At 32.5% G+C, this 57671-nt stretch carries 53 protein-coding genes, 4 tRNA genes, 1 riboswitch and 1 other annotated feature (1 of these 59 running past the window's edge); of the genes, 19 read left to right on the top strand and 38 right to left on the bottom strand.

The features are described 5' to 3' along the window. Positions 1-235: 235 nt before the first annotated feature. Positions 236-1639 carry an MBL fold metallo-hydrolase gene (locus A3M9_RS13425; RefSeq protein WP_084424688.1) on the bottom strand — a complete coding sequence of 468 codons (1404 nt, stop codon included), beginning with the start codon at positions 1637-1639 and terminating at the stop codon, positions 236-238. 113 nt (positions 1640-1752) lie between these two features. On the opposite strand from A3M9_RS13425, the gene A3M9_RS0107350 reads away from it, so the two are divergent. After that, entirely contained in the window at positions 1753-3153 is a 1401-nt protein-coding gene (locus A3M9_RS0107350) for a sodium:alanine symporter family protein (RefSeq protein WP_027308654.1), read from the top strand. A gap of 322 nt (positions 3154-3475) precedes the next feature. On the opposite strand, the gene ptsG is transcribed toward A3M9_RS0107350, so the two are convergent. The 5 genes from ptsG to A3M9_RS0107375 all read right to left on the bottom strand — a co-directional run bounded on the left by ptsG (position 3476) and on the right by A3M9_RS0107375 (position 8275). Continuing rightward, positions 3476-5005 carry a glucose-specific PTS transporter subunit IIBC gene (ptsG, locus tag A3M9_RS13430; RefSeq protein ID WP_084424690.1) on the bottom strand — a complete coding sequence of 510 codons (1530 nt, stop codon included), beginning with the start codon at positions 5003-5005 and terminating at the stop codon, positions 3476-3478. Positions 5006-5244: 239 nt separating this feature from the next. Further along, on the bottom strand, positions 5245-6066 hold the full coding sequence (gene speD / locus A3M9_RS0107360; RefSeq protein WP_027308655.1) for an adenosylmethionine decarboxylase: 822 nt from the start codon (positions 6064-6066) through the stop codon (positions 5245-5247). Between the two features lie 96 nt (positions 6067-6162). Next, positions 6163-6843 carry an amino acid ABC transporter ATP-binding protein gene (locus A3M9_RS0107365; RefSeq protein ID WP_027308656.1) on the bottom strand — a complete coding sequence of 227 codons (681 nt, stop codon included), beginning with the start codon at positions 6841-6843 and terminating at the stop codon, positions 6163-6165. Between the two features lie 8 nt (positions 6844-6851). Beyond that, entirely contained in the window at positions 6852-7493 is a 642-nt protein-coding gene (locus A3M9_RS0107370) for an amino acid ABC transporter permease (protein WP_027308657.1), read from the bottom strand. A gap of 11 nt (positions 7494-7504) precedes the next feature. Then, positions 7505-8275, bottom strand: coding sequence for an amino acid ABC transporter substrate-binding protein (locus A3M9_RS0107375; RefSeq protein ID WP_027308658.1), 771 nt, complete (start codon positions 8273-8275; stop codon positions 7505-7507). Positions 8276-8353: 78 nt separating this feature from the next. Continuing rightward, positions 8354-8593, bottom strand: a binding site (T-box leader). A gap of 194 nt (positions 8594-8787) precedes the next feature. On the opposite strand from A3M9_RS0107375, the gene A3M9_RS0107380 reads away from it, so the two are divergent. The 5 genes from A3M9_RS0107380 (at position 8788) to A3M9_RS0107395 (ending at position 12708) form a co-directional block, all read left to right on the top strand. Then, a complete protein-coding gene (locus tag A3M9_RS0107380) occupies positions 8788-9813 on the top strand; it encodes a branched-chain amino acid aminotransferase (protein WP_027308659.1) in 1026 nt (341 codons plus the stop codon). A 236-nt stretch (positions 9814-10049) separates the two neighbouring features. Next, complete coding sequence (locus A3M9_RS0107385) at positions 10050-10667, top strand: hypothetical protein (protein ID WP_027308660.1); 618 nt, start codon at positions 10050-10052, stop codon at positions 10665-10667. A 56-nt stretch (positions 10668-10723) separates the two neighbouring features. Next, positions 10724-10858, top strand: coding sequence for a hypothetical protein (locus tag A3M9_RS14985; RefSeq protein WP_256379680.1), 135 nt, complete (start codon positions 10724-10726; stop codon positions 10856-10858). Between the two features lie 38 nt (positions 10859-10896). Then, entirely contained in the window at positions 10897-12159 is a 1263-nt protein-coding gene (locus A3M9_RS0107390) for an HD-GYP domain-containing protein (protein ID WP_027308661.1), read from the top strand. Positions 12160-12162: 3 nt separating this feature from the next. Continuing rightward, entirely contained in the window at positions 12163-12708 is a 546-nt protein-coding gene (locus A3M9_RS0107395) for a DUF5317 domain-containing protein (protein WP_027308662.1), read from the top strand. 1 nt (position 12709) lies between these two features. On the opposite strand, the gene A3M9_RS0107400 is transcribed toward A3M9_RS0107395, so the two are convergent. Next, positions 12710-13534, bottom strand: coding sequence for a response regulator (locus A3M9_RS0107400; RefSeq protein WP_027308663.1), 825 nt, complete (start codon positions 13532-13534; stop codon positions 12710-12712). 361 nt (positions 13535-13895) lie between these two features. Beyond that, entirely contained in the window at positions 13896-15218 is a 1323-nt protein-coding gene (locus tag A3M9_RS0107405; RefSeq protein ID WP_035166112.1) for a voltage-gated chloride channel family protein, read from the bottom strand. Positions 15219-15274: 56 nt separating this feature from the next. After that, positions 15275-15334, bottom strand: a riboswitch (Fluoride riboswitch). A gap of 182 nt (positions 15335-15516) precedes the next feature. Here A3M9_RS0107405 and A3M9_RS0107410 point away from each other — a divergent pair. The 5 genes from A3M9_RS0107410 to A3M9_RS13435 all read left to right on the top strand — a co-directional run bounded on the left by A3M9_RS0107410 (position 15517) and on the right by A3M9_RS13435 (position 24876). Beyond that, on the top strand, positions 15517-17436 hold the full coding sequence (locus A3M9_RS0107410; RefSeq protein WP_027308665.1) for a sigma-54-dependent Fis family transcriptional regulator: 1920 nt from the start codon (positions 15517-15519) through the stop codon (positions 17434-17436). Between the two features lie 182 nt (positions 17437-17618). Then, positions 17619-18785: an iron-containing alcohol dehydrogenase gene (locus tag A3M9_RS0107415; protein WP_027308666.1), complete on the top strand. Its 1167-nt coding sequence runs from the start codon at positions 17619-17621 to the stop codon at positions 18783-18785. Positions 18786-18994: 209 nt separating this feature from the next. Beyond that, positions 18995-19531 (top strand): NADH-quinone oxidoreductase subunit NuoE, encoded by a 537-nt coding sequence (gene nuoE, locus A3M9_RS0107420; RefSeq protein WP_341465368.1) that lies wholly within the window; start codon positions 18995-18997, stop codon positions 19529-19531. Further along, positions 19521-21275: an NADH-quinone oxidoreductase subunit NuoF gene (locus A3M9_RS0107425; RefSeq protein WP_027308668.1), complete on the top strand. Its 1755-nt coding sequence runs from the start codon at positions 19521-19523 to the stop codon at positions 21273-21275. The genes nuoE and A3M9_RS0107425 overlap by 11 nt, the downstream gene beginning before the upstream one ends. 16 nt (positions 21276-21291) lie before the next feature. Then, a complete protein-coding gene (locus tag A3M9_RS13435; RefSeq protein WP_035166115.1) occupies positions 21292-24876 on the top strand; it encodes an NAD(P)-binding protein in 3585 nt (1194 codons plus the stop codon). 27 nt (positions 24877-24903) lie between these two features. On the opposite strand, the gene A3M9_RS14205 is transcribed toward A3M9_RS13435, so the two are convergent. After that, positions 24904-25671 (bottom strand): L,D-transpeptidase, encoded by a 768-nt coding sequence (locus tag A3M9_RS14205; protein ID WP_051350652.1) that lies wholly within the window; start codon positions 25669-25671, stop codon positions 24904-24906. A gap of 245 nt (positions 25672-25916) precedes the next feature. Between A3M9_RS14205 and A3M9_RS0107440 the strand changes: the two genes are divergently transcribed. Next, positions 25917-27272, top strand: a complete 1356-nt coding sequence (locus A3M9_RS0107440; protein ID WP_027308669.1) for a Na+/H+ antiporter NhaC family protein — start codon at positions 25917-25919, stop codon at positions 27270-27272. Positions 27273-27542: 270 nt separating this feature from the next. Here A3M9_RS0107440 and rlmH read toward each other — a convergent pair whose 3' ends face one another. Genes rlmH through A3M9_RS0107455 form a run of 3 tightly spaced genes read right to left on the bottom strand, consistent with a single transcriptional unit; the run spans position 27543 to position 29964 of the window. Continuing rightward, positions 27543-28022 (bottom strand): 23S rRNA (pseudouridine(1915)-N(3))-methyltransferase RlmH, encoded by a 480-nt coding sequence (gene rlmH, locus A3M9_RS0107445; RefSeq protein ID WP_027308670.1) that lies wholly within the window; start codon positions 28020-28022, stop codon positions 27543-27545. A 53-nt stretch (positions 28023-28075) separates the two neighbouring features. Continuing rightward, positions 28076-29164 carry a S1C family serine protease gene (locus tag A3M9_RS0107450; RefSeq protein ID WP_084424697.1) on the bottom strand — a complete coding sequence of 363 codons (1089 nt, stop codon included), beginning with the start codon at positions 29162-29164 and terminating at the stop codon, positions 28076-28078. A gap of 11 nt (positions 29165-29175) precedes the next feature. Beyond that, on the bottom strand, positions 29176-29964 hold the full coding sequence (locus A3M9_RS0107455; RefSeq protein WP_027308672.1) for an MBL fold metallo-hydrolase: 789 nt from the start codon (positions 29962-29964) through the stop codon (positions 29176-29178). A gap of 105 nt (positions 29965-30069) precedes the next feature. On the opposite strand from A3M9_RS0107455, the gene A3M9_RS0107460 reads away from it, so the two are divergent. Continuing rightward, positions 30070-31245: an NADP-dependent malic enzyme gene (locus A3M9_RS0107460; RefSeq protein ID WP_027308673.1), complete on the top strand. Its 1176-nt coding sequence runs from the start codon at positions 30070-30072 to the stop codon at positions 31243-31245. Between the two features lie 4 nt (positions 31246-31249). Here the strand turns inward: A3M9_RS0107460 and A3M9_RS0107465 are convergent, their stop codons facing one another. Further along, positions 31250-32524 carry a UDP-N-acetylglucosamine 1-carboxyvinyltransferase gene (locus A3M9_RS0107465; protein ID WP_027308674.1) on the bottom strand — a complete coding sequence of 425 codons (1275 nt, stop codon included), beginning with the start codon at positions 32522-32524 and terminating at the stop codon, positions 31250-31252. Between the two features lie 203 nt (positions 32525-32727). Between A3M9_RS0107465 and A3M9_RS0107470 the strand changes: the two genes are divergently transcribed. After that, complete coding sequence (locus A3M9_RS0107470) at positions 32728-33618, top strand: selenium metabolism-associated LysR family transcriptional regulator (protein ID WP_027308675.1); 891 nt, start codon at positions 32728-32730, stop codon at positions 33616-33618. A gap of 101 nt (positions 33619-33719) precedes the next feature. Beyond that, positions 33720-33884, top strand: a complete 165-nt coding sequence (locus A3M9_RS14625; RefSeq protein WP_156897884.1) for a Spo0E family sporulation regulatory protein-aspartic acid phosphatase — start codon at positions 33720-33722, stop codon at positions 33882-33884. Between the two features lie 75 nt (positions 33885-33959). Here the strand turns inward: A3M9_RS14625 and A3M9_RS0107480 are convergent, their stop codons facing one another. Next, on the bottom strand, positions 33960-34142 hold the full coding sequence (locus A3M9_RS0107480) for an FmdB family zinc ribbon protein (protein WP_027308676.1): 183 nt from the start codon (positions 34140-34142) through the stop codon (positions 33960-33962). 111 nt (positions 34143-34253) lie between these two features. On the opposite strand from A3M9_RS0107480, the gene A3M9_RS13445 reads away from it, so the two are divergent. Beyond that, entirely contained in the window at positions 34254-35447 is a 1194-nt protein-coding gene (locus tag A3M9_RS13445; RefSeq protein ID WP_051350653.1) for a S8 family serine peptidase, read from the top strand. 11 nt (positions 35448-35458) lie between these two features. Here A3M9_RS13445 and A3M9_RS13450 read toward each other — a convergent pair whose 3' ends face one another. Then, on the bottom strand, positions 35459-36805 hold the full coding sequence (locus A3M9_RS13450; RefSeq protein ID WP_051350654.1) for a peptidoglycan DD-metalloendopeptidase family protein: 1347 nt from the start codon (positions 36803-36805) through the stop codon (positions 35459-35461). A gap of 178 nt (positions 36806-36983) precedes the next feature. Here A3M9_RS13450 and A3M9_RS0107495 point away from each other — a divergent pair, with 178 nt between their 5' ends. Further along, the gene (locus tag A3M9_RS0107495) at positions 36984-37922 is read left to right on the top strand and encodes a DnaD domain protein (RefSeq protein ID WP_051350655.1); all 939 of its coding nucleotides are present in this window, start codon (positions 36984-36986) and stop codon (positions 37920-37922) included. Beyond that, complete coding sequence (locus A3M9_RS0107500) at positions 37912-38895, top strand: ATP-binding protein (RefSeq protein ID WP_027308678.1); 984 nt, start codon at positions 37912-37914, stop codon at positions 38893-38895. Before A3M9_RS0107495 ends, A3M9_RS0107500 begins: the two co-directional genes overlap by 11 nt. 91 nt (positions 38896-38986) lie before the next feature. On the opposite strand, the gene A3M9_RS0107505 is transcribed toward A3M9_RS0107500, so the two are convergent. The 7 genes from A3M9_RS0107505 to A3M9_RS0107535 form a co-directional block, all read right to left on the bottom strand. After that, positions 38987-39062 (bottom strand) — tRNA-Thr (locus A3M9_RS0107505). A gap of 5 nt (positions 39063-39067) precedes the next feature. Further along, positions 39068-39144: transfer RNA gene (locus A3M9_RS0107510), tRNA-Asp, on the bottom strand. 5 nt (positions 39145-39149) lie between these two features. Then, positions 39150-39225, bottom strand: a tRNA-Val gene (locus A3M9_RS0107515). A gap of 3 nt (positions 39226-39228) precedes the next feature. Then, a tRNA-Glu gene (locus A3M9_RS0107520) sits at positions 39229-39303 on the bottom strand. Between the two features lie 134 nt (positions 39304-39437). After that, positions 39438-40724, bottom strand: a complete 1287-nt coding sequence (locus tag A3M9_RS0107525) for an adenylosuccinate synthase (protein ID WP_027308679.1) — start codon at positions 40722-40724, stop codon at positions 39438-39440. A 4-nt stretch (positions 40725-40728) separates the two neighbouring features. Beyond that, complete coding sequence (locus A3M9_RS0107530) at positions 40729-42114, bottom strand: NAD(P)/FAD-dependent oxidoreductase (protein WP_256379681.1); 1386 nt, start codon at positions 42112-42114, stop codon at positions 40729-40731. 175 nt (positions 42115-42289) lie between these two features. After that, positions 42290-43108 (bottom strand): hypothetical protein, encoded by an 819-nt coding sequence (locus A3M9_RS0107535; protein WP_027308681.1) that lies wholly within the window; start codon positions 43106-43108, stop codon positions 42290-42292. A gap of 111 nt (positions 43109-43219) precedes the next feature. On the opposite strand from A3M9_RS0107535, the gene A3M9_RS0107540 reads away from it, so the two are divergent. Beyond that, positions 43220-45139, top strand: a complete 1920-nt coding sequence (locus A3M9_RS0107540) for an NAD(+) synthase (protein ID WP_027308682.1) — start codon at positions 43220-43222, stop codon at positions 45137-45139. A gap of 48 nt (positions 45140-45187) precedes the next feature. Here the strand turns inward: A3M9_RS0107540 and A3M9_RS0107545 are convergent, their stop codons facing one another. From A3M9_RS0107545 to glnA, 16 genes are all read right to left on the bottom strand, one after another. Then, positions 45188-46522 carry a replicative DNA helicase gene (locus A3M9_RS0107545; RefSeq protein WP_027308683.1) on the bottom strand — a complete coding sequence of 445 codons (1335 nt, stop codon included), beginning with the start codon at positions 46520-46522 and terminating at the stop codon, positions 45188-45190. 162 nt (positions 46523-46684) lie between these two features. Further along, positions 46685-47869 (bottom strand): RNA-guided endonuclease TnpB family protein, encoded by a 1185-nt coding sequence (locus A3M9_RS0107550; protein ID WP_027308684.1) that lies wholly within the window; start codon positions 47867-47869, stop codon positions 46685-46687. Positions 47870-48033: 164 nt separating this feature from the next. Continuing rightward, entirely contained in the window at positions 48034-49857 is a 1824-nt protein-coding gene (gene lonC / locus A3M9_RS0107555) for a Lon family ATP-dependent protease (protein ID WP_027308685.1), read from the bottom strand. 62 nt (positions 49858-49919) lie between these two features. Next, positions 49920-50366 (bottom strand): 50S ribosomal protein L9, encoded by a 447-nt coding sequence (gene rplI / locus A3M9_RS0107560; RefSeq protein ID WP_027308686.1) that lies wholly within the window; start codon positions 50364-50366, stop codon positions 49920-49922. Then, positions 50363-52345 carry a DHH family phosphoesterase gene (locus A3M9_RS0107565; RefSeq protein ID WP_027308687.1) on the bottom strand — a complete coding sequence of 661 codons (1983 nt, stop codon included), beginning with the start codon at positions 52343-52345 and terminating at the stop codon, positions 50363-50365. The genes rplI and A3M9_RS0107565 overlap by 4 nt, the downstream gene beginning before the upstream one ends. A gap of 24 nt (positions 52346-52369) precedes the next feature. Continuing rightward, positions 52370-53332, bottom strand: a complete 963-nt coding sequence (locus tag A3M9_RS13455; RefSeq protein WP_035166118.1) for a YybS family protein — start codon at positions 53330-53332, stop codon at positions 52370-52372. Between the two features lie 2 nt (positions 53333-53334). Continuing rightward, positions 53335-53658: a MazG-like family protein gene (locus tag A3M9_RS0107575; RefSeq protein WP_027308688.1), complete on the bottom strand. Its 324-nt coding sequence runs from the start codon at positions 53656-53658 to the stop codon at positions 53335-53337. 98 nt (positions 53659-53756) lie between these two features. Further along, entirely contained in the window at positions 53757-53996 is a 240-nt protein-coding gene (gene rpsR, locus A3M9_RS0107580) for a 30S ribosomal protein S18 (protein ID WP_027308689.1), read from the bottom strand. A gap of 30 nt (positions 53997-54026) precedes the next feature. After that, a complete protein-coding gene (locus tag A3M9_RS0107585) occupies positions 54027-54470 on the bottom strand; it encodes a single-stranded DNA-binding protein (protein ID WP_027308690.1) in 444 nt (147 codons plus the stop codon). A 19-nt stretch (positions 54471-54489) separates the two neighbouring features. Further along, on the bottom strand, positions 54490-54777 hold the full coding sequence (gene rpsF, locus A3M9_RS0107590) for a 30S ribosomal protein S6 (protein WP_027308691.1): 288 nt from the start codon (positions 54775-54777) through the stop codon (positions 54490-54492). A gap of 84 nt (positions 54778-54861) precedes the next feature. Continuing rightward, positions 54862-55074, bottom strand: coding sequence for a DUF951 domain-containing protein (locus A3M9_RS0107595; protein WP_027308692.1), 213 nt, complete (start codon positions 55072-55074; stop codon positions 54862-54864). Beyond that, complete coding sequence (locus A3M9_RS0107600; RefSeq protein ID WP_035166120.1) at positions 55075-55923, bottom strand: mechanosensitive ion channel family protein; 849 nt, start codon at positions 55921-55923, stop codon at positions 55075-55077. 32 nt (positions 55924-55955) lie between these two features. Beyond that, entirely contained in the window at positions 55956-56213 is a 258-nt protein-coding gene (locus tag A3M9_RS0107605) for a DUF3343 domain-containing protein (RefSeq protein WP_027308694.1), read from the bottom strand. Between the two features lie 13 nt (positions 56214-56226). Further along, positions 56227-56805 (bottom strand): sulfurtransferase-like selenium metabolism protein YedF, encoded by a 579-nt coding sequence (gene yedF / locus A3M9_RS0107610; protein WP_027308695.1) that lies wholly within the window; start codon positions 56803-56805, stop codon positions 56227-56229. Then, the gene (locus A3M9_RS0107615; protein ID WP_027308696.1) at positions 56792-57382 is read right to left on the bottom strand and encodes an ANTAR domain-containing response regulator; all 591 of its coding nucleotides are present in this window, start codon (positions 57380-57382) and stop codon (positions 56792-56794) included. The genes yedF and A3M9_RS0107615 overlap by 14 nt, the downstream gene beginning before the upstream one ends. A 13-nt stretch (positions 57383-57395) precedes the next feature. Next, a protein-coding gene (glnA, locus tag A3M9_RS0107620; protein WP_035166149.1) for a type I glutamate--ammonia ligase crosses the window boundary here: on the bottom strand, positions 57396-57671 show its final stretch. 1038 nt of this gene lie beyond the right edge of the window; only the last 276 of its 1314 coding nucleotides appear in the window; its start codon lies beyond the right edge, outside the window; it ends in the stop codon at positions 57396-57398.

The following is a 57671-nucleotide window of genomic DNA, read 5'->3' on the forward strand; positions in this document are numbered from 1 at the left end:
TTTTTCTCCAAGATGATATACTTTAGAAAAGTAAGTGAGCATTTGTTTTAAATAACTTTTGTTCATTTCATCAGCATCCTTTTTATGTTTGTTTGTGGCAAAACTATTATAAAAAGGATGCTTTCTTTATGCAAATTTTTTCTCTATATTTTCCAGTAAAAATCGGAAAATACCTAATTTCTACTTACTATTTCTTAACCCTTATAAATCAACGGACTTACCACCCTAAAAATTTTCAAGTGCGAAATCTCTGAAATTCATCATACAGCTTAGGTATTTCAACTTTGCATTGAACAAACCTCTCAAGTTCCTCCTTTAAATTTTTAGATGCCTCCTCTTCACCGTGGGTTACAAATATTTTCTTAAAAACACCATTTTTAATGTTCTTTACCCAATTCAAAAGTCCTCCTAAATCTGCGTGCCCTGATAACGAAGGAATGCTGTATATGTTGGCATTTACAACCATTTCTTCCCCAAATATTTTTACCCTTTTCTCTCCATCTAATATTCTTCTACCTAATGTTCCCTCAGCCTGATAACCAACAAATATTATAGAGGTGTTCTTTTTCCATATATTATGTTTTAAATGGTGCTTTATTCTACCTGCTTCACACATACCACTTGCAGAAATTATAACTACCCCCTGCTTCTCATTTAATGCTTGGGATTCCTCAGCTGTTTGTACAATATAAAGATTATCAAAGTGAAGCACATCTATATCTTTTGACAATAAATTTAATGCCTCTTCATCATAGCATTCCTTATGCTTCTCAAATATCTCAAGTGCCTCCCTTGCAAGAGGACTATCAAGATAAAACTCTATATTTTTTAGTTCTTCCTTTTTTTCGATATCAATGTATTGATTTAAAATGTATAAAACCTCCTGTGTCCTTCCAACTGAAAAGGCAGGTATTATTACATTTCCCCCTGCTTTAACAGTATTTATTATTATATCATATAGGGATTTTGCCTCTTCTGCCCTTGATTCGTGAAATCTGTTTCCATATGTTGATTCAATTACAAGATAATCTGTATAATCTATATACTCATAATTTTTTATTATTGGAATATTAAAGTTACCCAAATCTCCACTGAAGGTTATAATATTCTCCCTTTTATTTTCCTTTATCTTTATAACTACTATTGCAGAGCCTAAAAGATGCCCAGCATCTTTAAACATAAACTCTATGTTTTTATCAATTGTAATCCACTTATCATATGATGCCCTATAAAGATAATCATTAACAACAAGTGCATCTTCAACCGTATATAAAGGTTCAACCGGGTCAAGCCCCTTTCTTAATCTCTTTTTAGTCCTCCATTTTGCTTCAAACTCCTGAATATGACCACTATCCTTAAGCATTATATTTACCAAATCACAGGTTGCAGATGTTGCATACACAGTTCCCCTAAAGCCTTGCTTATAAAGCATAGGAAGTCTTCCTGAATGGTCTATATGGGCGTGAGTTAGAATTACAAAATCAACATCCTTTGGATTAAAGGGAAATGGTTCATAGTTTAAATCAAATACATTTCCCTGAAACATTCCACAATCAACTAAAAATTTTCTTTTGTTTGTTTCAATTAGGTAGCAAGAACCTGTAACTTGTCCTGCTGCACCACAGAATTTAATCTTCATACAAAGCCCCCCTTTCTTTTTATTATACCATATATTTTTGTAATTTTCTTTCAATTGACTAATTAAGTCGAATCTGATACAATTTTGTTAAAATTAAAAATTGGAGGTGTGGTATGGATCAATTGTTATCAAATTTAATCAATAATACAAACAACATTCTTTGGTCTTATATTATAATTGCACTATTAATTGCAGCCGGACTTTATTTTTCCTTCAGAACAAGATTTGTTCAGCTAAGATACTTCAAGGAGATGTTTAAACTTCTAACAGAAGGAACAGGCAGTGCAAAGGGGACAAGCCATATTTCATCCTTTCAAGCCTTCTGTATAAGTACCGCATCCCGTGTTGGAACAGGAAACCTTGCGGGCGTTGCAACAGCAATAACCGTTGGAGGTCCTGGTGCTATATTTTGGATGTGGGTTATAGCTATAATTGGTGGTGCATCAAGCTTTGTTGAAAGCACACTCGCACAAGTTTATAAAGTTAAAGATGGTGAAAACTATCGCGGAGGCCCTGCCTACTATATGGAAAGAGCCTTAGGTCAAAGATGGATGGGAATACTTTTTTCAATCCTTATAACAATATGTTTCGGGCTTGTATTTAATTCTGTTCAAGCAAACACAATTTCTCAAGCCTTCCAAAAAGCATTTGGAATAAAAACTTATATAACAGGTGCTGTAATAGCCTTTATAACAGCAATAATTATATTTGGTGGAGTTAAGAGAATTGCAAAAACAGCAGAAGCAATCGTTCCTGTTATGGCAATAGCCTATGTTACGGTTGCACTATTTATAGTTTTAAAGAATATAACATTAATACCTTCAGTATTTAAGATGATTTTTGAAGGTGCCTTTGGAGTAAAACAAGCAGTTGGTGGTGGTATAGGTGCTGCAATAATGATGGGTATAAAGAGAGGTCTTTTCTCAAACGAAGCTGGTATGGGAAGTGCACCAAATGCAGCAGCAACAGCCCACACATCACACCCTGCAAAACAAGGACTTATTCAAACACTTAGCGTATTTACAGATACACTATTAATTTGTAGTGCAACAGCATTTATAGTATTAACATCTGGTGAATATACAAATCCAGATGTTACAGGTATACAACTTACTCAAAACGCCCTTGTTCATCACGTTGGTTCTTGGGGAAGTATATTTATAGCAATATGCATATTCCTATTTGCCTACAGTTCAGTTATAGGAAACTACTACTATGGTGAGACAAACATTGAATTCATTAAACCAAGCAAGACTTATTTAAATATATATAGATTACTTGTTGTAGCAATGGTTATGTGGGGCTCAATTGCTTCACTTCAAATAGTATGGGATTTAGCAGACCTGTTTATGGGACTTATGGCTATATTAAATATAATTGCAATACTTCTTCTTGGAAATGTTGCATTTAAGGTTTTAAAGGATTATGAAAAGCAAAGGGAAGAAGGATTTGATCCTAAGTTTAAGGCAAGAAATATAGAGGGATTGAAGAACGCAGACTGTTGGGAAGAGTAAAATAAAAGGCTTGGTTTTAACCAAGACTTTTTTATTAGACACATAAAGGATTTCTTTGGATTACGTTCATTTCGCCAAGCAATTCTAAGGCTTTTCTTTGTTTGAAAAGTCCTACCCTCGCGATGCCATCGTCCTGATGGCCGCTCGGCTCGGCACTTCCTGTGCCGAATTACGGACTTTTTCAAAGCCGAAAAGCCAAGAATTGCTAAAGATTATGAAAGAGCCTTTTTGAAATCCTTTTATGTGTCTAAAACAGAGTTTGTAAAAAATAGTAATAAAATATAAAATAGAGGCTTGGTTTAAAAACCAAGCCTCTATTTTATCATATACCTGCTATCTTCTTTATTTCACTCTTAATGTTGTCTGACTTTGGTCCAAATATAGCTTGGATACCATCGCCAACTTCAACTACTCCTGCAGCACCAAGTTGCTTTAATCTATCCTTATTTACCTTCTTAGGATCAACTACATTTACTCTAAGTCTTGTTATACAAGCATCAAGGTACTTAATGTTTTCCTTTCCTCCAAGAGCTTCTAAAACATTTGCTGCAAGTGTTGAATTTGTAGCTGCCGCTTCTGTTGCTCCTTCAACTTCCTCATCTTCTCTACCAGGAGTCTTTAGATTAAATGTTCTTATTGCAAATCTAAATCCAAAGTAGTAGATTACTGAGAATACTAAACCTACTGGTATTACAAGCCACCAAGAAGTTCTATTTGGTATTACACCAAATAGTATAAAGTCAATTATACCACCTGAGAATGTCATACCTATCTTAACATTTAGTATGTGCATTATCATAAATGAAAGTCCTGCAAACACACAGTGTACAGCATATAATGCTGGTGCTACGAATAGGAATGTAAATTCGATTGGTTCTGTTATACCTGTTAAGAATGAAGTAAGTGCTGCTGATGCCATAATACCTGCAACAACCTTCTTCTTTTCTGGTCTTGCTTCGTGATACATAGCAAGAGCTGCTGCTGGAAGACCAAACATCATAAATGGGAACTTACCTGTCATAAATGTACCTGCTGTAAATGGAACTCCATCCTTAAGTTGTTGGAAGAATATTGCTTGGTCACCTCTAACAACTTGACCTGCAAGTTGTCCTGTTTTTGCTGTATATTCACCAAATTGATACCAGAATGGATTATAGAATATATGGTGTAATCCAAATGGAATAAGTGCTCTTTCTATAACTCCAAATATAAATGCTGCTATAGTCTTATTTGCATCAATCATTGAGCTTGAGAATGCGTTAAGTCCATTTTGAATTGGAGGCCATACAACAACCATCACAAGTCCTAATATTATTGATGCTGCTGCTGTTACAATTGGAACGAATCTCTTTCCTGCAAAGAATCCTAAGAATGGTGGTAGTTCTATTGTATAGTACTTTTCATATAGTGCATAAGCAACTAAACCTACTATAATACCACCAAACACACCAGTTTGAAGTGTTGGAACACCAAGAACATTTGCATAAGCTGGGCTCTTTCCTATGTGTGCTGGTGTTACACCTGCTACTATTCCCATAGTAACATTCATTATTAAGAAACCAACTATTGCCGCAAGCCCTGCAACACCTTCTCCTCCTGCAAGACCTACTGCAACACCTACTGCGAAGATAAGTGGTAGATTACCAAAAATAATACCTCCTGATTGTTCCATAACCCTTGCAATAGCTTGTACACTTGCTGATCCAAAGGCAGGTGCCTTTTCTAAGAATGCTTGGTTTTGGAACATATTACCTAATGCAAGTAGTATACCTGCTGCTGGAAGTAGAGCAACTGGTAGCATTAGGGCTTTACCTATTTTTTGTAGGACACCAAATGCTTTTTTTGTTGACATAAACTTTCCCCTCCTAATGAGTTTTTATATATTTTTGTATTTAAAATAAAATATTAAAGGCATGAGTAAAGGTACAATAAATTAGGCACCCAAACGGATGAACCTAATTTTCCATACCTTTTACTCATGCCTGATCGAATCAGTAACACGTAAAAGTATTTTATTCACCTGTAACATTAATTATATCAGCAAGAAATAATTAATGCAATAGCTTTTAAATATTAAATTTTCTAAATATTTTACTTCGTTACATTTGGAAGGTTTATTCCGTAGAAAATTTCAGTCATTTCTCTCTTTAATTTATCTGTTATATCCTTCTTTTCCTGTTCGTTTAATTCACTCTCTGACTTTTCAAACAGATAATTATCAAGCTTTATATCCCTTACCATCATCTTTGTATGGAATATATTTGATTGATAAATATTCATATCAATCAAGTTGTATCTGTCAAGTGTTTCCTGTGCTATATAGTCTTGGATTGATGTTATGTCGTGATCAATATATAGCTTATGGCCATGTATATCTCTTGTAAACCCTCTAACTCTATAATCTATTGTTATTATATCTGAATCAAAGCTATCTATCAGATAATTTAATGCCTTAAGTGGCGATATTTGTCCACAAGTTGACACATCAATATCTACTCTAAATGTACTTATCTCATTTTGGGGGTGAGTTTCTGGGTACGTATGCACAGTAACGTGGCTCTTATCAAGGTGAGCAACAATGTTTTCTCTTGTTGGAGTTAATATACCTCTGTTACAGGATGGATCAAGTATATAAAGAGGTACCTCCTCTTCAGAGATAAGCAGTGTAACACTTGCTCCCTGTGGGTCATAGTCCTGCTTTGCAATGTTTAAAACACAAGCACCTATCATTTCCGTAACATTTGTCAATATCTTTGTTAGTCTCTCTGAATTATACTGCTCGTCAATATATTCGATATACTTTTTTCTGTCCTCTTCCGTCTTTGTGTAGCATACGTCGTAAATGTTGAAACTCAAAGTCTTTGTTAAATTGTTGAATCCGTATAGTTTTAGCTTGTTCTTTCCTTTTTCCAATTCAACTCCCCATTCCTTTCAATTAATATTTTCAGTAAAATTATATAACTTTTACGGGGAATGTCAAGAACTTTAAACTTACATAACAAGCAATTTTTATGATATTATTTTTCCCTCTTCTATTTTAATTATTCTATCCGAAATAGAATAGGAAAATTCCTTATCGTGACTAACAATTAAAACAGCCATATTTTCCTTCTTAAACCCCAATATTATATCAGCTATACTTTTTTTAACCTCATCATCTACTGCAGATGTAGGCTCATCAAAACAGATTATTTTCGGAGACAAAACGCACGCACGAGCAATGGCTACCCTCTGTCTTTGCCCACCAGATAGTTCATAAGGATAACAGTCTTTTTTATCTAAAATGTTTAGCTTTTCAAGAAGCTTAACTGCCCTTTCAACAGCCTTTTCTTTATCTAATTTATAGGCTTTAACAGGTGATAATATTATATTATCCAGCACAGTTAAATTAGGAAATAAATTAAAGCTTTGAAAAACATACCCTATGGATTGTCTTATCTTTTTTAAGGTTTCACCCTTTGCACCTTCAATAAAATTTTCATTTTGCCTATACAGGTATTCTCCGTTTATTTTAATATTACCCTCATCTATAGTTTCAAGTCCATTTATACATCTTAAAAGAGTTGATTTCCCTGCCCCTGATTTACCAAATATAGAAACAACCTCTCCCTCCTTTAATTCAAAGCTTACATTATCTAAAACCCTCTGTCCCCTAAAGGATTTTACAAGGCCTTCTACCTTTAAAAGCATATTACCACCTACCTATAGTATTCAAATTTTTCTTCTATATTTTTAAACAAGTTGCTTAGAACATATATAAACCCAGCATAAAATATTGCTACAACTAAAAATGGAATTAAGGTTGCATCTCTATTTACTGCAATTTTTCCTTCCCTTAATATATCAGAAATCCCTACGACATAAACAAGTGCTGTATCCTTTACCAATGTAATTACTTCATTAGCAAGTGCAGGGAGAATATTTTTTAACATTTGAGGAAATATTACATATCTATAAGTATCAAATCTACTTAACCCAAGTACCTTTGCTGCCTCAAATTGTCCTTTATCTATAGATTGAATGCCCGCCCTAAAAATCTCTGCAAAGTATGCAGCATAATTCAATATAAAGGCTATAAAAACAGCTGTATATCTATCGAAGGTTATACCGACTATAGGCAGACCAAAAAATACAAATATTATCTGAAGAAGTAGAGGCGTCCCCCTCATTATGAATATATAAAGGGAGACTGCCATCTCTATCATCTTTATCTTTGATAGCCTAAGCACTGCAACTAAAATTCCTAAGATAAGCGAAAATATCAATGTTACAATAAATATATAAAAGGTTACAAACATTCCACTTTTCATAGATATAAATAGATTAATAATATACTCCACAAAATCACCTCTTATTTTTTAAACCAGTTACTATATATTCTTTCAAAGGTACCATCCTTTTTCATTTCTTCTAAAGTCTTATCCACTTTATCCTTTAGTTCATCTCCCTTTCTAAAACCTATGCCATACTCTTCCTCACCAAAATTATCTTCAAGTATTTTAAATTTATCCTCTCCTTTAAGTTTTATATAGTATCTTGCCAATATCTCATCCACAACAACTGCATCAATTCTTCCGCTTTCAAGTTCCATAAGAGCATCATTGTTTGTTTCATAAAGATTAAGTTTTCCATCTTTAAATTTAGATAAAATTTCTTTATCCTTTTCTACTGCCTCTTGGGAACTTGAGTTTAATTGTGCCGCAACTCTTTTTCCCTCTAAATCACTCTTCTTATTTATATTTGAGTCCTTCAAAACTACTATAACCTGTCTATTTACAAGATATGGTTTTGTAAAATCAACTTTTTCCTTTCTCTCCTCTGTTATTGTATATCCATTCCATATTGCATCTATTTTTTTAGAATTTAATTCAGATTCCTTCATAGCCCAATCAATAGGCTGAAACTTCACCTCATAACCTAATCTTTTAAAAACCTCCTTTGCTAAATCAACATCAAATCCTACTATTTCCCCTTTTTCATTTTTGAACCCCATAGGTGCAAAGGTATCATCAAGTCCTACTACCACAATTTTACTTGCATTATTTGAAACTTGAGTTTTAGAACAGGATGCAAGAAAAAATGCACTGATTAATAAAGTTAATCCTAAAATGAATTTTTTCATACCATTTTCCTCCCTTTAAATTTTTATATATTTTTAGCAGTACTGCTTTTTTTACAAAACAAAAAGCTCCCATCCTCCTCTGAGGACGAGAGCTTATCTCCCGTGGTCCCACCTCAATTCATTAATGCCTCACGACATTAACCTTATTAGGTACTAACATACCCTATCACTATAACGGGTGAAGGTTCCCGTGGTAGCCTACTAATCTTCGGTACCAAACTCCGAGATGTGTTCAAAATAGCCCTCATACATCCTCACACCACCCGGATGCTCTCTGAAATGGAAGCTATTTTTACTATTTCTCTTCATCGTTTTTGCTTTATTTATTTATCAATTTACCATATTAAAGCTTTAGTGTCAATATATTTTTCGTTAAAAAAATAATTTATTTAAAATTCTAAATAATTTTAACATTATTGCTGCATAAATGTTTTTTTTATGTTATAATTAAGGTGGAATGAGGGAATGTGTTACACAAAATCCTCTCAATCATTTTAAGTGAGGTGAATTATATGAACAAAACTGTAAACTTAGATTGGGGGAAACTTGGATTCAGCTATATCAAAACAGACTTCCGTTATGTATCCTATTGGAAGGACGGAAAATGGGACGATGGTAAACTTGTAGAAGACAATATGGTTACCATCAGCGAAGGCTCAACAGCTCTTCATTATGGACAACAATGCTTTGAGGGACTTAAAGCATACAGAACAAAGGATGGTAAAATACAACTATTTAGACCTGACCAAAACGCAAAAAGAATGAATTCCAGTTGCAGACGTCTTATGATGCCTGAAATTCCTGAAGAAAAATTTATAGACGCTTGTATACAAGTAGTAAAGGCAAACGAACATTTTGTTCCACCTTATGGAACAGGTGCTTCTCTTTATTTAAGACCTTATGTAATAGGAATTGGAGATAACCTTGGTGTAAAACCTGCACCAGAGTATTTATTCTCAGTATTCTGCTGTCCTGTTGGACCATATTTTAAAGGTGGTATGCAACCTGTTAACTTTACAGTATCAGACTATGACAGAGCTGCACCATATGGAACAGGTGGTGTTAAGGTTGGTGGAAACTATGCGGCAAGCCTTCTTCCACACGAACAGGCAGTAAAGAGGGGATTTGCAGATTGTATTTACCTTGACCCTGCTACTCATACAAAGATAGAGGAAGTTGGTGCTGCAAACTTCTTTGGAATAACAAAGGACAACAAATTTGTAACACCAAAATCACCTTCAATACTACCAAGTATAACTAAGTATTCTTTAATGCACATTGCAAAGGAATACCTTGGGATGGAAGTTGAAGAAAGAGACGTATATATAGATAAACTTGATGAATTTGTTGAAGCTGGTGCTTGTGGTACAGCCGCAGTTATAACTCCAATTGGAGGAATTGAATATAAAGGAAAACTTCACGTATTCTACAGCCAAACTGAAGTTGGTCCAATAACTAAAAAGCTCTACAATACGCTTGTTGCAATACAACTTGGAGATGAAAAGGCACCTGAAGGATGGATTGTGGAAGTTAAATAAAACCATTAGGCAGTAGGTTAAACCTACTGCCTAAAATTTTAAAAGACATACTATTTGATATATATTATATAAATTTAATATATTTTTGAAAAATTTTAAGAAGGATTTTTTTATTTTTTGTCTAAATAATAAAATTAGGGTTAAAAATTGATATAAACAAAATTTTATTTCATAAAATTTTGTTGATTTTTAATATATTGTATGTTATGATAATATTTGTAAACGGAGGTAAATATATGGACGTTTTAGCTATACAGGATGTCATTAACAAAATTGAAGGTGTTATTAAATCAAAGGTTGTAAAAGAAAATAATGAAATTAGTGAAATTCATATATTAGCAAATACATTAAAATCACCGAAACAAATTTTAAGAGATATTGAATCAGCACTTTATGCAATGTTTGATATTAAGATAGATAGAAATAAAATAAGTATAGCAGCAATTCAATCAGAGGATGTAATATCTAATAAAAGAGTTAAATTTAACAGTGTTCAACTAAAGAATCAGTTAAACACTTTAGAATGCAGTGTAACGCTTATGTATGATGATAATGAATATACAGTAGAGGATGTAGCAATCAACACATCAATAAATAAAAAGAAATTAGTATCAAAAACTACATTAAAGGCAGTTGAAACAATCTTAGGACAGGAATACATATTTGATGTTCAGGATGTGCTAATTAACACAAGTAATGATATATCTGTTGTTACTGTAATAGTAAATGCCCTGTTATATGGAACAGAAGAAGTTTTAGTAGGTTCCGCACTTGTTAAAAACGATGTAAATGAAACAATCGCAAGAGCAACACTTGATGCTATCAACAGGGTAATTCAAAAAATCACCTCTTAAAAACTTAATAATATGTTAAAAAGGCCGATTTAATTATTTTTATCCTAAGCGGAGTTATGCGACAGGCGTATAGCGGAGACCTGTTAGCCCAAAAACGCGAAGGAGTGATACGTATGAAGAGATTCTTACCTGCAATTCTTGCTCTTTTAACACTTGTTTTAGCAGGTGGTTCACACTTTAACTGGAGATAATTTTAAATCGGCCTTATTTTTATCAGGAGGGATACTAATTGAATAAAAAAGTTAAATTGTATTTAATTTTAATATATAGTGTATCTTTTTTATGTTTTTTAAACGCATATTCTACTAATTATAATAATTCAATACCAGGCTTCATAATATTTACAACATTAGCTACTATAACAGAGTCTTTCCCAGTTTTTTATAGAAATATGTTTATAACATCAAGTTTTGCTGTAACTTTAGCTGCCATATATTCATTGAATACATTTTGGGCTATGGTTGCAATTTCACTAAGTATACTATTAAGAATATATAAAGATAATGATGAATTGTTACATTTTTTTAATACATCTAAGATAAAGCTTTTTTTTAATTTATCTAATTTATCTATATCTATTTTCTTTTCTTCAAAAGTATTTTTTTTATTTTCATATTTTTTTAAAACAGAATATTATATAAATGAATTGATGAAATTCATTTTAACAACAACAACATTTTTAGTCGTAAACGTACTTATATTCTCAATTTTAATTTCATTGCTTGAAAAAGAACCTATACTAAAAACAATATATGAAAACTTTAAATTTGGTCTTTTAAACATATTTTCTATGGCTCCTTTAGGTTATTTCCTTGCTTACCTTTATAAAAATTCAAATATAGTAGGTATCTTAGTAGTAACTATAATCATCCTTTTTGCCCGCTATACATTTATGCTCTATATTGAATCTAAAACAAAATATCAAGAAACTATAAAGGTACTTATGAATGCCCTTGAAATGAGAGATAAATATACAGAAGGACACTCAAGAAACGTTGCAGATATAGTAAAAGCAATCGGAAGGGAGCTTGGATATAGTGAAAGTCATATAGAGGAATTAGAACTTGCTGCATATCTACACGATATTGGTAAAATAGGTATACCTGATTATATTTTAAATAAGCCTGGAAAATTAACTGAAGAGGAATATGCAAAAATAAAGGAACACCCTGCAATTGGATATGACATTGTTAAAGATATTAAAGGTATAGGAAATATTCCTGAACTTGTTAGACACCACCACGAAAGGTACGATGGTGCTGGATATCCAGATGGTAAAAAAGGAGACGAGCTTAGTATAGACGTTTATATACTTCAACTTGCCGATTCAGTTGATGCTATGCAGGCAAAGAGAGTTTACAAAAATTCTTTAAATACACAACAGATTAAAGAAGAAGTTTTAAGATGTAGAGGAACTCAATTTCATCCTAAAGTTGTTGACATATATTTAAAAATATGCGAAAGAGAAAATCTATGTAATATGAGGGGTTAAGATATGTTTTTAGCGGCACTTTTAATTGGTATTTTAGTTGGGTTTCTACTTAAAGGAAATATAAAAAATATTGATGTTGAAAAAATTAAGGCACCCTATCTTGCTGTTGTAGCCTTTTCTATTGAATTTATTCTGTTTACCCTTGTTAGAAAAGGGTTATTATCAAGGGGAAATATAACATATATACTTTATTTGACCCAATATATACTCATTTTATTATTTATATATAAAAACAGAAAAGACTATGCCTTTTTAGTAATAGGTATAGGAATAATATTAAATGCACTTGCCATCTTTTTAAATGGTGGTGCAATGCCAGTAAGTCCTGAAGCTATGGTTAAAGCAGGAATAATATCTTCTATAAATGAAGTAAAAGAAACTATGGCATCATCTGAAGGATTATATATTCTTCAAAACTCAAATACACTTCTACCTTTCTTAGGTGATGTTATACCATTAAAACACTTTAGACACTACGTCATAAGCATAGGTGATATATTTATTTCTATAGGACTTATGTGGTACATAATAAAAGAGATGAAAAAGTAGCTTACTTTTTCATCTCTTCTTTATTTTCATCCTTATTTTTCTCCTTCTCCCTAATTTCCTTATTTATTTCATCATTTATTCTCTGTTTTGCAACCTTATAAAGTTCTTCTACTGTTCGGCATTCATTTGGAAAATTTGTTATACCAAAATACCATTTATCATTTAATATAGTCCTTATTTTATTTACAACAACTTCTGCCCCATTTTTATTGGTAAAAGGGAGCACCAATGCAATAGTTGATTTACCAAGCTCTATTATAGTATCTAATTTACGTAAAGCTTCCTTTATCTCCCTAACAGTCTGCTCTATATTTAATCCATCAGAGTATTCTTTACTTGCAATAACTAAACATACTTCATAATTTCCTCGCTTTGCCCTCTCTATCTCCTCCTGAAGACTCTCTGATAACAAAGCATATAGGCTCTCCTCTGTGTCTAATAAAAGCTTTTTTATTCTGTTTATCAATTCCTTTGATGTAAAGGGTTTATTTAAATATTCCTTGGCACCCTTTTCTATTGCTCTTCTAACTGTTGCTGAAGTTGCATCAGAAGATAATATCATAATTGGAGTTAATTTATGCATAGCATAAATTTCATTGTTTTTTAAAGTTTCTATGATGTATATACCATCCTTTTGTGGAAGATGTATATCGGTAATTATCAAATCATATGGTTTTTCCCTTGACTTTATATGCTGCAGGGCATCCTCGGCAGAAACTGCAACATCAATATTATAACCCTCTGCTTCTAATGTCTTTTTTATTGTAATTTGAATAAGGTTTGAGTCATCTACAAGTAATATATTCTTTCTTCTGATGTTTTGCATTTTAATCCCCCATCTATTCACTTTCATAATTTTAAAATAAAGGACTTAACTATATGATATATCACCCTTTTGTCTTTATCAATCCTTCTTCTGAATTAAATAATTGTAATAAACATCACTAATATTTAAGTTGCTTTAAATAATTCAATTTAAAAAAATTCAAAATAATTAAACCTTCTGCGGGAAGCAGTCTTCCTACAGAAGGTTCATTTTATCATCAATTTATCCATACAGTTGTTTTAGATGGTTAATATATTCCTATTATTGTAGAAGTAACATCTCTTCCTGTTGCAACCACATAATTTTTTCTAACTTGTAATTACTTTATTTATCTTTAATAAACACGTAAATTTTTATATTGCTATTGCTCTCCCTTTGTTAATATCCTTCTAATCTTGTTTTCCCTTATATCCTTTAAAGTCTTCTCATTATAGGTATTTAAGAGTCTACTCTTACTTCTATACACTCTTTGAGACGTATATATTCCGTGATGTCCAGAAAATAAGTAACTTACAATACAAGCAATAAACATAAATACAACACCATTGCTTCCAAACATCTCTATACCTAATACAAAAGATGATATTGGTGTATTAGTTGCCCCACAAAATACTGATATAAGTCCCAAAGCTGCCAAAAAGGATGCCGGCATAAGTAGTACATTGGATAACACATTTCCTAATGTTGAACCTACAAAGAATATTGGTGTTACTTCTCCTCCCTGATAACCTGCTCCTAAAGTAACCGATGTAAAAAGAGTCTTTAATATAAAGCTATATTTAGAAACATTACCTTCAAATGCCTCTTTTATTGTAGGCAATCCTAATCCCAAATATTCTCTTGTATTAAATATATATACTAATGCTATTACTACAAATCCTCCTATAAAGCTTTTTAACATAGGATTATCTGTAATCCTGCTAAACAAAGATTTCGATATATGCACCCCTTCACTAAACACAATACTCATAAGTCCAAACAATGCTGACGCTACAATAACCTTTATTACATTTACTGGTGTTACACTTGGTACAGATAATATATGATAATGGGAATGAGTTGCTCCAACTAATGTTGCAACATAATCACCAACAAACGCTGATATAAAACAGGGAATAAGTGCCTCATAATACATATATCCTATTGCTATAACTTCAATTGCAAAAATAGTTCCTGCAAGTGGTGTTCCAAAAACAGAACCGAAGCCACTGCTTATCCCGCACATCAAAATTATTTTCATATCGTGCTTATCTAATTTAAAGAGTCTACCTATAAATTCTGATATACTTCCTCCCATTTGCACAGCAGTACCTTCTCTTCCTGCTGAACCTCCAAATAAATGGGTTAAAAATGTTCCTACAAATACCAATATAGACATTCTAAGAGGAATTTCTCTATCACCATAGTAGGCCTGTTCTATTATAAGATTATTTCCCTTAGAAGAATTTTTACCATATCTACTATATAAAAAACTAACAAAAACACCTGCTAAAGGGAGTAAAAATAAAAGCCAAGGATTTGCCTCCCTCAAGTCTGTAGCAAGTTTTAAACTTCTTAAAAACAAAGCCGACAAAACACCCATTATAACACCAACTATGCTGCTTAAAAACAACCATTTTACTAATGAAACTGTTAAAATAAAATGATCAAGTTTCTTAACTATGTTTGATAATTTTCTAAACATATTAACCCTCCTTATTTTATTATACCCTAAACAAAAAACTCCTACAGAAAATAAAATTTTCTGTAGGAGTCATTAGCCAAAGGCGGTTAAAGGTGAACTCCATCACCTTTTCATATTTTAGCAAAACAAAATTTAGTTATCAAGTACTGATTTTTTATAAATTTATTTATTATAGGCAATTTATTTATAATATTTACTTAAATCCTCGCCATTCATAAATATTGTTAATTTATAGACAAAGAGTTTGCAAAATAATAGAATAAAAATATAAGATTTATATATTGGGAGGGGGGGCCGTATGAAAAGCAATAATAAAAATCACGAAGAAATAATCAAAAAGTCCCACGAACGTTCAAATAAATATGGAATTGAAACCAGTAGAATCTATCCTAAAAAGATATTGACAAAGGAAGAAATCCCTTTGCTAATGAAAAAGAACAGAGACCTTATAAGAATCGCATCTCCATTTATTAAAATACTATATGACTTTTTAGAGGGTTCAGGCTTTTTTATTGTATTGACAGATAATGAAGGATGTATCTTAAGCACTATAGGGGATAAGGATATCCTTGCTGCTGCTAAGGAATTAAATATGGTGGTTGGTGCCTATATGGATGAAAACAGCATAGGAACAAATGCTATGGGAACAGCAATAAAGGAGGATATGCCTATACAAATTTCTGCAAAGGAACACTTTATAACAGCCTACCATCGCTGGACCTGTTCTGCTGCACCAATACATAACACAAAGGGAGAAATTATAGGAACATTAAACCTAACTGGAAATAGTCATCTTGTACACCCCCATACGCTGGGACTTGTTGTTGCGGCTGTTCGCTCAATAGAAAATCAAATCAAGAGTGAAGAAGCAAACAACAAATTAATGGAAACATATCAATATCTAAACACAATAATTGAATCTATAAACTTTGGTATAATTGCCCTAAGTAAAAATGGTTTGATTAAAAATATAAATGAATCAGCCTGTTCTATGTTTAATTGTATTAAAGAAGATTTAATGGAGAGGCACATTGAAGAAATTTTACCTAAATGGCAGGAAATAAATAAACGCATATTATCAGGGGAAAAGATAATAGATGAAGAAATTTATTTTAGAATAAAAGGAAAGTCACAAAAATATATTATTAGTCTTCATTCAATCCAAGATGAAAAAGGATGTATCATCGGCTCTGTTTTAAGCTTTAAAAACATTCAAAACGTATATAACCTAATAAATAAATATACAGGTATGAAGGCAAGATATACATTTGATGATATTATATATAAAAGTAATAATATGAAAAAGATAATAGAATATTCAAAAAGCATATCCGACAGTCCTTCTACTATACTCATAACAGGAGAGAGCGGAACAGGCAAGGAAATACTTGCACAAGCAATTCACAACAATAGCAGTAGACGTGATTTTGGTTTTGTAGCGATAAATTGCGGTGCAATACCTGAAAATCTGATAGAAAGCGAACTTTTTGGTTACGATGAAGGTGCCTTTACCGGTGCAAAACGTGGAGGCAATCCTGGTAAATTTGAACTTGCAAATGGTGGAACACTTTTCCTTGATGAAATTGGCGAGATGCCCCTTGATATGCAGGTAAAACTATTAAGGGTTCTGCAGGAGGGTTGCATTACAAGAATTGGGGGAAATAAATATATTGACGTTGATGTTAGAATAATCGCTGCTACAAATAAAAATCTACTACAGGAGGTCAAGGAAGGAAGATTTAGGGAAGACTTATACTACAGAATATCAGTAATTCCAATTGTTCTTCCTCCTTTACGTGAACGTAGAGAGGATATACCTCTTTTAATAGAACATTTTCTTAAAACAAAGTCAATAAAGCTTAGAAAACCTATTCCTAAACTTAGTACTATACTTTATGATAAAATGCTCTCCTACAACTGGTTAGGCAACATCAGGGAACTTGAAAATTTTATTGAGAGTGCAGTAAACTTTGATGGAAATATAGAGTTTTTAATGAATAAATTTGAAAACTTAAATACTCAAAATCAAAATACTCAAATAAGTAAGTATAATACAATATCAGATGATTTAATTGGCCCCCTTGATGAAATTGAAAAAAGAGCAATTATAAGTTGCCTAAAAAAATATGACAACAACATTTCAAAATGTGCAAAGATACTTAATATAAGTAGAAATACACTATATTTAAAGATGAAAAGGTACAACATAACAATTTAGATTGTCCTATTTTATTACATTGCTAAAAAATAGGACAATTATGAATTATAAAACTGTCCTATTTTTTAGCAGATTAAATCTGCTATTTTTTTGTCCTTAAAATTAGTTGTGTTTGTTAAATAACTAACTTGGCACGTTATTTGCTTATTAGTCTATAGATAAAATTAAAGGAGGGGGATCCTATGGCAAGATTTACATTACCAAGAGACATCTACTTTGGTAAGAACTCATTAGAAGAATTAAAAAATCTAAAAGGTAAAAAGGCCGTTATAGTTGTTGGTGGAGGTTCAATGAAGAAATTTGGCTTCCTTGATAAAATAGAAGCCTATCTTCACGAAGCTGGCCTTGAAACAAAGCTTATTGAAGGCGTTGAACCAGACCCATCAGTTGAAACAGTTATGAAGGGTGCAGAAATAATGAGAGAATTTGAGCCTGACTGGATAGTTGCAGTTGGTGGTGGTTCTCCAATCGATGCTGCAAAGGCTATGTGGATTTTCTATGAATATCCTGATTTTACATTTGAACAAGCAGTTGTTCCATTTGGACTTCCAGAGTTAAGAAATAAGGCAAGATTCGTTGCTATTCCTTCAACAAGTGGAACTGCAACTGAAGTTACTGCCTTCTCAGTTATAACTGATTACAAAGCAAAGATAAAGTATCCATTGGCTGACTTTAATATAACACCAGATATTGCAATAGTAGACCCAGAACTTGCACAAACAATGCCAAAGTCACTTACAGCTCACACTGGTATGGATGCTCTAACCCACGCAGTAGAAGCTTATGTAGCTTCACAAAAATCACCATTCTCAGATCCACTTGCTATGCACGCAATAGTTATGATTAAGGATAATCTTGTTAAGTCCTTTAATGGTGATAAGGAAGCAAGGGAACAAATGCACTATGCACAATGTCTTGCTGGTATGGCATTCTCCAATGCTCTACTTGGTATAACACACTCTATTGCTCATAAGACTGGTGCTGTTTTCCATATACCCCACGGATGTGCAAATGCAATATATCTACCATACGTAATTCAATTCAACTCAAAGGAATGTAAGGATAGATACGCACAAATAGCAAAAACTCTAAAACTTTCAGGAAATAATGAAGATGAACTTGTCAATGCACTTGTTGAAATGATTAGAGAATTAAATAGAAGTATGGATATACCTCTATCATTAAAGGGATATGGAGTTAGCGAAGAAGACTTTAGAGCAAATGTTAAGTCAATAGCACACAATGCAGTTCTTGATGCTTGTACAGGTTCTAACCCAAGACCAATAGATGATGCTACTATGGAAAAGGTTCTTGAATACATATATGAAGGAAAAGACATTGATTTTTAATATAAGTTGTATTCATTAAGCTCTCTTTTGAGAGCTTAATGAATTTAAAAGGATATTTTATCAACCCATTAAAAAATAAATATTTGAATTAGAACATTTTTTGTGCCAAAATAAAATTGTGGTTATTTTGAATTTTCTGTATTTGCAAATTGTCAGCTTATTAAGTTTCCAACTTAAAATGCTAACTATATAAAGAAGGAGGAATGGATGTGAGTTGTTCCTGTGAAGAAAAACTATCATTAAATTTCGACGATAAGAAGGTTGATTTAAGTTTAATGGAACCAATTTTTAAAAAATACGAAGGACAAAGTGCCAGCCTTATCAGCATACTTCAAGATACACAAGAATTGTACGGCTACCTCCCACTAAGTGCCCTAAACCTTATTGCTGAAAGAACTGGAAGTAAAAGAGCAAAGATATATGGTATTGCAACCTTCTATGCTCAATTTAGATTAAACCCAACTGGAAAATATATAATTCTTCAATGTCAAGGTACTGCCTGTCACGTCAACGGTTCTAAAGAAGTTAGCAGAGCAATATGCGAAGAACTTAATATAAAGCCTGGAGAAACAACAGAGGACGGATTATTTACACTTGAGGATGTTGCCTGTCTTGGTTGCTGTAGCCTTGCACCTGTAATTATGATAAACGGTGAGGCTTATGGAAACCTAACACCAGATAGTGCAAAGAAGATTATAAGGGATATATATGAAAAAGAAAGGAGGAAAAACTCCGATGAAAATTAGAATAGGGCTTGGAAGCTGTGGTATTGCTGCTGGAGGTAGAAAAATTAAAAATGCATTTGAAAAGCTCTTAAGGGAAAATAATAAAAACATTGAAATAATAACAACGGGATGTATAGGTATGTGTTATCTTGAGCCAATTGTTGACATCATAGATGATAATGGAACCTATACATATGCTAATGTAAGTCCATCAATGGCAGAAGAAATATTTAATGAACATATTTTAAAGGGATTACCTATTGAAAAATACATAGTTTCAACCGACAAGAAGCCTCACCCACAACTTGAAAAACAGGTTAGAATTGTTTTAAGAAATTGTGGAATCATAAACCCCGAGAGCATTGAAGACTATATTGAGGCTGGTGGCTACTCTGCCCTAAAAAAGGCACTTAGCCAAATGACTCCAGAGGAGGTAATTGAAGAAGTAAAAATATCTGGTCTTAGAGGACGAGGTGGTGCAGGTTTCCCAACTTGGTTTAAATGGAATGCTGCAAGAGCCTCAAAGGGAAATGAAAAATACATAGTTTGTAATGCAGATGAAGGAGACCCTGGTGCCTTTATGGATAGAAGCGTAATTGAAGGAGACCCCCATTCTCTTATTGAAGGAATGATAATTGCTGCCTATGCAATAGGTGCACATACAGGCTTTGTTTATGTACGTGCTGAGTATCCTCTTGCTATAGAGAGATTAAATATCGCTATAGAACAAGCAAAGGAAAAAAATCTTCTTGGAGAGAACATATTAAATTCAGGATTTGATTTTGAACTTAAAATTAAAATGGGGGCCGGCGCCTTTGTATGTGGCGAAGAAACTGCCCTTATAGCCTCCCTTGAGGGAGAACGCGGTATGCCAAGATTAAAACCACCATTCCCAGCACAATCAGGTTTCTTTGGCAAACCAACCAACATAAATAATGTTGAAACATATGCAAACGTACCTTGGATAATCAAAAATGGAGGACATGAGTTTGCAAAATATGGAACAGAAAAGAGTAAGGGAACAAAGGTTTTTGCACTTGCAGGTAAAATTAAGCGTGGTGGATTAATCGAAGTACCTATGGGTATGACCTTAAGAGAAGTCATATATGAAATAGGTGGAGGAATTAAAGAGGATAAGGAATTTAAAGCTGTTCAGATGGGTGGACCATCTGGAGGATGTATTCCAAAGGAACTCCTCGACACTCCTGTTGACTATGAATCAATAAACAGTACAGGTGCCATTATGGGTTCTGGTGGTATGATAGTTATGGATGAAACAACCTGTATGGTGGATATAGCAAGGTTCTTCCTTGACTTTACTTGTAAAGAATCCTGTGGAAAATGTATCTACTGTAGAATAGGTACAAAAAGAATGCTTGAGATACTAAACAATATATCAGAGGGAAAGGGAACAGCTAAAGACCTTGTAATACTTGAGGAACTCTGCTACAGCGTTAAGGATGGTTCACTGTGCGGACTTGGTCAAACAGCACCAAATCCTGTACTTACAACACTAAAATATTTTAAAGATGAATATCTATCCCATATTAATGATAAAAAATGTCCTGCAAAACAATGTAGAGCACTCTTATCATATAAAATTGATGCTGAAAAGTGTATTGGTTGTACAATGTGTGCAAAGAGTTGTCCAACTTCTGCAATATCAGGAGAAAGAAAAAAAGCACATACAATAGCTCAAGATAAATGTATTAAATGCGGAAACTGTATTAAAACTTGTAAGTTTAATGCTATTTATACTGAATAAAAAGGGAGTGATAGATGTGTCTTTAATAAGGGTTAATATAAATAATAGAGAAATTACCACAACCGATGATAAAACCATTCTTCAAATTGCTCTTGAAAATGGCATCGATATACCAAACCTATGCTACAGCCAAAACACAAAACCCTATGGTTCCTGTGGACTTTGTGTTGTTGAAGTTGAAGGAAGCCCTAAGCTTGTTCGTGCCTGTTCAACCTTCCCATCAGATGGTATGATTATAAGAACAGACACAAAGCGTACAATTGCTGCCCGAAAAACAGCTCTCGAACTTTTATCATCTGACCACAGAGGAGATTGTAGACCTCCTTGTGTAAATGCCTGTCCTGCACATACCGACTGCCAAGGTTATGTTGGGCTCATTGCCAACGGTCAATATGATGAGGCTATAAAACTTGTTAAAAAGGTTATTCCCCTACCAGCAAGTATAGGTAGAGTTTGTCCTCACCCCTGTGAGAGTGAATGTAGACGTGGTAAAGTTGATAAACCTATTGCAATTGCAGATCTGAAAAGATACATAGGAGAAATTGATATAAATAAGGGGCCCTTTGTCCCAGAAGTAAAACCTTCAACTGGGAAAAAAGTTGCAATAATAGGTGGAGGACCTGCTGGTATATCCTGTGCCTATTTCCTATCAATGGAGGGACACAAGGTTGTTATATACGAAGCACAACCGCATCCTGGAGGAATGTTAAGATATGGAATACCTCAATATCGCCTTCCAAAGGAACTTCTTGATGCAGAAATAAATACTCTAACTAAAATGGGTGTTGAAATAATCTGTAATACAAAACTTGGAGAAGATATTACAATTCCATATCTAAAGAAGAACTATGATGCAGTATTTATAGCCATAGGTGCCTGGGCAAGCACTCCTCTTAACTGTCCTGGTGAAGAATTAGATGGGGTTATGGGGGGAATTGAGTTTTTAAGAAGAGCAACCCTTTCAGAACCTATATACCTTGGAGAGAAGGTTGTGGTAATAGGTGGCGGTAATACTGCTATGGACGTAGCAAGAACTGCTGTAAGACTTGGTGCAAAAAGTGTACAAGTACTATACAGAAGAACAAAGGAAGAAATGCCTGCTGAAGAGATTGAAGTTAAAGAGGCTGAAGAAGAAGGAGTTGAGTTTACATTCCTTGTTGCTCCTATAGAAATTATGGGAGATGGAAAAAGAGCTACGGCTATAAGATGTCAAAGGATGATGCTTGGAGAGCCTGATAAATCTGGTAGAAGAAAACCTATTCCAATTGAGGGTGATGAGATTACCTTTGAGGCAGACCTTATTATCTCTGCAATAGGACAGAAGGTTAACCCCGAGTGCGTAAAGGAACTTGAAACTACAAAATGGGGAACTATCTCTGTTAATCCAAATAACTTTAAAACAAGTATGGAAGGTATATTTGCTGGTGGTGAGGCAGTAACAGGTCCTAAAATTGCAATAGAAGCAATTGCACAGGGTAAAAATGCTGCCTATGTTATAGATAATTATTTAAAGGGAGAAGAAGTTTCTGTTCCAAACCCCTGCTACATAGTTCAAGATGATTTAACTGAAGAGGATTTTAAAAAGTATAGTAGGGAAAAAAGACAAGAACAATATGTACTTCCAAGTAGTGAACGAAAAATAAGCTTTAGACCAATTTCAAAGGCCTTAACTGAAGAACAGGCAATCAAAGAAGCCTCAAGATGTCTTGAATGTGGCTGTCACGACTATTTTGAATGTAAATTAGTAAACTATCTTCAAAAATACAACATAAAGGTAGATAGAATAAAGGGCGAAAAGCATAAGAGAGATTTAAATGATACTCATCCTTTCATTTTAAGAAACCCTGACAAATGTATTTTATGTGGTCTCTGCTACAGAACCTGCGAAGAAGTTATGGGTATAACTGCCCTTGGACTTAAGGGAAGAGGATTTAATTCTGAGGTTATACCTGAATTCAACCTACCCCTAAATCAAAGCTCCTGTATCTCCTGCGGTCAATGTGTAGATGTCTGTCCAACTGGAGCACTTATAGATAGAGCCGCTGTAAATAAGCAAGTTCCTGTAGAATTTGATGAGGTTCATTCTGTTTGTAGCTACTGTGGTGCTGGTTGTGAGGTTGTTTATCAATCAAAGGGGGATTTAGTATTTAAAACTCTTCCAAACAAAGAAAAGGCAGGAGTTCTTTGTGCAAGAGGAAGATTTGGTACTGAACATATAAATAGCAATTTAAGACTTAAAACTCCATTTGTCTTTTATGAAAATGCAGAGAGTAAGCTATCCATTGATGAAGCTCTATCCCTTCTTTCTAAGAAATTAAAACTCATAGAGGGACAGTATGGAAAAGACAGCATTGGTATTTTAGTTTCACCTAAATTTACAAATGAAGAGGCCTTTGTTTTAAGAAAAATTGCTGAAAAGTTAAATACAAAATATATCGGTTCTATGGCAATGAAAAATGCCGTACTTGAAAAGATATTTGGTTATGATGCATCAACAAACAGTTATGATGAACTATTTAGTACTGAACTTATTGTATCCTTCGGAGACGTAGCTGAAAACCATCCTGCCTTTGCTACAAGATTAAAAAATGCAGCAAATAAAGTAAAACTTGTTTCAATAAATAGTAACGATTCAAGAATTAAAGAATGGTCAAACAAATTCTATAAAGTTGACAATAATTTAGACTTCCTAAAGGGATTTATAAAATCAATTATCGAAGAACATATAAATGAAAAAGAAGCAAAGAACAGTTGCAATAACTTTGATGCATTAAAGGAATTTATCAAAGATGTCAAAGTAACTACCGAGGCTAAAGAATTTGCCAATATCTACGCACAAGCTAAAAAGACCATAATAGTAGTTGATGAGGACACTACAAGTGAAGCCTCCCTTATGCTTTTAGCAGATGCTCTATCTTTATGCAAAAAGGTTGGTAAACCTCACAGCGGTATAATATTACTTCGTTCAAAGGCAAATACACAGGGCTTTATTGATATGGGAATCAATATGTCAGGAGATGAAATTTTAAAGGAAGTAGAAAATGGACAAATAAAGGGGCTTGTTGTAATTGGTGAAGATATTTATAATGACTATTCTAATGTACTAAAGAATTTAAAGCTTCTTGCTACCTTTGACCTGTTTGCAACAGATACTACTAAAAACTCAAATATAGTGATACCAATTGCAAGCTCTGCTGAAGGATGCGGAACCTATACTAACTCTTGTAGAAAGGTACAAAAATTAAATAAAGCTATCGAACCTTTATTAGAAACAGATAACCTATGTATATTCCTAAAACTTGCATATAATCTTGGAATCCAACTTAAAAATATAGAGGATATAGTAGAAAATATTTCTAAAGAAATACCATATTACAAAGGATTTAATAAGGTGTATGATAAACTTCAAAATGTATTTGTGCCACTAAATGGTTCAAAGGGAGTACAGGTGCTACACACAGATGGATTTAATACAGAGGACAAAAAATCTGTACTTATCTTCAAAGAGGATAATATTATGTTCCACGATAAAAAGGTTTATGATACTGTTGAAAAGGATTTTTATAACTTTGCACATAAAAACAACATAAAAATATGCTAAAACCCTGCAAAGCAGAGCTTTGCAGGGTTATTTTATATACAATCTTGTTCCAAATGGTATACTATTATAGAACCATTTTGCATCTTCAACCTTTAATCTTACACATCCGTGGGATGCCGGTTTTCCTAATGTATAGTCAACTATGTTTTTATTTTCATCCATAGGTAAGCTATGGAATAAATAATCACCTTTAAATCTTACCCAATACATTCCACCCTGTTGATATCTTTTAGAAAAAAACCAAGGTGCTCTATCTTGAATTGTATATATTCCTTTAGGGGTTGGTGTTTCTGGTGCACCTGTTGAACAAATAAGTGATTTATATAATCCCCAAGAACCATTTGATTTTTTCATAATATACGTATATTGTTTTTGAGTATCAACAATTACCATATATGCTGTTTTACTTGTAAGATTCTTTTCTTTTATATCCTTTAACAGTTCCTGTTCTAATGGTGTTAACGCTACTGTTTGCTTTTGAGTACTATTTTTAACTTCACTTATTTTTACACTTTCTTTTGTTGCATTTTTATTTGATTCTTTCGTTGCTAAAGTATTTGGCTTGTTTTTATCCTGATCTTTATTTTCTGCCTTATTATTATCTGAAGGTTGTTGGTTACTTACTGCATCTACTTTTATTTCCTCTTTTTTATTTTCAGCCTTTGCAACCACTATATGCTGCTCATTCTGATTACTTTCATTTGAAACTTCCTTATTACATCCGCTAAAAGATATTAAAGAAACAAAAAATAAAACTAAGACTACTACATTCTTTAATGTTCTTTTCCTTTGCATACCCATCCTCCAAATTTTAAACAAAATAAATTTATTTAATCTTTTAAAACAAGTATTATTGTATCATATACAAAAGCTACAAACAATCTATTTTATTCGACACATTATGATTTTTTATATACTCTCCCATTTTTTTATCGAAAACACTTTGTAAAAGCAAATCATTTGTGTTATTATACAATTGTGAATATTTATTATATTTTTGTAACTTTTTAAGGGGAATAAAATACGAAAGAGGGGTTAATATGGATGTTATTTTAGGTATGGCAGTTACTTTTTTTGTAATAGTCTTGTCTATTTATAAGGGAATATTTATAGGTTATCCTTTAATCTTTGGCTTTTTCGTTTTCTGCTTTATTTCAATTAAAAGAGGTTTTAGCTTAAAAGACATTATTAATATGTCCTTTGATGGTGGTAAGAAATCACTTGTTGTACTTAAGATATTTGTATTAATCGGTGCTATAACAGGTATATGGATGGCATCAGGAACAGTTCCTTCAATCATATACTATGGCATAAAATATATGAATCCTAAGTTTTTTATACTCTATAGCTTTATAATTAGCTGCATTATTTCCCTTCTCTTAGGATCCGCCCTTGCAACAGTAAGTACAGTTGGAGTTGCACTTATTTTAATGGCTAAAAGTACCAATATAAATATAAACATTGTAGCAGGTGCTATTATAGCTGGTGCATACTTTGGAGATAGGTGTTCTCCAATGGCATCAAGTGCAAACCTTATTGCAAATCTTACAAAGACAAATCTATATATAAACATACAGAATATGATTAAAACATCTATTTTCCCACTTATATTAAGTATTGCTATATACTTTATTTTTTCTCTTCAAAAACCTATAAGTTTCACACAAAATAATTTAAGCCAACAAATAGCTGAAACATATAAAATAAATATAATAGTTTTAATGCCAGCAATAATAATACTAATTTTTTCCTTATTTAAAGTTGATGTAAAGCTATCAATGTTTATAAGCATACTAACAGCCTCCTCCATTGCTATAATTTTTCAACAATATAGCATAAAAGAAGTACTAACATTTTTAGTACTGGGATTTAAACTTAACCCTTCTAATCCTCTAAACATTATATTAAAGGGTGGAGGAATAATATCAATGTGGAAGGCCGCCTTAGTTGTATTTATTTCCTGTGCTCTATCTGGAATATTTAGTGGAACTAATATGTTTAAGTCCATAGAAGATATACTACTAAAAGCCAAAAACAGATATACTTTGTTTTTATACACAAGCATAACAAGCATCATAACCGGAGCCTTTGGTTGCAATCAGTCTATTGCAATTATACTAACACAGCATCTTATGAATAAAAGCTATGAAAACAATGAAGTTGATAACTACCAACTTGCATTAGATTTAGAAAACACTGCTGTTGTATTAGCTGCACTAATTCCCTGGAATATTGCCGCCTTTGTACCAACAACTGCTATGAAGGTTAGCTCTACAGGCTTTATACCATATGCAGTATATCTGTATCTACTTCCACTTTTTAACCTAATCAAGATATTTATAAATGATATAAAATGCAATAGATTTTTACAAGATGGATATGAGTTTAGAAATTGATATACGTTTTTGTTTTTATTTGTAATAGGTTTTTTATAATAAAACTCAACTCTATTATAGAATTCACAACCAAAAATAAAGTTAAAAAGAAGGAAGCTTTTTATATTTATCTTCCTTCTTTTTAATTTTAACACACACTATTACCATTTCCATATAAATACAAAGTGCAAAAGTATTATTTTCGTAAATATACAAAAATAAAGGATAGACTATATTTTCTCCTTTATTTTTATTAATAAGTTATACATAATATGTATGCCTAATTGTCAACTACTTATGATACGGTTCACCGTTTATTATCCTAAATCCCCTGTAAATCTGCTCAAGGAGTATAAGCCTCATAAGTTGGTGTGGAAAGGTCATCTTTGAAAAGGATAGTTTGTAATTTGCCCTGTTTAAAACTGTTTGTGAAAGACCAAGGGAACCACCTATTACAAAGGCAATGTTGCTTTCACCTAAAATTGCCCTTTGGCTTAAAAAGTCTGCAAGCTCCTCTGAAGAGAGCTGTTTACCCTTTATGTCAAGCACTATTACATACATATTTTCCTTTATATACTTTAATATACCTTGTCCTTCCTTTTCCTTAACCATCTCCTCTTCCCTCTTTGAGAGATTCTCTGGTGCCTTTTCGTCTGGAACTTCGATTATATCAACCTTTGCATACTTTGATAGCCTCTTTAAATACTCATTTATTCCTTCCTTTAAATACTTTTCCTTCAATTTTCCAACTGATACTATAGTAATATTCATTAGTACTCTCCTTTCTACAAAAAACTTTTATATAAAAATAGGCCTTTTTAGGCCTATAACTTCACTTCTACATTTTTAGTTGTTCCAACAGGTGTTTTAATTGTAATAGTTAAGGTACCTCCAACACCTACTTTAAACATCTCTTCCTTAAGCTCCATCATTGTATTTACTTCCTTACCGTTGATTGATACTATAACATCGCCCTCTTTAATTCCTGCCCTTGCTGCAGGACTTGCCCTTAACACATCATAGACATATATGCCCTTTTCTATCTTAAAATCAAAGTATCCCGCAAGGTTCTTATCAAAACCCTTTATTCCAAGTGAAGGTGTTTCAAATTTTCCTGTGGCCTTTATTGAATTTATTATCGGCTTTATTATATTTATTGGAACTGCAAAACCTATTCCCTCTGCAGTCGTAACCTTTACAGTATTTATACCTATAACTTCTCCTTTGGTACTAACCAAAGGCCCTCCACTGTTTCCAGGATTAATTGATGCATCTGTCTGTATTAAATCCTCCATAAAAACTCCTTCAGAAATCTCAATTGTTCTATTTAATGCACTTATTATTCCTGCTGTAACAGTTCTTTGAAATGTAAGACCAAGTGGATTTCCTATTGCAATAACTGGTTCACCTATTTTTACATTCTTTGAATCTCCAAGCCTCGCAACATTAAGGTTTCCTTCATCTATTTTTACAATAGCAAGATCTAAAACCTCATCAGCCCATACAACTCTGCCATTTACCTCCCTACCATCATAAAGGGATACAACTATATTAGTTGATGAATATCCTGCAACGTGATTGTTTGTTAAAATATACCCTTCATTGTCTATTATAATTCCACTTCCTACTCCCTGTACCCTTTTGTTTTGAAAAAAGCTTCTCTGTATCCTTGTCGTCTTTATCCCAACAACTGATGGAATAACCTCCTCTGCTGCCTTTGTCACATCAGTGCTTACAGTTTCATACACAACTTCCTTCTTAACCTCAACCTTTTCTGGTTCTTTAACCTGAAATCTTTGAAAAAGTGCCTCTGGTGCAAAGGTTAAAAGCAAAAATCCTCCTATTACTGCCCCAAAAAATGCCGACAAAAAATAGCCGAATGCAGAAGGTCTTCTTCTGCCATAATACTCCATAACCTCACCTCTTATACAGAATAATATTTACCTACCCTATCCCTGTGAGCAATGTCTAAATCAATGTCTACCCCGTCCCTAATTCCATTAGATTCTAAAATAGATAAAACTGTTCTATATGCAAGTTCTGGATAGTTATTTGTTTTACTTAAGTGACCTAATATTATCCTTTTTATCCTACTATTTAGTATATCCACAATTGTTCTTCCACAATCCTCATTTGATAAATGTCCTACATCACTTAAAACTCTTCTTTTTAAATAATAAGGATATGGCCCTACCTTTAACATTTCAACATCGTGGTTAGACTCAAGGAGTATTAGATCAGAATCCTTTATGTTATCCTTAACTTCCCTGCTTGCGTGCCCAATGTCTGTTGCAATTGAAATCTTTTTATTCTTCTCAATAAAACTATAACCACAGGGGTTTGAGGCATCGTGAGGTATTTTAAATGGTATAACTGTTATATCTCCTATCTCAAAGGGCTTATAAGTACTAAAAACCTTTATATTTTCCTCCTTCACATCCCCTATCTGAGACTCCATTGCACTCCAAGTATCAGCATTTGCATAAATAGGTATGTTAAACCTTCTTGATAATATTCCCGCTGCTTTAATATGGTCATCGTGCTCGTGGGTTATTAATATTGCATTTATTTCATTTGGATTAACACCTATATCTAAAAGTCCCTCTTGAATTTTTTTACCACTTAAACCAGCATCAACTAATATTTTTGTTCTCTCATTCCCTACATATATTGAGTTTCCACTACTTCCACTGTATAAACTACAAAAATCCATATTCTCTCTCCTTTCATATGTATATTTTACTTTTTTTCATTTATAACTACAATGGAAATTATTTATGTTATAATATTCTTGATATTATAAAAATGGGGTGATAAAATGAGCATTTATGATGAAGCACTGAAGTTTCACGAAGAAAAGAGAGGTAAAATAGAGATTATATCAAGGGTTGAAGTGAATAATTCAAGTGATTTATCCCTTGCATATACACCAGGTGTTGCACAACCTTGTATAGAAATACATAATAACCCTGAGCTTGCATATACATATACAAGAAAATGGAACACAATTGCTGTAGTTTCTGATGGAACTGCAGTTTTAGGACTTGGTGACATAGGGCCTCTTGCCTCACTTCCTGTTATGGAGGGCAAAGCTGTTCTTTTTAAAAAATTTGCAAATGTTGATGCTTTCCCAATAGTACTAAATACAAAGGAAGTTGATGAAATAGTAGATACAATTGTTAAGATATCTCCATCCTTTGGTGGAATAAATCTTGAGGACATCTCTGCTCCAAGGTGCTTTGAAATTGAAGAAAAGTTAAAGGAAAAACTTGATATTCCAGTTTTCCACGATGACCAACACGGTACTGCCATTGTGTGCTTAGCGGCACTTATAAATTCTTTAAAAATAGTAAATAAAAAGCTTGAGGACTTAAAAATAGTTATAAATGGTGCTGGTGCAGCTGGAACTTCAATCTGTAAGCTTCTTTTATCCTACGGTGCAAAAAATATAGTTGTATGCGATAAAATAGGAGCACTTTATAGAGGAATACAAAATGTTGATGAGGCAAAAAAGAAACTTGCGGAGATTACAAATCCAAATAACGAAAAAGGACAACTAAAGGACGTTATAGTAGGTGCAGATGTTTTTATAGGTGTATCAGCTCCAAACGTATTAACTAAAGAGATGGTTAAAGCAATGAATAGGGATGCTATTGTGTTTGCAATGGCAAATCCAACGCCTGAAATATTCCCACAGGATGCAAAGGAAGCTGGTGCAAGAATTGTTGGTACAGGCCGTTCAGACTTTGCAAACCAAATAAATAATGTTCTTGCCTTTCCAGGAATATTTAGAGGTGCACTTGATGCAAGAGCAAAAGTAATAAATGAAGAGATGAAAATAGCGGCAGCCCTTGCAATAGCAGAATCAGTTAAAGATGAGGAATTAAATGAAGAATATATTATACCAAAGCCATTTAACTTAGAGGTACAAAAAAAGGTTGCAAAATCAGTCTATGAAGCAGCAATAAAAAGTGGAGTAGCAAAAAGGAGCTAACGTATTAGTTAGCCCCTTCTTCTTTTACTCTTTTTATTTTTGCTCCTAAAGCCTGAAGCTTATGCTCTATTTTTTCATATCCTCTATCTATGTGACGAATGTTGGTAACTTCTGTTATTCCATCTGCAACAAGTCCAGCAACAACTAAAGCGGCTCCCCCTCTTAGGTCTGTCGCTGCAACCTCTGCACCAGATAGCTTTTCAATCCCTTCAATTACAGCTACTCTTCCTTCTACTTTAATTTTTGCTCCCATCCTCTTTAATTCATCACAATGCTTGAAACGACCTTCCCAAATACTTTCATTTATTATGCTAACACCTTCTGCTATTGTGCAAAGAGTTGACATAGGCTGTTGAAGGTCTGTTGGGAAACCTGGGTATGGAAGCGTCTTTATATTTATACCCTTTGGTCTTTTACTTGCACAAACTCTTACTGTATCTTCTCCCTCTTCAACTGTTATTCCCATCTCTAAGAGCTTTGCAGTAATTGATTCAAGATGTTTTGGTATTACATTCTTTAATACAACATCTCCAAGTGTTGCTGCTGCTGCAACCATATATGTTCCTGCTTCTATTTGATCTGGTATAACGCTGTAATTGCACGCCACTAATTCTTCAACACCATATACCTTTATTACATCTGTTCCTGCTCCCTTGATTTTTGCTCCCATACTATTTAAAAAGTTTGCAACATCAACAACGTGGGGTTCCTTTGCTGCGTTTTCAATAATTGTAACTCCCTTTGCCTTTGTTGCCGCAAGCATTATGTTTATTGTCGCACCTACGCTTACAACATCAAGATATATGTGGGCACCCTTTAGACCATCTTCTGTATAGGCCTTAATAACACCGTGTTCAACAGTTACCTTTGCCCCCATTGCTTCAAATCCCTTTATGTGCTGATCTATTGGTCTTACCCCAATTGGACATCCTCCTGGGAAGGCAACCTCTGCACGTCCAAACTTTGAAAGCAATGAACCTAATAGGTAATATGATGCCCTCATCTTCTTAACTTCTTCACCTAAGGCTCTGTAGTCCTTAACTCCATTTATGTCTATTTTTACTGCTGTATCACTTATTTCTTCAACCTTTGCCCCAAGGTTCCTTAATATTTCTTCAAGACATTTTATATCTTCAATTTCAGGAAGATTATCAATTATAAATTCTCCCTTATCTGCAAGTATAACTGCAGGTAGTATTGCAACAGCTGCATTTTTAGCTCCGCCTATAACTACTTCTCCCTTTAAAGGAATACCACCTTCAATAATTAACTTTTCCATAAACAGCACCCATCCTTCTTGTAATCTATATTTAAAGATAATTATCCTATTTTATACCCATAATTGATATTATAGCATTTTATATTAGATTTTTTAATACATATTTTTATATTTTTTGATAACAAATTATAACTCCAATGTTAATCTATAATATTTGTTGAAAAATTGTTAATATTCATTTACTATATAATTGGGGTGATGGTATGGATTTTAAGCAAATTGAGGCATTTATTAATGTTGCAAAATATAAAAGTTTTTCTAAGGCAGCAGAGGCTACTTTTTTATCACAGCCTACAATAAGTTCTCATATTTCCTCTTTAGAGAAGGAACTTAAGGTTATGCTGTTTGATAGAAACGGAAAAGACATACGTTTAACTGAAGCTGGAAAGCTTTTTTATGAGTACGCTATAAATTTAGTTAATATAAGAGACAATGCTATTTCAAGTTTATCACTATATGATAATAGAATATGCGGTAAAATAACTATTGCCGCCAGTACAACACCTTGTAGATTTTTACTTCCTCAAATTATTGAATCCTTTAGTAAATTATATAATGAAGTTAATTACGATATAAAGGAAGGAAGTACACAATATGTGGTTGACCAACTTATTTCCTTTAATGTTGATTTAGGTATTGTTGGAGATATGATAGATGACTGTAAACTCACATATACAAATATATTTCAAGACAAACTTGTTTTAATAAGTAATTTTGACAATTTAAATGAAAAGGTAGATTTTAAAGATATTATTAAATTGCCTTTTATCCAAAGAGAAGATGGCTCTGCTACAAGACATATTTTTGAAAAGAAACTATATGAAATAGGTTTTAATATTGAGGATCTTAATACAATAATAAACGCTAATTCCTTAGAGACGGTAATACAACTAGTAAAAAGCAAGATTGGTGTATCTATCGTTTCATATTATGCCTGCAAAGATTTAATAGAAGCTAACCTTTTAAGGTGTCATACTATAAATGGTTTAGACATAATAAGACCTATATATCTTGTTTATCACAACAAAAAAACTCTATCCCCTGCTTCAAGAGCATTTATTGAACATATAAAAAACATCAATTTTGTTAAATAAAATTAATGATAAATTTTTTAACAAATATTGATTTGTGCATACATTAATGTTAAAATATCCTTTGTCGCTGTCTTAAAAAGAGTAAATGGTGGGGGATTAGAATGCTAAAAGATGAAATTAGAAATAAGATTAAGTTACTTTCCAATGAACTGAATTTAAAATTAAAGGATGGAATAAAAAAAGAAGAATATAGTAAAATTTTAAAACTTAGCCAAGAACTTGATAAACTAATTGTTATTTATACTAAAAAAACATTCTCTGCATAATTTAACTGCCTCAATACATATTGAGGCAGTTTTTTATATTATATACCCTTGAAAATATTTTTATCTATAGAACTTTTAATGACATCCTGAACAGGTTGAACATCCTCCACTACAATTTCCCTTTCCATAAAACTTACCCTTATACACTCTTTCAACATTATCACTTTTACATTTTGGGCATACAACCTTTTCATCCGAGTTTACTATTTCAAAAAATTCATTTCCGCATTCTTTACATTTGAAATCTATCAACGCCATAATAATCCCTCCCTTATCTTCATTTTAACATTGATGGTTTGCACAATCAACTTGTAACAGTTTTAAGAATAAATGCATATAATGTATTGCATAAATTTATTAGGTGATTATATGTTTTTATTTTTAAATAAGAAAATAGATAAAAAACTGAAGGAATATATGACACCGAACCTAAAACGCAGAATTCCTGTAATAATATGCTATAAAAATAATGTTAAAACTACAAGAGGTTCCATAATAAGTAATGGAGGAAAGATAAAGTATGAATACACAATAATAAATGCTATAGCCTGTGAAATTTCACCCACTTCCATAGACAGATTATCTGAAAACCCAGACATCTCTTTTATCTGCTTTGATTATAAGGCATCATTATGTTTAAATAATGTTTCTGAAAGCATAGGTGTAAAGTTTGCCCACAACATTAACTTAACAGGAAAGGATATTGGGATTGCACTTTTTGACACAGGTTGTTTTCCTCATCCAGATCTTATAACTAACAAAAATACTATTATATACTTTAAGGACTATATAAACAAAATTGATAAACCCTATGATGATAACGGGCACGGAACCTTTTTGTCTGGAATAATTGCATCTAATGGGCACACTAATAAATCATATAAAGGAATTGCACCAGATTCAAAACTCTGTATATTTAAATGTTTTAATTCACTTGGATTTGGATATATGTCAGATATAATTTTTGCTATTCAAGATGCAGTTCTACTTAAAGATGAATATAACATTAAAATAGCGTGTTTACCCTTTGAATTCCCTTATTTAAACAAACTGTATATAAACCCTTTAGAAATAGCAATAAATAAACTATTGGAAAATAACATAGTTCCTGTTGTACCAGCAGGAAATTTAGGCCCCCAAAATATGAGCATTTATTTCCCGGGTAATATGAAAAATGTCATAACAGTAGGAGGAATTAATGTCGATTTATCAAAAAAACACATATCTATTGCCGATTTTTCAGGAAGAGGCCCTACCTTTGATGGAATAAATAAACCTGATATTGTCGCTCCCTGCATTGATGTGCTTTCTCTAAACTGCGATACAAAATATGTTCCAACATCAAAACATAAATATTCACTTCAATCTCCATATAAGTCTGCTTCAGGAACCTCTATATCCTGTGCAATAATTTGTGCCTCTATCGCACTTATTTTAGAAAAATACAATAATATTTCAGTAAAGGATGTTAAGAGTATTCTTATATTATCCTGCAGATCTATAGGTGAAAATAAAAATGCCCAAGGATGTGGAATGTTTGTTTTTGATAAAATAATAAAGTAAGCCTAAATGGCTTACTTTATGTATTTAAGTGGATTTTGAGGTACTCCATTTTTCCTTATTTCAAAATGAAGGTGTGGTCCTGTGGACCTACCTGTTGAACCAACTGCCGCAATCAATTGTCCCTTTGTTACCCTTGTCCCTTCAGAAACATATAATTTACTTGCGTGGCCATATACAGTTCTATAACCATTTCCGTGGTCAATCATAATGCACTTACCATAGGTTCCCATCCAGCCAGCAAATACAACTTTTCCTGTATCTGCTGCATAGATTGGTGTTCCAGTTGGCCCTGCTAAATCTACTCCTTGATGCATTCTACCCCATCTTCTACCAAAGTAAGAAGATATATATCCTCTTGATGGCCTTATAAACATTCCTGTCGCAACTAATTGAGATTGTTTTGTTCCAATTACTACAACGCTGTTCTTAGGCTCCTCTATTAACTTTGAAGAAACTATTGTTTCTTCTACAACATCACCATTTACTATTTTAATATTCTTTGTAACTTCAGCAAGACCATTTTTACCTTCTTCCTTTACTATCTTCTTGCCTTTGTTCATAGTCTTATCATATATTTGTTTTTCCTCGTAAGGAACTTCTTCGTCTGAAACTATATTAACATCTATTTCAACATTGAAAAATGGCTCATTTCTTACTATCAAAATTTCTTGTCCTATTTTTATTTTATCTAAGTTTATATTGGGATTATATGTAGCTATTTCATCAATACTTATCCCCTTATCTAATGAGATATTCCAGATAGTATCTCCTTGCTTAACTACATACTTTTCTTCAATTAGCTTTCCTTTAATTATTTTTTCTGCAACATCATCGACATCTTCAACCAACGCTGCATCTACATACTGAATTGTTGTTAAAAGATTTTCATCTATCTTAAATGATTTTATTTCTACATTCTTAGTTTTATCATATTTAGGAATATATCTATTCTTTATTGTTTCAATTAAAGCTTCATAATCCCTTTTACTTGCAAGCACAGCGATTTGGTTATTTCCTACCTTTACAACATAGACAGGTATTTTTAGTTTAAATTCTTTTCTTAACCTAACCTCAAGTTCTTGTTCATCTATTAGATGTTTATTTGATTCTTTTTCAGCAATTACTTTGACATCCCTTGACAAATCTATTCCATCAGTCATTTTTATTTTTTCTTTAACGTTTTTTACTACTTCAACACCTTTTACATAGCCTATTTCCTTATCTAATACTTTAACCATATAAATTGAATTAGATTTAATTTGAAGGTTTACTGCAAATAATGATAAAAATAAACCTAATAGCACCCCCACTAAAGATGCAATGCTTAATTTCTTTTGTATTTTCCCCAATAAATACACCACTTCCCCTCCTTTCATACATTTTTATAATACTATAAGTTTCTAATTTGGGCAAGTAACAGTTTCTAACATATTATATGAATTTTTTGATATTTTATTCATACTCTTAGTTTATTGTGGTATAAAATCACTTCTGCTATAATAGTATAAGCTAATAATACATTAGGAAGTGATCAGTATGCCAAATATATCATTAACGCCTCCAGAACCAAAGTTTATACCATTATCAACTACATTTATAGACAAATATATTCCTAAGGCCCACGGAGATTATATTAAAGTGTATCTAACTCTACTTAGACTGTCCTATACTAACACAGTATGTTCAACAGAGTCTATCTCAAAAAAGCTAAATATATCAGAATCAGAAATAATCAATGCATTAGGCTATTGGCAGGAAAATGGGTTAATTCATATATCAGACTCTGGAGAGGTTAGTTTTAATACATTAAATTTAGATGATGATTCGTGCTTTGTAATTATAGATAATACCAAAAATATATTTAAAGATATAGAAATGGCTTTAGGAAGGCCTCTAACCCCTTCTGATTATAAGTTCTTTACTATGCTTATGGATAAATTTCATTTTTCCTTTGAAGTTTTAATATTTTTAATTGAATACTGCGTATCTAAGAAAAAAACAGATATTAGATATATTGAAAAGGTTGCTATAGGATGGCACGAAAAGGGTATAAAAACAATTGAGGATGCCCAAAACCATATAAGAAAACACGAAGAAAAATGGACAAAATATAGGCAAATTTTAAACTATATTGGACTTAAAGACTCTGATATATCTGTTCCTCAAGAGGAACTTTTAGAAAAATGGATATATAGTTATAATATGCCCATTGACGTTATTTTAGAGGCCTGCAGGATAGCAATTATGAGAATAAACGAACCAAACTTAAATTATATAGATAAAATAGTAACTGACTGGTATAATTTAGGAGTAAAAAATGTGAATGATATAAAAAGACTTGATAAGAAGGCAAATAAAAAAGAAAAAGCTTCTAAGAGTCAACATCCGTACATTGCATATAGTGGACAGAGACAATATGATATAACCGAACTTGAGAAAAAACTCCTTGGAAGGGGTGAGTTAAATGAAGAATAAATATGTATCTGAAATTATAAATGAATACGAAAAACTTAGGGAAAACGCAAAAACAGAACAAGAAAAAAGAATAAATGAAATTTATGAAAAAATACCAAGAATAAAAGAAATAGACAAAGAAATATCCTCTATTGGATTTAATATTGCAACTTCAGTTGTGTCTAAAGAAATAGAAGATATAGAGGAATATATTAAATCTCAAAAGGAAAAAATAACAGACCTAAAAATAGAAAAGACTGAACTTCTATCAAAATACGGCTATCCAATAGATTATATGGAGATAAAATATAAATGTAAAAAATGTAAAGATACAGGATATATAAACAACAAATTCTGTAGTTGTTTTAGACAAAAATTAATAAATAGATATTATCAGCAATCAAACTTAAATGAAATATTAAGGGCTGAAAACTTTGATACCTTCAACTTTGAGTATTATTCAAGTATTCCCTATGAAAATGAACCCTTAAGTCCAAGAGAAAATATAGAAAGAATATACGCCTACGCGGTAAATTACACAAAAAACTTTGATAAAACAAATGAGAGCCTTTTCTTTTATGGAAGCTCTGGTTTAGGAAAAACCTTTTTATCTAATTGCATTGCAAAGGAACTTCTTGATAAGGGTAAAGTAGTTATATATCAAACTGCTTCAAACCTAATTGATATTATAAGAAGATGCAGATTTGAAGAATCATCAAATCATAACGAACTAAATGAGCTTTTAGAATGCGACTTTTTAATTATAGATGACCTTGGAACAGAACCTGTAACTCCCTATTCATACTCCGAGCTTTTTAATATAATAAACACAAGAATTCTAAACAAGAAAAAAATGCTTATATCAACAAACTTTCAACTTAATGATATTGTTCAAAACTATCCTGAAAGAATAACCTCAAGAATATTAGGTCATTTTACTTTGTTTAAATTTTATGGTGAGGATATCAGAATTCAGAAGAAGTTCAAGAAATAAAAAATGCTGGGTCTCCCAGCATTTTTTATCGAACAAGTTAATGTAATTTAGCTTACACTAAATAATAAAAGCACGCATCTTGCGTGCTTTATGGAGCCGGCTATAGGAATCGAACCTACAACCTACTGATTACAAGTCAGTTGCTCTGCCAATTGAGCTAAGCCGGCAAATATGGCGACCCAGAAGGGGCTCGAACCCTCGACCTCCGGCGTGACAGGCCGGCACTCTAACCAACTGAGCTACTGGGCCATTTTTGGTGGGCACGACAGGGCTCGAACCTGTGACCCTCTGCTTGTAAGGCAGATGCTCTCCCAGCTGAGCTACGCGCCCATATGGTGACCCCTAGGGGACTCGAACCCCTGTTACCACCGTGAAAGGGTGGTGTCTTAACCGCTTGACCAAGGGGCCAACTTCTTTTATCGTCTCGGCTCATCGCCCCGACACTTGTATATAATACACGATTTCTTTTTAAAAGTCAACATCTTTTTTAAAATTTTTTTGATGTAATTTATGGAAATAGGGTGGATGACACCACCCTATTTTTAATACTTATTTACAACTATAGTTTGACTTCTATTGGGACCAACTGATACTATTGATACTCTTGTATCTGTATATTCCTCTATAAATCTCAAATACTTTTTAGCATTTTCGTGTAGGTCATCAAAGGTTTTTGCCTTCTCAACTGAACTATCCCAACCATCAAATTCCTTATATATAGGCTTACATCTATCTAAATCATCTAATGAAGCTGGGAAGTAATCAATAACATTTCCATCTAATTCATAACCAACACAAACCTTTATCTTGTCAATATTAGCCAAAGTATCTAATTTAGTTATAGCAAGACTTGTTAAACCAGATATTCTTACAGCATACTTTAATATAACTAAATCAAGCCATCCACATCTTCTTGCTCGTCCTGTTGTTGTTCCATATTCGAATCCCTTTTCTCTAATGTAATCTCCCATTTCATCAAAAAGCTCCGTTGGGAATGGCCCTTTACCAACTCTTGTTGTATATGCCTTACATACACCTATTGCATTTGAAACCATAGTAGGTCCTATACCTGCTCCAATACATACCCCACCTGATATTGGATGTGAAGATGTAACATAGGGATATGTTCCATAGTCTATATCTAAAAGGGTTCCCTGTGCACCTTCGAATAAAACCTTCTTATTAGCCTTTATAGCATCATAAAGAATAACTGATGTATCCTTTACATAAGGTCTTAATCTTTCACCATACTCAACATATTTTGAATAAACCTCATTAAAATTTAGTTCTTCTCCTCCGTATATTTCCTTTATTATTTTATTCTTTGCTGCAATATTAAGCTCAAGCTTTTCCTTAAGTGTTTCTTTATTTAAAAGGTCACAAATTCTTATTCCTGTTCTTTCGTGTTTGTCTGTATAGCAAGGTCCTATCCCCTTACCTGTAGTTCCTATATCCTTGCTTCCTCTTTTTTGTTCTGAAAGTTTATCTAAAATCTTATGATATGGCATTATAACGTGGGCTCTATCACTTACAACCAATTTCTCTGGTGAAACATTAACTCCTTCTCCCTCTAAATAATTTAGTTCCTCAAAGAAGGCCATTGGATCAATAACCACACCATTTCCTATAACACAAAGCTTTGTATCATATAAAATACCCGATGGAATTAGGTGTAGCTTATATTTTTTATCTAAAACTTCAACTGTATGTCCAGCATTATTTCCTCCCTGATATCTAACTACAACATCTGCTCCCTCTGCTAAAAAATCTGTTATCTTTCCCTTTCCTTCGTCTCCCCATTGGGCTCCAATAACTACAAGTGCTGACATCTAATCACCTCATCCTATTTATAATTTCTCTTGCAATAATAACTCCCGATACCGATGCTTGAGCAAGTCCTCTTGTTACTCCTGCACCATCACCTGCTGCAAATAAATTTTTAACTTGTGTTTCAAGGCTATTTGTAAGTTTTAATCTCATTGAGTAAAACTTAACCTCTACACCATATAAAAGTGTATGTTTTGAATAGATACCTGGAGCTACTTTATCAAGTGCCTCTAACATCTCTATTATATCAGTTAAAAACCTATATGGTAAAACTAAACTTAAATCTCCTGGAGTTGCATCAACTAAAGTTGGTTCCACAAGTCCTCTTTTTAATCTATCCTCTGTTGTCCTTCTTCCTTCAAGGAGATCTCCTAATCTTTGTACTATAACCCCTTCTCCTAACATATTAGCAAGACTTGCAATATACTTACCATATGCTATTGGAGATTTAAAGGGTTTTGTAAAGTTTTTACTTACAAGTAGTGCAAAATTTGTATTGTTTGTTTTTTTGTTGGCATAGCTATGTCCATTTACAGTTTTAATCCCATCGTTGTTTTCAACAACAACTTCACCATTTGGGTTCATACAGAAGGTCCTAACCCTATCATCAAAGGATTTTGTATAGTATATAAGCTTTGACTCATAAACTGCATCAGTTATGTCCTTCATAACAATCGCAGGACACTCAACTCTAACACCTATATCGACTGGATTTGTATCAAACTCTAACTTTAATCTTTCAACCTCTCTAAAAAACCAATCAGAGCCTTCACGCCCAGGACAAACTACTACATAATCAGCAGTAAACTCTTCTCCATCCTGTGTAATTACTCCCTTTGCCCTGTCATCTTCAATTATAATTTCCCTAATTGGTTTTAGAGTGAATACATCTATTTTCTTTCTTAAATACTCCTCCATAGACTTTAATATATTAAAACAATTATCTGTTCCAAGATGTCTTATCCTTGCAGGTATAAACTTAAGGTCAGCCGCAGCCGCCCTTCTCATTATCTCTTCAACCTTTGGAGTTATCTCACCGTGTATCTCACTCGGTCCTCCAAACTCCAAATAAATTTTATCTATATAATCAATTAAGCTTTGTAATTCTACCTTGCTTATATATTCATCTAACACTCCACCAAATTCAGTAGTTAAAGTTAACTTGCCGTCACTATATGCACCTGCTCCTCCCCATCCTGAAACTATAGAACAGGGATTGCATTTTACGCACTTTACCTTATTTTCACTGCTGGGGCATTTCCTATTTAGCATACTTTTACCCTTTTCAAATAGAGCAACACTTAAATTTTGGTTTTGTTTTACCAACTCAAGGGCAGTAAAAATTCCTGCAGGTCCTCCACCTACTATAATTACATCATATTTTTTCATAATACCCCTCCTTTTAACTCCAATAAAATACTACCAAACCCATATCTTTAAGTCAATAAAAAATCGAATAATTTTATTGTTGAATTATTTATATTTCGTTTTATGACGTATATTATTTAAATAAAAAATACATATATTAAGAATTATAACGTACATAAGCCCTACAAGGCTGCAGGGCTTATGTAAACATTAAAGATATAACAAGAATACTTATTATTATCCCTATATTAAATATTATTTTATAGCTTTTATTATTCTTATATTTTACACGCAAATAAAGAGAATAAACCCCATTTATTAAAAAGATAATGAAAGTTGAAATTTTAAAATATACGTTTTTTAATATTGGTGATTTTCCTTCTAAAAACATCAAAACAATTAAAAGACCTATTAAATTTATAGACATTATTATTTTATATATTAAATTATTAACCTTGTCGTCTTTACCCTCATCACTTTCCTCTTTTTTTATACCCTTTATATAATACTCTGTGCCTTCTGAAACCCTATTTTTTGATATTTTAGAACAGATAATTTCAACTATTTCTCTACTATTTTCTATCTTTCTACTATCAATACATAGACTCTTTTTAAAATCAAGTTTTATATCCTTATCCCTTCCCATTTCCTTTTCTGTTGCCTGTGGAAAAGTACCTCTAATGATCCATCTTCCACCCTCTTTGTATTTATCCACAATAAAGGTTAAAAAAGCGCCTGACTTATTCACAGTTTCCACAAGGTATATGTTGTTAAAGTATATAACTTTATCACTTTTATTAGATTCCCCAAAATACTCTATCCTATCATTGTGGATAATAACCCTTAATCTATTAACTCTTTTATACATATAAATACCAAGTGCAACCACTAAAATAGAAGTTAAAATTGATTCAACTCCTATAGTTTTTCCACTTAATAAAGGAAAAATACCAATTGAAATTCCAAACATTATAAGAAGTAAACTTTCTATCTTTGCATTTTTTGATGCCCTATACATTAAATCACTCCCTTCAATACTAAAAGTTCTATTTAATATTAATATATCCTTCTTACCAAAATTAAAAATTTGTAGTAAATTAGAATTAGATACTAAAGAGGGAGTGATAGTGTGAATAATTTTGGTTTTATAAAGGTAGCAGCATCTTCACCTAAGCTTAAAGTTGCAAATCCCTTTTATAATGCAGAGGAAATAAAAAATATAATATTAGAAGCAGATAAAAATTTTGCAAAGGTAATTGTTTTTCCTGAACTTAGTATAACCGGATATACCTGTGCTGATTTATTTTCACAAAAAAAATTAATAAATGATAGCTACATAGCACTTAAAAATATTTTAGATGAGACAAAACATACTGATATACTTTGTGCTGTTGGAATGCCTATTTTAATAAATCACATACTTTTAAACTGTGCAGTTTTGTTTAAATCCGGTAAAATACTCGCTGTTGTACCTAAAATGTACATACCTAACTATAGGGAGTTTTATGAAAAAAGGTGGTTTACTTCTGGATTTGAAGTATCTCATATTGAAGAAATAGATTTATTTGATGAAAAAGTTCCATTTGGAAATGTTATTATAGAAGATAAGAATTTAGGATTAAGAATTGGTGTTGAAATATGTGAAGATGTATGGGCACCTATACCTCCAAGTAGTTTTCTTTGTGTAAATGGTGCAAATATAATATTAAACCTATCCGCCAGCAACGAAGTGGTTGCAAAATCTGACTACAGACGTGAACTCATAAAGGGACAGAGTGCAAGATGTATATGTGGGTATATCTATTCCTCCGCTTCAGTTTACGAATCAACAACAGATTTAGTCTTTAGCGGCGACCTATTAATATGCGAAAATGGTTCTCTTTTAAAGTCTTCAGAAAGATTTAAAAGGGAGAGTCAAATTATATACTCCTATATAGATGTAGACAGATTAAACTCCGAGAGACAGGTTAATAAAACTTTTATAGATAGCCTCAATGTATCTAATGTAAAATACCAAACTGTAAATACTATATTTAATAAACTTAGCATTGATGGGTTTGATAGATATATTTCAAAGACTCCATTCATTCCGTCAAACAAACAAGAAATAGATATAAGGTGCAATGAAATATTCAATATTCAAGTAGCAGGTTTAGCAAAACGTTTTGAACATACAGGACTAAAAAAGGCTGTTATAGGTATCTCGGGAGGACTTGATTCTACTCTTGCTCTCCTTGTTACCTATAAAACCTTTAAGGAATTAAACATACCACCAGAAAATATAATTGCTATAACAATGCCGGGCTTTGGAACAACAGATAGAACCTATACAAATGCTGTAAATTTAATTAAATCTCTAAAATGCACACTTATGGAAATAAATATTAAGGATGCGTGTCTACAACACTTCAAGGATATAGGACACGATAAAGATATACACGATTTAACCTATGAAAATACTCAAGCAAGAGAAAGAACTCAAATACTTATGGATATTGCAAATAAAATAGGTGGTATTGTGGTGGGTACTGGTGACCTATCTGAACTTGCACTTGGATGGTGTACATATAATGGAGACCATATGTCAATGTATGCAGTAAATGCAAGTATTCCAAAAACACTTATAAAGTTTTTGGTGGATTGGTATGCTGAAAAAACCGATGATAAAGAAGCTAAAAACATATTAAAGGATATATTAGACACACCAATAAGCCCAGAACTTCTCCCCCCTGATAAAGAGGGTAATATTAAACAAAAAACAGAGGATACAGTAGGTCCATACGAACTCCACGATTTCTTTATTTATTATGCAATAAGATACAATATGCCTCCTGAAAAGGTACTTTTCCTTGCTGAACACGCCTTTTCCGATAAATATGATAAAGAATATATAAAGAAATGGCAAAATGTATTTTATAGAAGATTTTTTACTCAGCAGTTTAAACGTTCCTGTATGCCTGATGGGCCTAAAGTTGGAAGCGTATGCTTCTCACCAAGAGGCGACCTTAGAATGCCATCAGATGCAGACTCCTTTATATGGCTATCATAGAAGCGTATAAAAAAAATAAACAAAAGGTGCCAAGCACCTTTTGTTTTCTTATACATTATGATACCTATCAAGATTTCCAAACTTAGTATATTGTCCAAGCCAAGCAAGTTCAACTGTTCCAGTTGGACCATTTCTTTGTTTTGCTATTATAACTTCTGCAATGTTCTTCTTTTCTGATTCCTTATTATAGTATTCATCTCTATATAAAAACATAACAAGGTCGGCATCCTGCTCAATAGAACCTGATTCTCTAAGGTCAGATAGTATTGGTCTATGGTCAGCTCTTGCCTCAGGTGCACGAGATAGCTGTGAAAGTGCAATTACAGGTGCATTCATCTCCTTTGCAATAGCCTTTAGGGACCTTGATATTTCAGAAACCTCCTGCTGTCTACTTTCAGATTTTTTACCTCCACTCATAAGTTGAAGGTAGTCTACCATTATTAAATCAAGACCCTTTTCCATCTTAAGTCTTCTACACTTAGAACGCATCTCCATTATAGAAATACCTGGTGTATCATCAATAAATATTGATGCCTTTGCCATAGGGCTTGCTGCTCTTGCAAGTCTTAGCCAGTCTTCATCATCAAGTTCTCCTGTTCTAAGCTTTAGCATATCTACATTTGCCTCAGCACAGAGCATTCTGTATACAAGTTGTTCCTTAGACATCTCAAGACTAAATATTGCAACACTTTTTCCTTCCCTTAAAGCAGCGTGTAGTGCAATATTTAATACAAATGCAGTCTTACCCATTGATGGTCTTGCTGCAACAAGTATAAAGTCTCCCTTTTGAAAGCCCGATGTTTTTCTGTCTAAATCTATAAACCCTGAGGCTATTCCTGTTGTATCTCCCCTAAATTTATATACGTGCTCTATTTGTTCAAAGCTTCTCTCAAGTATAGGCTTTATTGATTCAAAATCCTCATTTTTCTTTTTTTGTGATATATCAAATATACTCTTTTCTGCATCACTTAAAACCTCTTCTACATCATCCTGTTCATTATAACATTTATCCATAATTCTATGAGATGCAGAAATTAAACTCCTTAATAGATACTTTTCCTCAACTATTTTTGCATAATGTTTTGCATTTGATACTGTAGGTACTGAGGAAATAAGGTCACTTATATAAGAAATTCCTCCAACCACCTCAAGCAGGTCTCTTCCCTTTAAAGTATCAATTAATGTTATCATATCAACCGGCTTACCATCATTGTGTATTTCCATTATTGTTTTATATAAAACCTTATGTCCCTCTTTATAAAACTCATCACCAGTTAATATTTCAGAAACTTCATATATAACATCATTTTCTATTATCATCGCACCAAGTACAGACTGTTCTGCCTCAATATTATGTGGAGGAACTCTTAACTGTGCTTCCATTTCCTCACCGTTACAGAAAACTTATAAAACTTTACAAAGTTTATGTTTCCTTCCTTGTTCATCGTGTCCACTTTCGGCTAAACCTACTTGTGTTTATTTGACACTCCAAAGGCTTAAATTCCCCACTAACGTATGGGTACATATCAATAGTTGCTTTTAGTGCTATGCTATTGATTTGCCATAGTTTTTAAGATTTATACTTGCATTTAAATCTCTATCTATAATGTAGCCACATTCATCACATATGAATACTCTATCTGTCAAGGATAAATTGCCTTTTATGTGTCCACATTTGCTACAAGTTTTGCTTGATGGATAAAATCTATCTACAAGTATAAACTTAATTCCACTTAAGGCACACTTATATTCCACCTGCCTTTTAAATTCGTAGAATAGCTGTTCTTGTATTGATTTTGATAACTTTTTATTTTTTAGCATTCCACAAGTATTTAAACTCTCCATAACTACATACTCTGGCTTGGTTCTCACCAATGATGTAGTTATCTTATGAATATAATTATGCCTTATATTTTTAAGCCTTCTTCGTGTCTTTAAAACAAGGAATTCTAACTTTTTAATGTTTTTAGTTTTTCTGTAACGGATTTCACCTCCCTCTATCTGGATTTTGTTTATTTCATACTTTTTAGAAAGTTTCCTTTGTAATCTTTTAAGTCTTTTTTCAAGTTTCTTTACTTTGTTAGATTTATTTATGTTTTTAAACTTCTCTCCTGTGCTAACTATTGCTAAATCCTTTACACCTAAATCTATACCTATTCCTTCTGTGTAGTTCCTATCTACTGTTTCTTGTATTTCAACACCAACACTTAACCACCAATTAAGTCCATCAAATGTTACTCTTGGATTAGAATATTTAATGTTTTTTCCTATTGGTATTCTATTTGTTTCAGCTAACCTAATCCAGTTTAGCTTTTGTTTGTTTTTCTTTTTAGAGGTAGCTAATTTTTCTAATTTAACTTGAGTTTCTGTTATAACTATTTTATCTGTATCTTGATAAAAACTTTGTTTACTTCGCTTTTTACTCTTAAACTTTGGAAATTTACTTCTACCTTCAAAGAAATTTTTAAATGCTATGCAGGCATCCTTTATAGCTTGTTTTGTTATGTTATTTGAATAACTGTTAAGCCATTTATATTTTTCTGTTTGTTTAAGCTGTGTTAATCTTTTTCTTAACTCTTTATCATCTAAAAACCTGCTTCCATTTTTATAGTTAATTTGCTCTTGTTCTAATGCAAAGTTATATGCCCATCTTGCAACAGAAGCACACTCAAACAATTTTGTCTTCTGTTTGTTGTTTGGAAGTAGCATAACTTTGTATGTTTTAATCATTTTCAGTCAGCTCCTTAATAATATCTAAATCCAGATGGTTCAATATAAGCAGGTTTTAGTCTATTATCTCTGTCCCAATTTCTTAAAATTTGTTCCGTATTTTTATCAATCGTATATAGAGTTTTTTAATTTTTTATAAAATTATTTTAGCTGTTACCTGCCTCCTAATATACAATATCAAGTACTTCTTTTATATGGTCTACAGGTATTATATTAACCTCTTCAACATTTATAGGAACATCCTTCATATTTTCCTTTGGAATAATAATATTTTTTATTCCTCCCTGAAGAGCTCCATATATTTTCTCAGGTATACCTCCAACAGGCTTTATACTTCCTGTTAATGATATTTCACCTGTTATTGCTACATCCTGTCTTAGAGGCTTTTCCTCAACTGCACTTAAAATAGCAAGTGTTATTGCAAGTCCTGCTGAAGGACCATCTATATTACCTCCACCTACTACATTAACGTGAACATCATAATTTGATAAATCTTCACCAGTAATCTGCCTAATTACTGTTGCTGCATTAAACACAGAATCCTTTGCCATAGTTCCTGCAGTATCATTAAACCTAACAATACCAGAAGGTGAATCCTTTTTAAAGGCAACTGCCTCTATTTCAAGAACAGAACCTAAAAATCCATATACGCCAAGTCCATAGGTCTTTCCTATCTCCTTAGATTCCTTTGAATAGTTTTTAAACTGAGGCGTTAATCTTGATAGTGCAGCAACTTCATATACATCCTGAAGAGTTATTGTAATATTTTCTGTTCCTCTCTTTTGTACAACATACCCATATACATCTGCAAGTATATTTACTGCCTTTCTTCCTTCAAGGGTATATTCACTTATTGCATCTACTGCCCCTTCTTCTATTTTAATTTTTAACTTGTTTGCCGCATTTAAAACAATTTGTCTTATATGCTTTTTTGTTAAAGGTTCAAAGTAGACCTCTGCACATCTTGACCTTAATGCAGGGTTTATTTCGCTTGGATCTCTTGTTGTAGCACCAATCAATACAAAATCCGCAGGTGCTCCTTCATTAAAAAGTTTCTTTATATAAAGAGGTACACTCTCATCATCAGGATCATAATATGATGATGAAAACTCCACTCTTTTGTCCTCTAAAACCTTTAAAAGCTTATTTTGAAGCATTTCATCCATTTCTCCAATTTCATCAATAAAGAGAACTCCACCGTGTGCCTTAGTTACAAGTCCAAGCTTTGGTTCTGGAATTCCTGTTTCAATAAAATCCCTCTTTGCCCCCTGATAGATAGGATCGTGTACAGAACCTAAAAGTGGGCTTGTTATCTCTCTTGGATCCCATCTTAATGTTGTTCCATCAACTTCTACAAATGGTGCATCATTATTAAATACAGATGTTTTAAATTCCTTTGCAATCTTTAATGCCAATCTTGCAGCTGTAGTTTTTCCAACACCTGGAGGGCCATAAAGTATTATATGCTGCGGATATGGTGAACAAAGCTTTGATACAAGTGCAGTTAAGGCCCTCTCTTGTCCTACAATCTCATCCTTATTTTCAGGTCTTAAAAACTCCATTATTGACTTTGAAAGTTTAATTGTATCAAGCTTTTGTAATTCCACAAGCTTTTTTAATGTCTTACTGTTTTCTGCACCATTTTTCTTTTTGATTATACTCAATTTTACTTCCTCTATAAGCTTGTCTTGTTTTTCAAGAAGATACTTTTCAACCTCTTGATCAATTTCATCCTCAACGTGTCTTAATGCTATCTTCTTAGAAAGCTCTTTTTTTATTTCTTGAAGGCATTCAATTGGATTATCTATATAATCATCCTTTTTTAAAATTAACCTCTGTAAAACATATATCTTTTCCTCTACTTTATCACTCTTATACTGTTTCTTTAAATTCAATTTTTTTAGGACATCATTAAGATACTTTTCACCATATAGTTTGTTTAGTAGTTCCTTAAGTGCTTCAACTTGAACATCGATGTCATTCATCATATTTGTAAAGTTATTTTTTAAATCAACTGCTAAGTTATTTTTATTCAATCAAATACTCCTCTCTATTTTTGTAAAATAGATACCTTTAGCTTTCCTGTAACCTCTGGATATACTTTTACATCAACAGTATATACTCCAGCAATCTTTATAGCTTCTGGTAAATCTATCTTCTTTTTATCAATATCTATATTATGTTGCTTCTTTAATGCATCTGCTATATCCTTTGATGTAACTGAACCAAAAATCTTTCCATTATCTCCAACCTTAACAGCAACTTCAACAGTTAATGTAGAAAGCTTCTTTGCAAGTTCCTGTGCAGCTTTTATCTCTTCTTTTTTCTTCTCTGCTTCCTTAGCCTTTTGTTCCTCTAAAACCCTTAAATTACCCTCTGTTGCTTCTACTGCAAGTTTCTTTGGGAATAAAAAATTTCTTGCATATCCATCAGATACATTTATAACCTCATCCTTTTTACCTACACCCTTAATATCAGCCTTTAATATTACCTTCATCTTTCGTCACTCTCCTTACAGTATTTTTTTATTGATTCTAAAAGCAATTTCTTTGCATCCTCTATATCTACATTATTTAGCTGAGCACCAGCTATAGTCATATGGCCTCCTCCACCTAAGTTTTCTAATATTAATTGCACATTTATATTACCTAAGGACCTTCCACTTATTATAACCTCATTATCTACTTTTGCAAGCACAAAGGAGGCCTCAACACCTTCTAAGGTTAGAAGCTCATCTGCAGCCTGAGGTATAACTAAATGGTTTTTAACTGTACCATCATATACTGCAATTGCTATTTTATCATTTATTTCTGCATTTGCAACTAATTTTGTCCTTTCCCTATATGTCTCTAAATCATCCATAAACAGCTTTTTAACCTCTATTATATCTGCACCGTTTTTCTTTAAAAACCCTGCAGCTTCAAAGGTCCTAACACCTGTTTTAAAGGAAAAATTCTTAGTGTCCATATATATGCCAGCCATAAGAGCTTGAAGCTCTAATTGTTCAATCTGGGGCTTTTCCTTTAGATATTGAAGTATTTCTGTAACAAGTTCACAGGTTGAACTTGCATATGGTTCTATATAATTCATAGTCGCATTTTCTATAAAATCAGCACTCTTTCTATGATGGTCAATTATTACTATGTTTTTTGCATAATCTACAAGTTCAGGACACTCCAATAGGCTCCTTCTATGAACATCTACTATAATCAAGAGTGCACCTGCCATAACTTTTTGCAATGCTATTTCATTTTTTATAAAAACTCCATTGTAATGTCCTGACCTTATTACCTTCTCCATCATTTTTTCAATTGAGCTATTAACTGTATTTAAAACAATATAGGCATCTTTACCACAAAGCTTTACTCCCCTATACATACCAAGAGAAGCCCCTAAACAATCTATATCTGGAACTTCGTGTCCCATAATTACAACTTCATCTGTTTGTTCTATCAAATCTGAAATTGCGTGGGCTATAACTCTTGCCCTAACCCTTGTTCTTTTTTCCACCTCTTTTGTCTTTCCTCCATAGAAGGATAACCTATCACCGTCTTTAACAACAGCTTGGTCTCCTCCCCTACCTAATGCCAGATCCTTTGCTGCTACTGCAAATTGATGGGTTTTTGCTATTGTTTCTCCATTTCTACCTAAACCAATACTTAATGTTACAGGTATTTTATTACCAACATCGATTTCTCTTATCTTGTCTAATATATCAAATTTATTTTCTACTAATGTATCAAAATGATGATTTTCAAAAACTAATATATATTTATAGTTATCATATTTTCTAATTAGAGCATCTATAGAATAGGCAAATGCATTTATCCTGTTATCAATCTCTGCAAGAAGTGTAGGCCTATTTATATCCTCTGTACTTTTAATAACCTCATCAAAATTATCAACCTCTAAAAGTGCTACAATTGATTTTTTCTCATTATACATATCATATAAAGTATAATAATTAGTATAGTCAATAAAATATAATAAAAATATATATCTATCCCTTTCCTTCTCTGCCTCAACAGGACTTACCAAAACGTTAAATATTTTATCTTTTATTATCACCTTTTCAAAGAAATGCTCTTTATTTTTTAATATTAAACTTGAATCAAAATTTCCAATAAAATCCCTAATATCTTTACCATACAAATTTATTTTTGTATTCATATAAAAAAGAGAATTTGCCCAAAGTATTTTACCACTACTATCTACTATAACAAGAGGAATAGGAATTTTGGATAGTGTGTTCTTACCAGCAATGTCAATGTCAGCCGAAAGAGTCTCTACAAACTTAGAAAACTCCTGACTCCTTATTTTATTTATCTTTAGATTATAGTAAATAAGATAAGCATAAAAAACTAATCCTATTATTCCTATAGGATAGTTATAAAACATTAATAAGGCTAATAGAACTGCTATAAAAAACATATAAAGTTTAGTATTAGGAAAAAATCTATAAAATTTATTATCCATAATATCTCCTCCTGCGAGGAATTTTTATTTTCTTATTCTTTTATAATCAAGTTTCCTGTAATTAAATATATAATCCATTATACCTATTATAAATATAATATTTGAAAGTGGTGAAGTCATAATAAAGAAGATTATTAAAAATCTTAAAAATCCCTTCATTTCTCTTTTTATAAAATAAAAATCAACCGCTGCAATACCATTTATAGTAAATACAAAACTAAATAAAATTTGTGCATTATAGTAATATGATAATGCATTTGGAAATTTAGTTACAACAAGAATAAAACTCACCAATACAATAACTAATATTGCTGTTGCAAGCTTAACAGGAATATACCACTGTGAGAGTGGTTTTATTTTTTCTACCTTATAGCCAAATCTATTAAATATTTTATATGCAAATAGATAACTTACAAGGGCACTCATTAATGAATATAAAAGCATAGTAACTGGAAATACCATTATAATAATATCTGGACTTGGTATTAGCTTCTTTAAAAGTGAATCTATCTGTTCTTGTGGTACACCTAATCCGCCATATATTTCTTTAGTTATTTTTACTGACTCATCTAACATCTGTATCATTGATTTTAGTATATCCTGACCTAAAATTAAATTAGATAGTTTAATAAGCACTGCTGTTGATATAAACACAACTATAGACATAAAAGTAAAGGTCGTAATAACTGACTTTTGTTTTTTTATACAATACCCCATCACAAGTCCAAGTGCACCATAGATTATAGCAAAAGAAACAGCAGTAATCGGATCAACTGTAAAGGCAACAATTGCACCTGTTGCAATAACAGATAATAAACTATATTTAAAATTATGTCTTAAAAACGTAAGTGCTATAGGTATAGGCCATAAAAATATTCCTACAAAATATAAAAATGGAACATATATACTTGCTAATATTAATACAACATTTATTGCAGTCAATAAACCTGCTTCTACAATTGAACGAGTGGATGTTCTATTTTGCATAATCAGACCTCTCTTCCTTCTCTAATGTATGATATAAGCTTTGCACAATCTTGATATTGTGTATCTACCTCCTCCTTTAAAAGACCAAGCTTTAGCTTCTTTATTACCTTTTCATCTATTTCCGAAAAGCTTATACCCAATCTTCTTCCAAGCATATAGGATAATATTATTATTTCTGACAATTCATCTGTTATTTCATCCGTGCTTGATTTATTTCCCTTTGCCATACTTGTAAAAAGATCTGCAACAGATGAAAGTAAAAATGCTTTATAATTTTCAATAAGCTTTATATTATCCAGTATGTTTAGTTCATCGGCATTAAACATATAAACCCCCCCAAAAATTTCTATGTCTACATTAATACAATTATAGCATATTTATTATTATTGTAAAAAGAAAAAGTGCCTAAAATTTAGGCACTTTATTATTCTGCTGTATATGGAAGAAGAGCTATATTTCTTGCTCTCTTTATTGCTATTGTAAGCTCTCTTTGATGCTTTGCACAGTTTCCTGTGATTCTCTTTGGAAGAATCTTTCCTCTTTCTGTGATGTACTTCTTAAGTTTTGCTACATCCTTGTAATCGATGTATTCAACTTTATCCATACAGAAAGCACATACTCTTTTCTTCTTTCTTTGCTTAAAGTTTCCTTTTGCGTTTGCCATCTTTCTACCCTCCTTACCTCAAGAATTAGACTAGAATGGAACTTCTTCCTCTCCATCAACTGGAATAAAATCTCCACCGTTATAATCATCAATTGGAGATTCATAGCTTTGGCCGTACATGCCTGAAGCTCCTCTTTGTACCGAACCTCCGTCCTTTGGCCAATCTAAAAATTTAACCTCTTCTGCAACAACCTCCGTCACATATCTTGTGCTACCATCTTGAGCCTGATATTTTCTTGTTTGTATAGACCCAGATACTGCCACAAGCCTTCCTTTTCCCAGGTTGTTTGCAACGTTTTCAGCAAGTTTTCTCCAGCATATAACTGGTATGAAATCTGCTTCTCTTTGTCCACTTTGACTTACGTAATTCCTGTCTACTGCAACAGTAAAGGTGGCTACGGCAATACCAGACCCAGCTGTAAATCTAAGTTCAGGGTCCTTTGTCAATCTGCCAATTAAAATAACTTTATTCAATTTAAACACCACCTAAAAATTACTTTTGTAAATTAACAACAAGATGTCTTATAACGCTATCGGAGATTCTTAGCACTCTGTCTAATTCCATTGGTAGTTCGGAATTAGCTGAGAAGTTCATAAGTACATAGTATCCTTCGTTAACGTGGTTTATTTCATAAGCAAGCTTTCTCTTGCCCCACTCGTCTATGTTTTCTACTTCTCCACCACCATTAACAACAACATTCTTGAACTTCTCTACATTTGCCTTTATTTCTTCTTCAGTTAAATTTGGTGCTAAAACATATAGTGCTTCGTACTTTCTCATTATAGTTCACCTCCTCCCTCCGGACTAAACGGCTCATAAAATGAGCAGGGATTACAACTCCTCTATATTAACACATTATCAATTTTAAGTCAAGTCACTATTTTCTTCTACAGCCGATTTTACTATCTTTTTAACAGACTTTTCGAATTTTGGTCTTGGAAGCATAACTATTCTTCCACAACCTGTACATTTTATTTTTATATCTGCACCAAGCCTTATAATCTCCCAAGTCTTGCTTCCACAAGGATGTTCTTTTTTTGTCTCAACTATATCTCCTAAATTAAATACTTTTACCAATTACTTTCCTCCTTCCTTGCTATATATAACTCTTCTTGGATATGGTATTTCTATTCCTTCTTTATCTAATCTATATTTTATTCTTCTTCTAAGCTCCATTTCAACAGCCCACTGTTTCATTGGGATAGTCTTTGCCACCACTCTTATAGTTATACCAGATTCACCTAATTTTACAACTCCAACAACGTCTGGGCCTTCAACAATGTCTTCAAAATCTTTTTTTACATCCTCACATACCTCTTTTATAACAGATATTGCATGGTCTATATCCTCTTCATAGGCAATATCTACATCAACAAGTGCCCTCATATTTCCTCTTGTTTTATTTGTAACCTTACTTATTGTTCCGTTAGGAATTATATGTAGGTCTCCAGAAAAATCCCTAAGCTTTGTAACCCTTATACCTATTGCCTCAACAAATCCTGATAAACCATCTATAACAATATAATCTCCAACTGCAAATTGATCTTCAAATAATATAAAAACTCCAGATATTATATCCTTAACTAAGTTTTGAGCACCAAAACCAATTGCAACACCTGCAACTCCTGTTACAGCTATAACAGTTTTAATGTCAAATATCCAAATTGCTGCCACAAAATACATCGCATACCTTAATAAACTCTTAAAAAGTTCCTGAAGAGTTGCAGCCTTCTTTTCATTTAAGCCAAACTTTGATTTTTTCTGTCTTTCAAAAAACGAATGAATTATTTTTTCACCTATCTTTATTATTATTAAACATATTATAATTATTGCAATTGCTTTAATAAACTTCAAAGAACCATCTATTATTTTTTCCTGCGTTAAATTGCTCTCAACTGCCTCTTTAAATTTGTTAACTATATTCATAACTTCACCTCCTCAAAATTAAAGATTAAGACCTATGGTCTTAATCTTTCAAGTGTCTTAACCTCGTCTTTAACATACTTATATACTTCCTTAATTCTTATCTTACCTAATTTAACAAGTTCATCTATTTTATTAAGATTTTCAATTTGAGTTAAAATAGATATACCACAACTTAAAGTAATCTCCCTTGGTGTTGGTATTATTTGAATATTAAGGTTTCTTGATTTTAATACTGACTCTGCTTGTATTGCAAAATTAGTACTTTCAAATGTTACTATAATATACTCCATCTCTTTATCAACCTCATATTTTTATAGTATTTGTTGATTCGTGCATCTTTTCAACTATTGTATACATATTTGATACAGAACCTATCTTTAATTTATCTGATAAATTATAAAAATTCAAGCATGTTCCGCAGGATAATATTTCCACTCCCTGCTGTTCTAAGATTTTAAGGCTCTCTAATACATCAGAACCCTCTGTAGTTAATTTCACTCCCGCGTTAACAAATATTAATGTCTTTGGTTTTTTCTCAACTTCTGTTAATGAATATATATAACTCTTCATTAAAGTTCTACCTAATACATCATCTCCGTGTCCAAAGCAGTCTGAAGTAATAGCTATTACAATATTTTTTTCATCTTCAGCTAAATTACTGTTCTTATTCTCAGTCTTTTTTATTATTACGTGTATTCCCTCTGAATCTTCTGATATACTATACTCAAATCCATAGCTCTGTGCAAGTTTTGAAAGGTTTTCCCTTGCTCCTTGATTATCCACTATAACTTCAACCTCACCACTAACTATACTATCTAATTCCTTTTTTGTCATAATTACAGGCTTTGGACAGGCAAATCCTCTACAATCAATCCTTTTCATTTTTATCCCCTCCATTTTTATTATTTTGTTCTATTATATCAATTATTACCTGGGCAATTTTAGCCATACTCACGCCTTTATCCATACTCTTTTTTCTTATATATTCATATGCCTTGTCTTCTGTTAAATTATATTTATTCATTATTAAACCCTTTGCCTTATCAATAAGCTTTCTCTCCTTTAACTTCCTATCCATATCCATTAAATTTTTATAGTTAAAATATGCTGATTCTATTGCATATCTCAAACTTGTCTGATTAAAGGGCTTTTGAATATACGCAAATACTAACTTATCTTTTAATTTATCAAAATACTCATCTACACTTCCTTTAATAGTTATTATGCAAGGGCATATTCCTTGTTTTTCAACTACCTCACTTATCTCAAAGGCAGATAATCCCTTTAAATTTACATCAATTAAAGCAACATCAGGGTTTATGCTTCGTATTTTTCTTAAAAGCGAAGAGCCTGATTTTTCGGTTGCAACCACATTAAATCCCATTTGAATTAGCATAATCTGAATAGATTTTAATATTTCTTCATCATTATCTCCTACTGCTATTTTAAGTCTATCCATATTTAGCCCCTCATTAATACTTAGTTAAATATCTTTCTACTTCCCAAGATGTAACTACACTTTTATATTCCTTCCATTCCATCTCTTTTGCTTCAATAAATCTATTATAAACGTGGCTTCCTAATGCCTCCTTAATTAGCTCATCCCTCTTTAATTCTTTAACCGCTTCTCTAAGTGATTGAGGAAGCAAATCTATCCCAACTTCTAACCTTTCCTCATCTGTTATTTCATATAAATTTCTATCAACTGGCTCACAAGGTTTTAATCCTCTCTTTATTCCATCTAATCC

Origin of the sequence: Caloramator sp. ALD01 (assembly GCF_000472625.1) — a bacterium.
GTDB lineage: Bacteria > Bacillota > Clostridia > Clostridiales > Caloramatoraceae > Thermobrachium > Thermobrachium proteoclasticum.

Bases quoted from the DNA above. Each gene is read 5' to 3' on its own strand.
- A3M9_RS13455 (WP_035166118.1), bottom strand. From the start codon at position 53,332: ATGCAAAATAGAACATCCACTCGTTCAATTGTAGAAGCAGGTTTATTG.
- ptsG (WP_084424690.1), bottom strand. From the start codon at position 5,005: ATGTCAACAAAAAAAGCATTTGGTGTCCTACAAAAAATAGGTAAAGCC.
- A3M9_RS0107525 (WP_027308679.1), bottom strand. From the start codon at position 40,724: ATGTCAGCACTTGTAGTTATTGGAGCCCAATGGGGAGACGAAGGAAAG.
- A3M9_RS14625 (WP_156897884.1), top strand. From the start codon at position 33,720: ATGCTAAAAGATGAAATTAGAAATAAGATTAAGTTACTTTCCAATGAA.
- A3M9_RS0107470 (WP_027308675.1), top strand. From the start codon at position 32,728: ATGGATTTTAAGCAAATTGAGGCATTTATTAATGTTGCAAAATATAAA.
- A3M9_RS0107385 (WP_027308660.1), top strand. From the start codon at position 10,050: ATGGACGTTTTAGCTATACAGGATGTCATTAACAAAATTGAAGGTGTT.
- A3M9_RS0107350 (WP_027308654.1), top strand. From the start codon at position 1,753: ATGGATCAATTGTTATCAAATTTAATCAATAATACAAACAACATTCTT.
- A3M9_RS0107365 (WP_027308656.1), bottom strand. From the start codon at position 6,843: ATGCTTTTAAAGGTAGAAGGCCTTGTAAAATCCTTTAGGGGACAGAGG.
- A3M9_RS0107465 (WP_027308674.1), bottom strand. From the start codon at position 32,524: ATGGAAAAGTTAATTATTGAAGGTGGTATTCCTTTAAAGGGAGAAGTA.
- A3M9_RS0107380 (WP_027308659.1), top strand. From the start codon at position 8,788: ATGAACAAAACTGTAAACTTAGATTGGGGGAAACTTGGATTCAGCTAT.
- A3M9_RS0107460 (WP_027308673.1), top strand. From the start codon at position 30,070: ATGAGCATTTATGATGAAGCACTGAAGTTTCACGAAGAAAAGAGAGGT.
- rplI (WP_027308686.1), bottom strand. From the start codon at position 50,366: ATGAAGGTAATATTAAAGGCTGATATTAAGGGTGTAGGTAAAAAGGAT.
- A3M9_RS0107450 (WP_084424697.1), bottom strand. From the start codon at position 29,164: ATGGAGTATTATGGCAGAAGAAGACCTTCTGCATTCGGCTATTTTTTG.
- A3M9_RS0107600 (WP_035166120.1), bottom strand. From the start codon at position 55,923: ATGAATATAGTTAACAAATTTAAAGAGGCAGTTGAGAGCAATTTAACG.
- A3M9_RS0107375 (WP_027308658.1), bottom strand. From the start codon at position 8,275: ATGAAAAAATTCATTTTAGGATTAACTTTATTAATCAGTGCATTTTTT.
- A3M9_RS0107455 (WP_027308672.1), bottom strand. From the start codon at position 29,964: ATGGATTTTTGTAGTTTATACAGTGGAAGTAGTGGAAACTCAATATAT.
- lonC (WP_027308685.1), bottom strand. From the start codon at position 49,857: ATGATGAATGACATCGATGTTCAAGTTGAAGCACTTAAGGAACTACTA.
- A3M9_RS0107405 (WP_035166112.1), bottom strand. From the start codon at position 15,218: ATGTTTAGAAAATTATCAAACATAGTTAAGAAACTTGATCATTTTATT.
- A3M9_RS0107500 (WP_027308678.1), top strand. From the start codon at position 37,912: ATGAAGAATAAATATGTATCTGAAATTATAAATGAATACGAAAAACTT.
- rpsF (WP_027308691.1), bottom strand. From the start codon at position 54,777: ATGAGAAAGTACGAAGCACTATATGTTTTAGCACCAAATTTAACTGAA.
- A3M9_RS0107615 (WP_027308696.1), bottom strand. From the start codon at position 57,382: ATGGATAGACTTAAAATAGCAGTAGGAGATAATGATGAAGAAATATTA.
- A3M9_RS0107535 (WP_027308681.1), bottom strand. From the start codon at position 43,108: ATGTATAGGGCATCAAAAAATGCAAAGATAGAAAGTTTACTTCTTATA.
- A3M9_RS0107480 (WP_027308676.1), bottom strand. From the start codon at position 34,142: ATGGCGTTGATAGATTTCAAATGTAAAGAATGCGGAAATGAATTTTTT.
- A3M9_RS0107425 (WP_027308668.1), top strand. From the start codon at position 19,521: ATGAAAATTAGAATAGGGCTTGGAAGCTGTGGTATTGCTGCTGGAGGT.
- A3M9_RS0107400 (WP_027308663.1), bottom strand. From the start codon at position 13,534: ATGCAAAACATCAGAAGAAAGAATATATTACTTGTAGATGACTCAAAC.
- A3M9_RS0107440 (WP_027308669.1), top strand. From the start codon at position 25,917: ATGGATGTTATTTTAGGTATGGCAGTTACTTTTTTTGTAATAGTCTTG.
- rlmH (WP_027308670.1), bottom strand. From the start codon at position 28,022: ATGAATATTACTATAGTATCAGTTGGAAAATTGAAGGAAAAGTATTTA.
- A3M9_RS14205 (WP_051350652.1), bottom strand. From the start codon at position 25,671: ATGCAAAGGAAAAGAACATTAAAGAATGTAGTAGTCTTAGTTTTATTT.
- A3M9_RS0107605 (WP_027308694.1), bottom strand. From the start codon at position 56,213: ATGGAGTATATTATAGTAACATTTGAAAGTACTAATTTTGCAATACAA.
- A3M9_RS0107565 (WP_027308687.1), bottom strand. From the start codon at position 52,345: ATGGATAATAAATTTTATAGATTTTTTCCTAATACTAAACTTTATATG.
- A3M9_RS14985 (WP_256379680.1), top strand. From the start codon at position 10,724: ATGCGACAGGCGTATAGCGGAGACCTGTTAGCCCAAAAACGCGAAGGA.
- A3M9_RS0107545 (WP_027308683.1), bottom strand. From the start codon at position 46,522: ATGGAAGCACAGTTAAGAGTTCCTCCACATAATATTGAGGCAGAACAG.
- A3M9_RS0107415 (WP_027308666.1), top strand. From the start codon at position 17,619: ATGGCAAGATTTACATTACCAAGAGACATCTACTTTGGTAAGAACTCA.
- A3M9_RS0107495 (WP_051350655.1), top strand. From the start codon at position 36,984: ATGCCAAATATATCATTAACGCCTCCAGAACCAAAGTTTATACCATTA.
- A3M9_RS0107410 (WP_027308665.1), top strand. From the start codon at position 15,517: ATGAAAAGCAATAATAAAAATCACGAAGAAATAATCAAAAAGTCCCAC.
- A3M9_RS13425 (WP_084424688.1), bottom strand. From the start codon at position 1,639: ATGAAGATTAAATTCTGTGGTGCAGCAGGACAAGTTACAGGTTCTTGC.
- A3M9_RS0107395 (WP_027308662.1), top strand. From the start codon at position 12,163: ATGTTTTTAGCGGCACTTTTAATTGGTATTTTAGTTGGGTTTCTACTT.
- A3M9_RS0107550 (WP_027308684.1), bottom strand. From the start codon at position 47,869: ATGATTAAAACATACAAAGTTATGCTACTTCCAAACAACAAACAGAAG.
- yedF (WP_027308695.1), bottom strand. From the start codon at position 56,805: ATGAAAAGGATTGATTGTAGAGGATTTGCCTGTCCAAAGCCTGTAATT.
- rpsR (WP_027308689.1), bottom strand. From the start codon at position 53,996: ATGGCAAACGCAAAAGGAAACTTTAAGCAAAGAAAGAAGAAAAGAGTA.
- A3M9_RS0107575 (WP_027308688.1), bottom strand. From the start codon at position 53,658: ATGTTTAATGCCGATGAACTAAACATACTGGATAATATAAAGCTTATT.
- A3M9_RS13445 (WP_051350653.1), top strand. From the start codon at position 34,254: ATGTTTTTATTTTTAAATAAGAAAATAGATAAAAAACTGAAGGAATAT.